Origin of the sequence: Bradyrhizobium sp. Arg237L, assembly GCF_029990105.1 — a bacterium.
GTDB lineage: Bacteria > Pseudomonadota > Alphaproteobacteria > Rhizobiales > Xanthobacteraceae > Bradyrhizobium.
The window spans coordinates 1-56,927 of sequence record NZ_JAQMIL010000063.1 but is presented as its reverse complement, the minus strand read 5'-3'; the positions used below and the strand labels follow the sequence as shown (position 1 = coordinate 56,927).

Genomic DNA, 56,927 nt, shown 5'->3' with positions numbered 1-56,927 from the left:
TATGGATGCAAGCGATCCGATCACCTCAAAAGCTCTTGTGCCACGGGGGCCGTCCACATATGGGTCCCGGCTCAAGGCCGGGACGAGACTGGTGTAAAACGGAGCGGCAGTTACGGCCTTGTCGACATGTTACTTGGCGGACCGACGTTACGGATCGGCTCGGCCAAGCGCGCGAATTCGCAGAGCAGCGAGCGTGTCCTGCGGGGGTCGATCACCTCCTCGACCCAGAACTTCTCGGCCGAGCGGAATGGCGAGCGCAGCTTGTTGAGGCGGTCCTCGATCTCCTTCAGCTTCGCCGCCGGATCGGGCGCGGCCTCGATGTCGGCGCGATAGGCCGCCTCGATGCCGCCCTCCAGCGGCAGCGAGCCCCAATAGGCCGACGGCCAGGCGTAGCGCATCGAGAAACGGTTGGCCGGCTGGTGCACCACGCCGGCGACGCCGAAGGCGTTGCGTACGATGATCGTGCACCAGGGCACGGTGCTCTGGTTGACCGCCGCCATCGCGCGCACGCCATGGCGGATGGTCGCGCTCTTCTCCGCCTCCAGGCCGATCATGAAGCCGGGGCAGTCCATGAGGTAGACCACCGGCAGATGGAAGGTCTCGGCAAAGTCGACCCAGCGGACCACCTTCTGGCAGGCTTCCGCGGTCCACGAGCCGCCATAGTGGAAGGGATCGCTCGCCAGCAGCAGCACCGCCCTGCCCTCAAGGCGCGCCAGACCGACGATGATCGGCTTGCCGAAATTGGCACTCACCTCGAAGAACGAGCCCTTGTCGACGACCGCCTCGATGATCGGGCGCATCTTGTAGACCTGCCGGCGGTTGCGCGGCACCGCCTTCATCAGCGATTCCTCGGCTCGCTCGGGATCGTCGCTGCAGGGAACGGTCGGCGGCAGCTCGAACACCGATTGCGGCAGATAGGAGAGGAAGCGCCTCGCATACTCGAACGCCTCCTCCTCGGTGTCGACCGCCTGGTCGATCGCGCCGGCGCGGGTCTGGATGTCGGCGCCGCCAAGCTCCTGCTTGGTCAGATCCTGTCCGAGCCGTTTCACCACCGGCGGGCCCGCGACGAACATCGCGGAGCTCTTCGTCATCACCGAATAATGCGTCGCCGCCAGGCGCGCCGCGCCAAGACCCGCGACCGAGCCGAGCCCGAGACCGACGACCGGCACGCGCGCGAGGTTGGCCGTCGTGTACCAGCACCAGCGCGTGCCGCCGACGCCACCCGGCAGGTTGGCGGCGCCGCGCGTCTCGATCGTCTTCACCGAGCCGCCGCCGCCGGAACCTTCGATCATGCGGATGATCGGTAACCGGAAATCATGCGCCATCTCCTCCGCCATCAGCGGCTTGGCGGAAATCGATGCATCGGCCGAGCCGCCGCGCACGGTGAAGTCGTCGCCGACCACGACCACCGGACGGCCGTCCACCTTGGCGCGGCCGAAGACGCAGTTCGCCGGCGCTAGCTGCTTGAGCTCGTTGTTCTCGTCATATTCGGCGATCCCGGAAATGGCGCCGATCTCGTGGAAGGATTTCTGATCAACAATCTTGTCGATGCGCTCGCGAACGGTAAGCCGGCCTTGATCGCGCTGTCGTTTGACCTTCTCAACGCCTCCCATCTCCCGCGCGAACGCTTCGCGCCGGGCGAGTTCGTCGAGTTCCGGCTTCCAGTTCATTCCTTTCCTCCGCTTTTATGATCTTGTTATGGTTCACGGCTGCCGGAATGGATTTTCTCTCGATCCGGTTGTTGAAGATGCTGTTGTCGGCGCCTTCGAGCAGGCTGGCGAGTGCGGCACCGAGCTGCACCATCTGCGGCGCGACTTCCTTGTGCAGCCGCTTCTCGTCATACATCGCCGACAACAGGCCGATCGTCGCGACGACATAGGTCTGATATTGCGGCGACCATAGCGGCACTGCAACGCCGTTGATGTGCGGACTCCAGAGACCGCAGGCGACGACATAGCCGTGCTCGCGCAAGTGGCGACGATTGCCCTCGATGCGCGGCTTGAGCAGCTTCGCGCCTTCGGGAATCTCACGCTCCATCTCCGCGATCAGGGGGTTGCCGACCTCGGGCTCGAGCGCGGCCGTATAGGCATGGCCCGCGGCGGTGGTCGCCATCGAGATCCGGCTGCCGGTGACCTCATGCAGGCCGAGCGCGTTCGCCGAGCGCGCGTATTCGAGATACACGAGCTGGAAGCGATCGGGGATGACGAAGCCGACCGTGCCGGGCAATTGATCGGCGACGTCCTGCAGACGCTGACGGATCAGGTTGCGGAGCTGCAGGCCCTTCATCATCGCGGTGCTCATCGCCACCGCGCTCGGACCTATCCGATATTTCTGGTCGCGCGGCAGATAGACGAGCTGGCCCATCCGCGTCAGCGTGTGCGTGAGCCGCGACACTGTCGATCGCGGCAGGCCGCAACGATTCGATATTTCGAGATTGCCGAGCCGCGCCTCATGTCCCTCAAAACATCGCAGGACATCAAACGCGCGCGACACGACCTGGATCACGTCGCCCTCGCCTGCGAGATCGCTGGCGAGCATTCCTTGCCGGCTAAGCCGCTCCGAGCGTCTTCCCATTTGTTATTGGCTCCATTCCGCCACACGGAATAAAATTCCACTTGCAGATCAAGCTACCTCAGGCAATGTGCCGCCACAACAAAAGCCGTTCGCAGAGCGCTATGCGTTTCGCGAAACGGATGGGGAGCGTGGAATGCCAGATATCAAGATCATCACCGAAGTGGCCGGCCGTGTATGCGCTATACCAGTGGCGGCCGGTGCCAGCATCGCCGACGGCGACGAGGTCGCGCTGGTCGAAGCGATGAAGATGGAGATTCCGGTAACGTCGACCGCCGCGGGCACGGTCAAGTCGATCCTCGTCAGCATCGACGACGTGATCGCCGAAGGACAGGCGGTCGCCATCGTCGAGACCTGACGCACACACATTCAAAGTTCGCTCCGCGACAATCTGTCCGGTGATGCGACGATGGTGGCATGCCGCGCCAACGGAGCGCCGTTGCCATCATCGCAATGCGATGCAATGATCCTCGCAAACAACAAGTTTCGCGTAGCGAAACATCAGGGAGGAATCATGATCCGTCGTCTGCTCGCGCTCGGCGTCACCTTACTCGCGTCCGGACCTTCACTCGCCGAAGACATCAAGCTGCCGCCGACGATGGGCGTGACCGCCTACGACACGGGAACCGCGGGATTCAACATCGCGGTCGGCGTCGGCAAGATGATGAAGGACAAGTACGGCACCGACCTCCGCGTGCTACCGGCAGGCAACGACGTGGCGCGGCTGGCGCCCTTGCGCGCCAAGCGCGCGCTGATGTCGGCGATGGGATCGGGCACCTATTTCGCGCAGGAAGGCGTGTTCGAGTTCGGCGCCAAGGAATGGGGACCGCAGCCGCTGCAACTCCTGTTGTCCACGGTCGACTGCAATGCCGGCTCGCTCGGCGTGGCCGCCGATATCGGCGTCAAGGACATCAAGGATCTCAAGGGCAAGCGCGTCGGCTTCGTGGTCGGCTCGCCCGCGCTGAACCAGAACTCGCTTGCCATTCTCGCCTTCGGCGGCCTCAAGCAGACCGACGTCAAGGCCGTCGAATTCGCAAGCTACGGCGCGATGTGGAAGGGCCTGATCAACAACGACGCCGACGCTGCCTTCGGCACCACCATCACCGGACCCGCGAAGGAAGCCGAGACCTCGCCGCGCGGACTGATCTGGCCGCCGCTTCCGCCTGACGACAAGGCCGGATGGGAACGGGTGCAGAAGGTCGGCTCGTTCTTCTTCCCACATCGCGCGACCTGCGGCGCCGGCATCTCGCCCGAAAAGCCGATCGAGCTCGGCACCTATCCCTACCCGATCTTCGTCGCCTACGCGTCGGTGCCGGCGGACCAGGTCTACGCCATCACGAAGGCGATGATCGTCAACTACGACGCCTACAAGGAGTCTGCGCCGGGCGCGAGCGGGCTTGCCGCTGATAGGCAGACCAAGAACTGGGTCGTACCGGTGCATGCCGGCGCGGTGAAGGCGCTGAAGGAAGCCGGCCAATGGAGCGACCAGCAGGAGGCTCACAACAACGCGCTGTTCAAGCGCCAGGACGTGCTCACCGCCGCCTGGGCGGAATATGGCAAGTCAAATCCGCCCTCGGATGAGAAGGCGTTCCTGGAAGGCTGGATGAAGGCGCGCGCGGCAGCGCTTGCCAAGGCCAACATGCCGAACGGCTTTGAATAAAGCCGCGCGCTTCCACTGCAAGCTAACGCCATTGTGGGGATCTTCTGATGTCAGCTTCTCCGCTCGATAGCGCCATGGCCGCGCCGCCGAAGAGGATCGAGTTCGAAGATCCCCATGCCGGCGCGGGCAACATGCAGGAGGCCGAGGTCACGCGCGTTCGCAGCTTGCGCGGCGGCTGGCGCTGGGCGCTGGTGGTCGCGACCGCGGCCACCATCCTGCTCTGCATCAACCAGCAATTCTCGCTGCGCTTCCTGATCGGCTACACCCAGCTCAACACCGAATATTTCTATCTGCTGATTGCGCTGATGCTGCCGTTCACCTTCCTGATCTTTCCGGGAACGGGCACGGCGCCGCTCGACCGGATTCCCTGGTACGACCTTCTCCTGTTCGTGCTGACGTTTGCGGCCGCGATCTGGCTGATGCTCAACATCCGCAAGGCCGCGCAGTACGGCTGGGAATCCGACGGCGCGCCGCGCAACGTGCTCATTGCGGGCGTCGTGATGTGGGCGATGCTGATGGAGGCGCTGCGCCGCACCGGCGGCTGGAGCCTCTTGCTCAGCGTGTTCCCGTTCACCGTCTATCCGCTGTTTGCCGAGGCCAAATGGCTCGGGCCGTTTCGCGGCTCCGAACTCACCTTCGACCAGGCCACCGCCTACCACGTGCTCTCGGGCGAGAGCCTGCTCGGGATTCCGATCCAGGCCTTTGCCGATACCGTGATCGGCTTCCTCGTCTTCGGCACCGCGCTGATGATGACGGGCGCTGGAAAATTCTTCATCAACATCGCCTTTGCGCTGTGCGGCACGTTCCGCGGCGGGGCGGCGAAGGTCTGCATCTTCGCGAGCGGCCTGCTCGGCATGATGTCCGGCTCGATCATCTCCAACGTGCTCACCGCCGGCACCATGACCATCCCGGTGATGAAGCGCAGCGGCTTTCGTGCCTCCTATGCTGGCGCGATCGAGGCCTGCGCCTCGACCGGCGCGGTGCTGGCGCCGCCGGTGATGGGCGCCACCGCCTTCGTGATCGCACAGTTCCTGAACATCAGCTACGCCGAGGTCGCGGTCGCTGCGATCATTCCCGCCGCGCTTTATTATATCGGCCTGTTCATGCAGGTGGACTCCTATGCCGCGCGTCACGGCCTGAAGGGCATCCCGCGCGCCGAGCTGCCGCGGGTGATCGATACCCTCAAGTCCGGTTGGTACTACGTGTTCGTCATCGCGCTGCTGATCGTGATGCTGCTCTACTTCAAACGCGAGAGCCACGCGCCGTTCTATGCCACCGCGCTGCTGCTGGTGCTGAACCAGATCTTCTCCAAGGACACGCGCTGGACTTGGGCCACGATCGCAAAATTCCTCGAGGTCAACGGCCGCACCTTCGTGGAGCTGGTCGGCATCCTCGCCGGCTGCGGGCTTCTGATCGGCGCGTTCTCAATGACCGGCGTGGTCTCGAGCCTCGCCAACGACCTGCTGACGCTCGCAGGCGACAACGCCTTCCTGCTGCTGGCGATGTGCGCCTTGACCAGCCTGATCCTTGGCCTCGGGCTGACGACCACGGCCTGCTACATCTTCCTCGCCATCCTGGTGGCGCCGGCGCTGGAGAAGCTCGGGCTGAACCGGATGGCGGTGCACATGTTCATCTTCTATTGGGGCATGCTGTCGTCGATCACCCCGCCGGTCGCAATCGCTTCCTTCGCGGCGGCCGGAATCGCAGGATCGCCGGCGATGAAAACAGGGTGGGAATCGATGTGGGTCGGCAGCATCATCTATTTCATCCCGTTCTTCTTCGTGTTGAACCCGGCGCTGGTGCTGCAGGGACCAAGCCCCTATCTCACCGGTCTCGGCCTGATGGCGCTTGCCGCCTTCGGCACATTGTTCATTTGCGGCGGCATCCAGGGGTATCAGGCCTTCGTCGGCGATCTCAGCCGCGCAGGCGCGCTGGAATGGCCGCTGCGGGTGCTGCTCGTGATCGGCGGCTTCGTGGTGGCGACGCCCGGCGGCGGCATCAACCCGTTGTCGCAGATGCAGGTGACGCTGCTCGGCCTTGCCATCCTGGTGCCGACGGTCCTGATCGCGCTGCTCCTTGTCCGGCGGCAGCCGCTACTAGCGAACCAGTTGCGCGCTCCCTGATTGCGTTGCACAAAAGGAGGCGATGAAACCCGAGCCGCCTCCTTCTTCCGCCAGCGCCACGGCCTGGACCCGCTCAAGACCGCCTCTGCTGCGGTTCCTGCAGTCATGCCACGACGAGTTCGCCACTGAGACCGGTGGCGCCGTCGCCGATTACATTCCCGAGCTCGGCAAGGCAGACCCTGCCCATTTTGGCATCAGCCTCGCCACCCTGGACGGCCACGTCTACGAGGTCGGCGACACCAAGGTGCCCTTCACCATCCAGTCGATGTCCAAACCCTTCGTGTTCGCGCTGGCGCTGGACACGCTGGGCGCAGGGCGGGTGGAAAGCGCGATCGGCGTCGAGCCATCGGGCGACCCCTTCAACTCGATCCGACTGAACGCGGAAAACCATCCGTTCAACCCGATGGTCAATGCCGGCGCCATCGCCTGCACCGGGCTGATCCATGAGGCCAAGGGCGATGCCGCCTTCGACTATATCAGGCAGGCGCTCGGCCGCTTCGCCGGGCGCGAGCTCGCGCTCGACGAGGCCGTCTATCTTTCCGAAAGCACGACCGGCGACCGCAACCGGGCGATCGGCTATCTCCTGCGCACCAATTCCGTGATCAAGGACAATGTCGCCTCTGTGCTGGATGTTTATTTCCGGCAATGCGCGGTGCTGGTGACCGCGCGCGATATCGCGATCATGGCGGCAACGCTTGCCAATCGCGGCATCAATCCGGTGACCGGCAAGCAGGTGATGACGCCGTATGCGATCTCGCGCACGCTCTCGGTGATGACGTCGTCGGGCATGTACGATTTCGCCGGCGAATGGATCTATCGCGTCGGCATCCCCGCCAAGAGCGGCGTCGGCGGCGGCATTTTGGCCGCGCTGCCGGCGCGGCTCGGGCTCGGCAGCTATTCGCCCAAGCTCGACAAGCACGGCAACAGCGTGCGCGGCATCAAGGTGTGCGAGGCGCTGTCCTCGCATTACGACCTGCATATGCTCAACCGCAGCGACGACGCGCGCACCAGCATCATCGCCGACTACAATATCGGCAAGAGCCCGTCCCGCCGCGTCCGCCGCCCGCAGGAGCGCGACATCCTCGCGGCGCACCACGAGGAAGTGCGGATCATCGAGCTGGTCGGCACGCTGTCGCTTTCCGCCGTCGACTACGTGTCGCGGCGGCTGGCCTCGGAGCCGCGGCCGCAATTCGTCGTCTTCGACCTGCACCGGGTCACCTCCACCACCCGCGCCGGCGCGCGGCTGCTGGCGGAGGCCTTCGAGGAACTGGCCGCGCTCGGCCTCACCGTGATCCTGTCCGGAATCAAACGCTCATCGACGGAATGGAAGACGCTGCGCGAGTGGACGGCCAAGCTCGGCAATATCAGGGACTTCTACCTGCTGGATACCGCGATCGAATGGGCGGAGGACCAGATCGTCTACCGCTATGGCGGCTCGATCGATTTCTTCGAGACCACGGAATTGTCCGAGCAGCCGCTACTGGCCGGATTGAGCGTGGAAGAGCTGACCGACCTGGCGTCACTCGCCTCGACCCATACCTACCGCTCCGGCGAGAAGATCATCTCCGCCGGCGATTCCGCAGGCTCGCTGTTCTTCCTGCGCAGCGGCGTCGTACACGTCACCCTGCCCGACGGCGTCCGCCTGGCGACGCTCACCGCCGGCATGGCATTCGGCGAGATGGCGCTGATCGAGCCGGTCCGCTCCGCCGACGTCTTGGCGGACCAGGCCGCGACCGCCTGGGAGATTCCGCTGCGCGACTTCGAACGATTCCGCAAGCAGCACCCACGCGCCGGCGAGCGGATCATGCGCAATCTCGCGCAACTGCTCGCCGACCGGCTGATCGTCGCCAACGCGAAGGTGGATCTGCTGACGTCGACGTAATCTCTCTTCATTCCCTCTCCCTGCTCTTCGCGGGGAGAGGGTTAGGGTGAGGGGCTGCCTCCGCGAACATTGCTGCCAGTTGTATTCGCGGAGGCAGCCCCTCACCCGGATCGCATCTGACGATGCGATCCGGCCTCTCCCCGCAGGCGGGGCGAGGCGAAGGGAGCTCGCGGCCTTAGCTAAGACTCAGCCCACCACTTCCGTGACCGGCTGCAAATCGATCTCGAACGTCTCGAGGAATTTCGAGGTCATGATGTAGAAGCCGACTGAGAGCTGCAATTCGACGAGCGCGGCCGGCGAGAGTTTCGAGGCGATCGCGTTGAAGGTGGCGTCCGTCGGTTTCTTCAGCTTGACGATCTCATCAGTGAAGGCGAGCGCGGCGCGCTGTACTTCGTTGAAGCAGGTGGCGGACTGCCAATTCTCCAGCGCTTCGTTCTGTTCGTCGGTGACGCCGACATTCTTGCCGATCCGTTTGTGCGCGACGATTTCGTATGGCGCTTCGCACAGGATTCCGGTGCGGGTAATCGCAAGCTCGCGCACGATCGGATCAAGCTCGCCTCTGTGTCGGATCGCGCCACCGAGCCGGCAGTATTGTTCAAAATAACTCGGCGAATGCGCCATCATGCGGAAGATATTGGCATTGCGGTTCTTGTCGAGAATTTCGCGGGTGCGATCGCTGGCTTTGGCGGGATCGCTGTATTCGATGCGGGCCATTCTTTCCGTCTCGTTTCTTTTTTCGCGTTTTGCGTGGGTTCCGTTAAGGTCCAAGACACTATCTGGCGCTTGACGCAGGAGCAACACAGCCGAGTCAAAATGCCGCCGCAATGCTGGCCGACCCTGCTACCGTCGATATTCGCCGAGTGGGGACTCAATCAGAGCGAATGTCCGACGCGGGGTGTTCCGAGAGTACCAATCTAAAAGGCCGTCGCTTGCGCGGATTCCGCGCCACGATGAGTCACGCCCAAGTCTAGGGAGACAGGCATGAAGGAAGCCACCAGGAGGGCGGCCTCGGAGGCGCTTGCGCAAATGCTGGCGGTGACGGCAATGGTCGTCATCGCCGGCATTGTGCTCTATTGGCGGTGACTGTCGTCATATCCCAACCAACAACCGTCATTGCGAGCGCAGCGAAGCAATCCATGCTTCCGCAAGTGGCGAAATGGATTGCTTCGCTACGCTCGCAATGACGCCGGAATAACGACGGTCGTTCACTTTACCTTTTGAAAATACGGGACCAATCGCCCGGCGAACTGCGCAAAGCGCGCGTTCACCTTGTCGCCGATCGCAAGATCGTTCTCGCCGTGCGCCATCATGCGGAAACCCTCGGCGATGTCGACCAGCACGATGTTGTAGGGCACATGCGCGCGCGTCTCGGGCGTGGCGGCGCGGCAGACCAGCGAGGTCGCGTACACCGTCCCTGCCCCGCTGGCGCGCTTCTCCTGCGGATCGGGTGCGCCGCAGACAGCGCAAAAGCTGCGGCGGAAATATTGCACAGCGCCGCAGGCGGCGCAGGATTGATAGACGATCGCCTCCGCGTCCGTGGTCCAGTCCGCAAGTTTGCCGCTCATCGCACTCGCTCCAGGAACATGCTGACATGCGAGGACAGCACGCCGCCATCGCCATGCAATAGCGCGACCGAGGCATCGCGGACCTGGCGGTTTCCAGCTCGCTCAGTCATCTGCAGATGCGTCTCGACCAGATGCGCCATCGCGCCGCCGACACCGCAATGGCCGTAGCTCAGAAGACCGCCATGGGTGTTGAGCGGCATCTCGCCGTCCTGATTGAAGTAACCGGCACGCACGCGCGCGGCTGCCTCGCCGCGCTTTGCCAGACCGAGATCTTCGAGCAGCATCGCAAGCGTGATGGTGAAGCTGTCGTACACCGCTGCATAGCGCACATCGGAGATCGCAACGTGAGAGGCCGCCTTGGCCTTGGCGATCGCGATCTCGGCACCGAGTTCGCTTAAAGCCGGCGCGGCGGTGACATGCTGATGCGTATGCGCCTGCGCACAGCCGCGGATACGCACGCCGACATCGCCAATCCGCTCGCGGCTGATCACGAATGCCGCGCCGCCGTCGGAAACGGGGCAGCAATCGAGCAGCTTCAGCGGCTTCGCCACCGGCTTCGAAGCCATCACGTCAGCGATCGTAATCGGGTCGTGGAATTGCGCGCCGGGATGGGTCAGCGCGTGCCTGCGCATCAGCACGGCGAATTCGGCGAGGTCTTCTTCGGTGAGGCCGTATTCGTGCATGTAGCGGGAAGCGACGAGGCCATAATAGGCGGGAATGGTCGGCCCGAGCGGCACTTCGTAATCGGGATGGCCGACTTGCGCGAGCGCCTGGATCGAGGCGTCGCGGCTCTGCCCGGTCAGACGGTTCTCGCCACCGACCACGAGCACATGCTTCGCCACACCGGCATCAACGAGATGATGCGCCAGCATGGTCATCGCGAGCCCGGTGGCGCCGCCGACCTGCACGGCATGGGCATAGGACGGGCGGATGCCGAAATGCTCGGCGAACACTGTCGCGAGCATGATGTGCGGCGACACCGTGGAGTAGCCGCAGAGGATGCCATCGATCTCCGACCGCTGCAGCCCGGCGTCCGAGATCGCAAGCTGCGCCGCCTTGCTCATGAGGTCGAGCGAGGACGAGCCTTCGTGCTTGCCGAATGAGGTCAGCCCGACGCCGGTGATGAAGCTCATGACGCTACTTCCTCCTTCGTCATTCCGGGGCGCCGCGCAGCGGCGAGCTACGATGTGCAATTGCACATCGGAGAATCCATCGGGCCGCATGCGAAAGAGGAGAAATGGATTCCGGGCTCGCGCTGCGCGCGCTCCGGAATGACGGTGTGAACTGTGGAGACGCCATCATCACCCGCCCTCAATACGACTTCGGCAGCCCCAGCACTTTCTCGGCAATAAAACTCAGGATGAGCTGCGGGCTGATCGGGGCGATGCGTGGAATCAGGGATTCGCGCAGGTAGCGCTCGACATGATATTCCTTGGCGTAGCCGAAGCCGCCATGGGTCATCACCGCTTGTTCGCAGGCGCGGAAGCCGGCTTCGGCGGCCAGGAATTTTGCCGAGTTGGCGGCCGGCCCGCAAGGAAGGCCGTTGTCGTAGTGCCATCCGGCCGACAGCACCATCAACCATGCGGCCTCCAGCTCCATCCAGCATTTGGCGAGCGGATGCTGGATCGCCTGGTTCATGCCGATCGGGCGGTTGAACACGATGCGGCTCTTGGCGTAGGCCTGCGCGCGCGACAGCGCGACCTTGCCGAGCCCGACTGCTTCGGCCGCGATCAGGATGCGCTCCGGATTCATGCCGTGCAGAATATATTCGAAGCCGCGCCCCTCTTCGCCGAGGCGATCCTCAACTGGAATTTCAAAATTCTCGAAGAACAATTCATTGGAATCGACGGGCTTGCGGCCCATCTTCTCGATCTCGTGCACGGTGACGCGCGTCTTGTCGAAATCGGTGTAGAAGAGGCTCAGGCCCTGCGTCGGCGTCCGCACCTCTTCCAGCGGCGTGGTGCGCGCCAGCAGCAGGATCTTGTTGGCGACCTGTGCGGTCGAGATCCAGACCTTCTGGCCGTTGACGATGTATTTGTCGCCCTTGCGCACCGCGCGGGTCTTGAGCTGGGTGGTGTTGAGCCCGGTGTTCGGCTCGGTCACCGCAAAGCAGGACTTGTCGCGGCCGTCGATGATCGGCGGCAGCATGCGCTGGCACTGCTCCTTGGTGCCGAACACGACCACCGGATTGAGCCCGAATACGTTCATGTGCACGGCCGACGCGCCCGACATGCCGGCGCCGGATTCCGAAATCGTGCGCATCATGATCGCGGCGTCGGTGATGCCGAGCCCGGAGCCGCCATATTCCTCGGGGATGCAGATGCCGAGCCAGCCGGCATCCGCCAGTGCGCGGTGGAAGTCGGCGGGGTAGCCGCCCTCCTTGTCCTTCTTCAGCCAATAGGCGTCGTCAAAGCGCGCACAGATTTTTGCCACTGCATCGCGGATGGATTCCTGATTGGCCGAGAGCGCAAAATCCATCAGTCTCTGTCCTAGTTCTCTGGTGTCTTGCTGACGCCGTCGCGGCGCATGGCGGCGATCTCGTCGGCGGAGAAACCGGCCTCCCGCAGGATCTCCACGCTGTGCTCGCCGAGCCGCGGCGCGAGCCGCTTCGGCTCGGCTGTCGTCTCCGACCAGCGCGCCGAGACCTTCATGCTGCGGATGCGACCTTCGGTCGGATGCTCGATGACCGGAAACACATCGGTTGCAACGATGTGCGGGTCCTGCAACAGGGTCTCGAGATCGTGCATCGGCATGACCGGCACGTCGGCCTTCTCGAGGATCTCGTTCCACTCCGCGGTGGTCTTGGTCTTGAGGATGCGCGCAAGCTCGGCGTAGACGCAATCGATATTGGCGGCACGGCCGGCGAAGGTCGCAAATCTCGAATCCTCGCGGAGATCGTCGCGCCCGATGGCGGTGAAGAAATTGTCCCACTGCTTGTCGTTGTAGACGATCACGCAGATATAGCCGTCGCTCGTCTTGTAGGGGCGGCGGTCCGGCGACAGATGGCGCTTGTAGCCGCCACGGTCGAGCGGCGGATCGTAGGTGAGGCCGCCCATATGGTCGCCCATGACGAAGCCGGCCATGGTCTCGAACATCGGGATGTCGACACGCTGCCCCTGCCCGGTCTTGTCGCGATGCACGAGGCTCGCGCAGATCGCGCCGACCGCGGTCAGTCCCACGATGCGATCGACCAGCGCGTTCGGCACGTAGCGCGGCACGCCGTCGGCGGTCTGCGCCATCAGCGCCGGTAGCGCGGTCGCGCCCTGGATCAGGTCGTCATAGGCGGGCTTGGCGGCATACGGTCCGTCCTGGCCGAAGCCGAACACGCCGGCATAGATCAGCCGCGGATTGATCTTGGAGACAACGTCGTAGCCGAGCTGCAACCGCGCCATCGCCTGCGGGCGCACATTGTAGACGAGCACGTCGGCCTTCGCGATCAGGCGCAGCACGGCCTCGCGCCCGGCCGGCTTCTTCAAGTCGAGGCAGATCGAGCGCTTGCTGCGGTTGGTGTTGAGGTACACCGGGCCCATGCCGGCATGGCGGGTCGGGCCGATCTGGCGCGTGACGTCGCCGTCGGGCGATTCCACCTTGATGACGTCGGCACCGTAGTCGCCGAGCGTCTGGGTCGCATACGGCCCCATCAGAACGGTCGTCATGTCCACGACCTTGATGCCCTCCAGCGGTCCCATAGCCTCGTCATCCTCTCAGAAAGGCAGCCGATCACGGCCGCGTTATCGCTTCCGGGGACCTAGTAACGGCAGGGCGTCCGCAAGATCAAGGCGCGCCGCGCGTATGGGCGTATGCGCGGCGGGTAGCGGGTTATCTGTTCGCCCGCGCGTCGCGCTCCTTCATCAGCCGCTCGAGCTCGTCATTCTGTTGGCTGATGCGGTCGGCAATACGCGCCTCGTTCTGCTCGCCGGATGCCGCGGCGGCCTGTTCGATGAGCTGCCTGATGTTGTCTTCAAGAATCGCAATGCGATCGTTGAGTTCGTCCAGCGACAGCGAGCTTTCGTTACCCATGATACACGCTCCGAAAGTCTGCGCCGCGGTGCACCGCGGCAATTCGTAGCATTGTAGGGTGGGCAAAGCGAAGCGTGCCCACCGTGACCAGCGGAGTGCTTGATGGTGTGCACGCTTCGCTTTGCCCACCCTACGGCAGCCCGCTTCGCCTACAGCCTACTTCGCCGGCTCCAGCAGCGAAACGTAATTCGCAACCGCGGCGCCGCCCATGTTGAAGATGCCGGCGAGCTCGGGATTCTTCAACTGCATACCCTCGGGCGCCTGCCCCGTGAGCTGCATCGCGCTCATCACATGCATGGAGACGCCGGTGGCGCCGATCGGGTGACCCTTCGCCTTCAGCCCGCCGGACGGATTGATCGGCAGCTTGCCGTCCTTCAGCGTCCAGCCCTCCTTGATCGCACGGGCGCCCTGCCCGCGCGGCGTCAGGCCCATCGCTTCATACTCGATCAGTTCGGCGACGGTGAAGCAGTCATGGGTCTCGACAAAGGAGAGATCGGAAAGCTTGGCGCCGGCCTGCTCCAGGGCGCGCTGCCAGGCCACCGTGCAACCCTCGAACTGCAGGATGTCGCGTTTGGACATCGGCAGGAAGTCCTGCGCATGGGCGGTGGCGCGGAAGTTCACCGCCTTCCCCATGGTCTTGGCGGTCTCCGAATCCGTCAGCACCAGCGCGGCGGCGCCATCCGACACCAGCGAGCAGTCGGTGCGCTTCAGGGGGCCGGCGACGAACGGGTTCTTGTCGCTCTCGGCGCGGCAGAATTCGAAGCCGAAATCCTTGCGCATCTGCGCATAGGGATTGGCGACGCCGTTCTTGTGGTTCTTGGCTGCGATCAGCGCCAGCGCATCGGACTGGTCGCCATATTTCTGGAAATAGGCCTGCGCGATCTTGCCGAACACGCCAGCGAACCCCCCGGGCGTATCACCATCTTCAGGCAAATAGGAGGCGCGGAGCAGATTGCGGCCGATCTCCGGTCCCGGCGTCTTCGTCATCTGCTCGACGCCGACCACGAGCACGAATTTGGCGCCGGTCTGGATGGCGCGGATGCCCTGGTGCACGGCGGCCGATCCGGTCGCGCAGGCGTTCTCGACGCGCGTGGCCGGCTTGAAGCGGAACTGCGGATCGGCCTGGAGCACCAGCGAGGCCGTGAAGTCCTGCTGCGAGAAGCCTGCGTTGAAATGTCCCAGCACGATCTCATCGACGTCGCCAGCCGAAATGCCGGCATCGGTCAGCGCCTCGTTGGCGACGCGCACGACCAGGCTTTCAACCGTCTCGGCGTCGAATTTGCCGAAGGGCGTGTGCGCCCACCCCACGATGCTGGCTGTCATGGCCGTTCTCCCAAAAATGTTCCTGATCGCTTGTAGCTGATCCGTATCCGGACTTCACCCGGCTTTCAGCGATTTCAGGGTGCGGTCGCACATGGCGGTTATGCCGGCCCAATTGTTGGACCTGACCTCGGCGGGCGGGCAGAGCCAGGACCCGCCGACCGCGACCACATTGGGCTCCGCCAGCCAGGTGGCGGCATTGGCCTCCCCGATGCCGCCGGTCGGGCAGAACCGCGCGTTCGGGAACGGCCCGGCCAGCCCCCGAAGTGCCTTGATACCGCCTGAAGATTCCGCCGGGAAGAATTTCACGAGATCGAAGCCGTACGCCAGCGCCAGCATCAATTCGGATGCGGTGGCGATCCCCGGCGCGAACGGCAGGCTGCTGCCGGCAGCGGCTTTCAGGAGCTCGGGTGTCGCACCCGGGCTGATGCCGAATTTGGCGCCGAGCGCCTCGGCGCGGGCCAGGTCGTCGGGGCTCAGGATCGTGCCGATGCCGACGATCGCGTCCGGCACCTCGGCCATGATCGCCTTCGCCGCCTCGATCGCGACCGGCGTGCGCAAGGTGACCTCCAGGGTGAACACCCCGCCGGCGACCAGCGCGCGGGCCAGCGGCACCGCATCCTCGCGCCGCTCGATGGTCAGGACGGGGATGATCTTGGCCTGGCTGAACAGCGTGGCGAGCGTTTCCTGTTTGGCTGATGTCATTGCGAGACCCTGCGGGAATTCGCCGGCCGCGGCACTTTCTTCGGCGGCATGGCATAGCGCGGAATGATCGCGCCGGGATAGCAGACCACGACGCCGGCCAGCCGATGGCCCGCGCGGGCGGCCTCCGGCGGCTCGGCGCCGGAAAGCCGGGCGGCGAGATAGGCGGCCGCGAAACTGTCGCCGGCCGCGGTGGTATCGATAACCGGCTGGGTCACCGGCTCGGCCCTCACCTCGCGCGATCCGCCGGGAAAGCGCAGCACGCTGACGGGCTCCGAGAGCTTCAGCACCACTTCCGGGGTCGAAATGCCCGCGAGCAGCGCCCCATGGCTCTCGCCGGGATAGAGCGGCAACAGATCCTCGGTGGAGGCGAGCACGATGTCGGCCGCCTCGAACGCCGCGCTGTAGACGCTGCGCGCCTCGCTCAGATCAGGCCAGCCGCGGGCACGGAAATTGGTATCGAACGCGAAGCGCGTGCCGAGCAGGCGCGCGCGCTTCAAGGCCGTCATCAACCGCCCTCGCCCGTAATCATCATAGATCGAGAGCGTAATGGCGGAGAGATAGACGAGGTCGTAGGTCGCGAGCGAATTGAGGAGGTCCTCGGTCTCCGGCAAATGCATCAGCTTGCGCGCGGCCGAGTTCTCACGCCAATGGAAGAATTTTCGTTCGCCCTTCTCATCCGTCTGGATCAGATAAATGCCGGGCAGTTTGCCCGCCAGCCGGGCGACGCGCTTGGTGCCGACGCCCTCGGCCTTCCAGGCGGCGATCATCTCCTCGCTCAACGCATCGTCGCCGAGCGCGGTGATGTAGTCGACGTCGATGCCGAGGCGCGCGAGATAGACGGCGGTGTTGAGGGTGTCACCGCCGTAACCCCGGGAGTAGAGGCCGCCTGGCGTCCCGCTTTGGGGCCCGCCTTGCGCCTGCCTCAACTCGATCATGCATTCGCCGATAGAGGCTACCCGCGTCATGACCGCACTCCGTAGCAAGACTACGCCGCGAATTTGCCGCCGAGCTCGTCCTCGATGTGAATCCGGATGATATCGTCGAACGTCTTCTCGGCCGTCGTGAAGCCGAGCTTCAGCGCCCGTTCGGTGACGAAATCGCGCGGCCAGCCGGAGACGATGCCGATGATGGTCTGGTCCGGCACCCGCTTGATCCGCGCCGTGACGTTCTTGCCGGCGACGCGATCGAGCGCCGCGATCTGCTCGCCGACGGTGGCGGAGAGCCCGGGCATGCTGAGATTGCGGCGCGGACCGATGGCATTGAGGTCCATGGTCCCGGCATGCACGAGGAAACCGACCGCCGAGCGCGGCGAAGCATGCCAATGCCGCACGTCCTCGGACACCGGCAGGATCGCCTCCTCGCCGGCCAGCGGCTCGCGCATGATGTTGGAGAAGAAGCCGGACGCCGCCTTGTTCGGCCGGCCCGGCCGCACGCAGATCGTCGGCAGGCGGATGCTGATGCCGTCGAACAGGCCCTTGCGGGTATAGTCGTTGATCAGGAGCTCACAGATCGACTTTTGCGTGCCGTAGCTGGTCAGCGGTGTGTGGAAGAACTCGTCGCCGATCTTGTCCGGGAACGGCGCGCCGAACACCGCGATCGAGGACGTGAACACCAGCCGCGGCTTGTAGCCGCCGCCGACCGCGCGGATGGCGTCGATCAGGTAGCGCGTGCCGTCGAGATTGATGCGGTAGCCCTTGTCGAAATCGGCCTCCGCCTCGCCGGAAACAATCGCGGCGAGATGGAAGATCACATCCGGCCGCTCGGCGATCAATGGCGCCGCGGCGCCGGGATCCGCGAAGTCGGACGCCACCACCGTGACCGGGATCGAGGCGTTGGCCGGCTTTGCGGGCTCGACGACGTCCTGCAGGGTCATCCTGGTGATGCCCTGCTTGCCGAGGCGGCCGTCGCGCAGCAGACGGTCGGTCAATTTACGGCCGACCATGCCGGCGGCGCCGAGAATCAGAACGTGCAAGACCCAACTCCTTCTTGTTCTTCAGGGCTAGTGCGTGGCGATTGCACTACGATGCGAGAGGCGAACTTCGCTGCACCTCGCCCCGCTTGCGGGGAGAGGTCGGAATTCAAGCCCAGCTTGAATTCCGGGTGAGGGGGAGCTTCCGCAAATACATCTGTCACCATATTCGCGGGCAGAGCCCCTCACCCCTACCCTCTCCCCGTAAGAACGGGGAGAGGGAGAACTGCCACCGTCGCTCCGATCTGAAATCACCATACTCCGGAAACGGGCCTCTCGCGCTATTCCTTCACGGCTCCCGTCATGGCCGACACATAATGCTCGACGAAGAAGGCGTAAAGGATCACGAGCGGCAGCGAGCCGACCAGCGCACCGGCCATCAGCGATCCCCATTTGTAGATGTCGCCGTCGACGAACTCATTGACGATCGCGACCGGCACCGTCTTGTTCGGCGTCGATTGCAGGAAGGTGAGCGCATAGATGAACTCGTTCCAGCACAGCGTGAACGAGAAGATGAAGGCCGAGATCAGGCCGGGGATTGCCAAGGGCACGATGATCTTGACCAGGATCTGCCAGCGCGAGGCGCCGTCGATCAGCGCGCATTCCTCGAGCTCATAGGGGATGGTCTTGAAGTATCCCATCAACAGCCAGGTCGAGAACGGAATGAGCAAGGTCGGATAGACCAGGATCAGCGACAGCGGCGAGTCGAACAGGCCGTAGGCCTGGATCACCGAGGCCAGCGGGATGAACAGGATCGACGGCGGCACCAGATAGGCGAAGAAGATCAGGATGCCGACGGTGTCGGCGCCCTTGAACCGCAGCCGCGTGATCGCATAGGCCGCCAGCACGCTGGCCGCGATCGACAGGAAGGTGGCTCCAACGGCCACATACATCGTGTTCCAGAGCCACCTCGGATACTGCGTCTCGAACAGGAGCTTGCTGATGTGCTTGAAGGTCGGATGGACAACCCAGAACGGGTTGAACTTCTCCATGTCGATCAACTGCTCGTCGGGTTTGATCGACGTCAGCACCATCCAGTAGAACGGGAACAGGAGCACCACGAGGATGATGAACAGCGGCAGATAGAGCGTGATCAGGCGGCGCGGCAGCGACTCCAGATAGCTCATGCCCTCGGAGTCGTCGGTCGCGGCCGGCGCCGGTGCTTTCGAATGCAGGGCTGAATCAGTCATTGTTCGATCCTTGCTGCCACTTGCGGCGCTGCATGCCGAACCAGGAGATCGCGATCGCGGCGAGCAGGAACGGGATCATCGCGGTCGCAATCGCCGCGCCCTCCCCCAGCCGTCCGGAGATGATGCCGCGCTGATAGCTCAGCGTCGCCATCAGATGCGTCGCATTGACCGGCCCGCCGCGGGTCAAGGCCCAGATCAATTGGAAGTCGGTGAAGGTGAATAGCACTGAGAACGTCATCACCACGGCGATGATCGGCGTCAGCAGCGGATAGGTGATGTAGCGGAAGCGCTGCCAGTTGGTGGCGCCGTCGAGCGTCGCGGCCTCGTAGAGCGAGGGCGAGACCGTCTGCAGGCCGGCCAATAGCGTGATCGCAACGAAGGGAACGCCGCGCCAGACATTGGCGAAGATGACGCTGCCGCGGGCCCAGTTGCTGTCGCCGAGGAAGTTGATGTTGTGCTCGATCAGGCCGAGTTTGATCAGCGACCACGAGATGATTGAGAATTGGGCGTCGTAGATCCACCAGAACGCGATCGCCGACAGCACCGTCGGCACGATGAAGGGAATCAGCACGATCGAGCGGATCATTGCCTTGAACGGCATGTGCCGGTTGAGCAGGAGCGCGAGATAAAGGCCGATCGCGAATTTGATGATGCTGGCGACCAGCGTGTAGAGGATCGTGTTGAAGACCGACAGCCAGAAGATCGCGTCGTCCCACAGCCATTGATAGTTCTCAAGGCCGATGAAGACGCCCTCACGGCCGATGCGCTCGTCCGTGAAGCTCATCCAGATACCAAGGCCAAGCGGATAGGCCAGGAACAGAATCAGGAAAGCCGCCGCCGGCAGCATGAACCACAGCGCCGCCCAGTTGCGGCTCGTGCGCAGCCTCGACCAGAGTGACGGCTCGCCGGCTGCGGCGGCCTGTACCGGCATCGATGTCTGGACAGTACTCATTCCGTCTCCAACTCCTAATCGAAGGCAACGCCCGGCCCGTGCCCCCACGGCCGAGCGTTGCCCCGATCACCTTCAAACCTGGGCCGGCGCGATGGTCTGCGCCGGCCGTTCCCTTAGCGGAAGATGCGCTTGGCCGCGCGTTCGGCCGAAGCCATCGCGGTCTTCGTATCCTCGCGTCCAGTGCAGTAGTTCGCGTACATGTCGACGAGCACGAAGTCGGCAATCGCGGCCGCCGCATTCTCGCTCATCTGCGCCTCGCCGGCCGGCGTCGACGCGCTCTGCGCGACGCTGCGGTAAGGCGTCGTCTTCGGATCGGCGGTCCAGACCGGGTTCTTGTCGTAGGCGAGGAGGAAGTGGGACAGATAACCCTGTGCCGCTTCGATCCATGGATTGAACTGGTCCGGCTCCAGCATGAAGGCGGTGAACGCCTTGCAGGTCTGCGGATACTTCGAGAAGGTGAAGATCAGGATCGGGAAGCCGAGGTGAAGCTCGCGCGTCTTGCCGTCGATGCCGGGCGGCAGATGCGCGTGATTCATATCCTCCGCGATCTGCGGATTCTCCTTCTTCGCCGTCACATAGATCGAGATGCCGTTCGTGGTCAGGTGAAGCTGGCCGGCGAGGAACGCCTTGTTGTTGGAGCTGTCGTTCCACGACGCCGTGCCCGGCACGAAGTTCTCGTAAAGGCCCTTGACGTATTCGAGCGACTTCGCGGTCTCCGGTGAGTTGATGACGACCTTGTTGTTCTTGTCGATCATCTTGCCGCCATGGGCCCACAGCGCCCAGTGCAGCCAGCCATTGGCGTCACCCGACGCATGGCCGAGCGCCATGCCGGCCGGCGTGCCGTTCTTGTTCATGCCCTTCACGAGGTCGGCAAAGCCGGCGAGATCCTTCGGGAATTCCTTGTGGCCGGCTTTCTCGGCCGCGGCGACGCGGTAGTTGACGAGGCCGCCGGTGGCGGCAACGGGAATGCCGATCCATTTGCCGTTGAGCATGCCATAGGCCTTGCCGGAGTCGGTCCAGCCGCCGCACTTCTGGCCGAGATAGTCGGCGACATCGGTGACATCAACGCATTTGCTCGGGAACAGGAACGGCAGTGAATAGAGTCCCCAGACCATGTCGAGACCCTGCCCGGTGTTGGCGGCAACCGACGCCTTGGGCTGGATGTCGTCGTAGGATTCGTTGGAGACGTTGATGGTGACGTTGTTGGCCTTCTGGAAAGCGTCGACGATCTTCATGAAGGCGACGTCTTCGGCTTCGACGAAGCGCTTCCAGCGCAACAGATTGATCTTCGCCCCCGGCTCCGGCTTCCACGGCGAAGTCTGCGCCCAGGCCTTCGCATAGCCCAAGAGCTCGTCGCCCGACATCGTCGCTGCGGCAGCCAAAAGGCCCGCGCCGCCCTTGAGCAGCGAGCGGCGATCGGTGGTAAACTTATTCATTTCAAGTCTTCTCCCTTACTTACTTAATTTTATGGTCTTGTTTGGGCTTGTTAATCCGGCCGCCTAGAGGCGGTGGCCGGTGTCCTTGTCGAACAGATGAGCGGCCGCCGCGCGCGGCCGCAAATGGATGCGCTCGCCAGGCTTGACGTCATGTCGCTCGCGGAACACCGCGATGATGTCCTGCGTGCCGATGCGCGACACGATCTGCGTTTCCGAGCCGGTTGGCTCGACGACGACGACCTCGGCCTCGATGCCGTCGCTGGCGAGTTCGAGATGTTCGGGCCGGATGCCGTAGACGACCGGAAGCCCATCGGAGGCGGTAGGCGCCGTCGCCACCGGCAATCTGGCGCCATTCTCGGTCTCGACGTAAATCTGCCCGTTGGATTTTAGGTGCCCGTTCAGGAAATTCATTGCCGGCGAGCCGATGAAACCTGCGACGAACTGGTTGTCGGGCTTGTCATAGAGCTCGAGCGGCGATCCCATCTGCTCGACGATGCCGTCATGCATCACCACGATCTTGTCGGCCATGGTCATGGCCTCGATCTGATCGTGGGTGACGTAGACGGTCGTGGTCTTCAGCCGCTGGTGCAGTTCCTTGATCTCGGTGCGCATGGCGACGCGCAGCTTGGCGTCGAGGTTGGACAGCGGCTCGTCGAACAGGAACACCTGGGGATCGCGGACGATGGCGCGCCCCATTGCGACGCGCTGGCGTTGACCGCCCGACAATTGACGGGGAAAGCGCTCCAGGAGCGGCGATAACGCGAGGATTTCGGCAGCCTTCTTGACCCGGGCGGCAATGTCCTGCTGGTTCGCGTTCCTCAATTTCAATGAGAAGCCCATATTTTGGGCAACGGTCATATGCGGGTAGAGCGCGTAGTTCTGGAACACCATCGCGATGTCGCGCTCTTTCGGCTGCACGTTGTTCACCACGCGATTGCCGATCGAGATCGTCCCGGAGGTAATGTTCTCCAGTCCCGCCAACATGCGCAGCAACGTCGACTTGCCGCAGCCGGACGGGCCGACCAACACCACGAACGCGCCGTCCTCGATCGGAACAGTCACGCCGTGCAGGACTTCAAACCCACCGAACGACTTGCGCACGTCGCTAATCTGCACCGACGCCATTCAATTCCCTCCGATTCTAGCGGCGGTTAGGACCATAAAGGCCCCGCCCGCTCTTCAAGTTGGGTTGCCTCTTAGCAGAATTTTTTCGCGATGTCGTTGGATCAAAGTTGAATATCGCGTGCTCAATCAATTGCGAACAATCGATCGACGTGCATAAAGTCGCGTCAATGAAACGAGGCTGAGTGCAGTGCAGCATGAGCCGTTGCGCTCGGGGAGAAACAATGAACAAGCCTGTTACACCAGTCACCAAGCGCAAGCTCCGCTCCAGCGAATGGTTCAACAACCCGCACAACCCCGGCATGACCGCGCTCTATCTCGAGCGCTACCTTAATTATGGGCTGACGCGGCAGGAACTGCAGTCCGGCAAACCAATCATCGGCATTGCGCAGACCGGCAACGATCTCTCGCCCTGTAATCGCCATCATCTTGAACTCGCGCACCGGGTGCGTGAGGGCATTCGTGAAGCCGGCGGCATCGCGATGGAGTTTCCGACCCATCCGATCCAGGAGACTGGAAAGCGGCCGACCGCCGCGCTCGACCGCAACCTCGCCTATCTCGGCCTCGTCGAAGTGCTGTTCGGCTATCCGCTCGATGGCGTGGTGCTGACCACCGGCTGCGACAAGACCACGCCCGCCTGCCTGATGGCGGCGGCGACCGTCAACCTGCCTGCGATCGTGCTGTCGGGCGGGCCGATGCTGAACGGCTGGCACAATGGCGTGCGCTCCGGTTCCGGCACAGTGGTCTGGAAGGCGCGTGAGCAACTCGCCGCGGGCGAGATCGACTACGAGGAGTTCATGAACATCGTCGCCTCCTCGGCGCCGTCCGTCGGCCATTGCAACACGATGGGCACCGCCTCGACCATGAACTCGCTGGCCGAAGCGCTCGGCATGTCGCTGCCGGGCTGCGCGGCGATCCCCGCCCCCTATCGCGAGCGCGGCCAGATCTCCTATGAGACCGGAAAGCGCATCGTCGAGATGGTCTGGGAGGACCTGAAGCCCTCCGATATCCTCACCCGCAAGGCGTTCGAGAACTGCATCGTGGTGAATTCGGCGATCGGCGGCTCGACCAACGCGCCGATCCATATCAATGCGCTTGCCCGCCATGTCGGCGTCGAATTGTCGATCGACGACTGGCAGAAATTTGGCCATGACGTGCCGCTGCTCGTGAACATGCAGCCGGCCGGCTTCTATCTCGGCGAGGAATATCACCGCGCCGGCGGCGTGCCTTCGGTGGTGCGTGAATTGATGACGCACAAGCGCATCCATGAAGATGCGGTGACGGTCAACGGCCGCAGCATGGGCGAGAACTGCAAGGAAGCGGCCCAGCCCGATGGTGACGTGATCTGGACTTATGACAAGCCGCTGGTGAAGGACGCAGGCTTCCTGGTGCTGCGCGGCAATCTGTTCGATTCCGCGATCATGAAGACCAGCGTGATCTCCAAGGAGTTCCGCGACCGCTATCTCATTAATCCCAGGGACCCGAATGCATTCGAGGGCCGCGCCATCGTGTTCGAGGGACCGGAGGATTACCACGAGCGGATCGACGATCCCGCGCTCGAGATCGACGAGCATTGCATGCTGTTCATCCGTGGCGCCGGTCCGATCGGCTATCCCGGCGGTGCCGAAGTCGTGAACATGCAGCCGCCGGCGGCGCTGATCAAACGCGGCATCCTGTCCCTGCCGTGCATCGGCGACGGACGCCAGTCCGGCACCTCGGGCTCGCCCTCGATCCTCAACGCCTCGCCGGAAGCCGCCGCCGATGGCGGGCTGGCGATCCTGAAGACCGGCGACCGGGTGCGCATCGACCTGAACAAGGGCACGGCCAACATCCTGATCTCGGATGACGAAGTGAAGAAGCGGCATGCCGATTTGAAGGCGAATGGCGGCTTCCGCTATCCGGCGAACCAGACGCCGTGGCAGGAGCTCTACCGCGCGACCGTCGGCCAGCAGGCCACCGGCGCCTGCCTCGAACTCGCCACCCGCTATCACGACATCGCCGGCAAGGTCGGCGTGGCCAGGGATAATCATTGACGTGCTGTCATTCCGGGGCGTCGCGAAGCGACGAACCCGGAATCCATTGCGCCACATACGCAAGCGGACAAATGGATTCCGGGCTCACGCTTCGCGCGCCCCGGAATGACGGAGCCAGACGAAGGAGACAACATGTCAGACCGCCTGAAGGGCAAGCGCGCATTCGTCACCGCGGCCGCCGTAGGCATCGGCCGCGCCTGCGCGGTCGCCTTTGCGCGCGAGGGCGCCACCGTGTTCGCGACCGATATCGACGAGGAGAAGCTCGCGCTCCTCAAGCAGGAGGGCGTCACTGAGGTGGCGCGGCTCGACGTGCGCGACACCGCTGCGGTCATGGCGATGGCCAAGCGCGCCGGCAGGACCGACATCCTGCTCAATGCCGCGGGCTTCGTCCATCACGGCACGGTGCTCGATTGCTCCGACGAGGACTGGGATTTCTCCTTCGACCTCAATGTGAAGTCGATGCACCGCACGATCCGCGCCTTCCTGCCCGGCATGCTGGACGCCGGCGGCGGCGCGATCGTGAACATCTCCTCCGCCGCTGGCGTGTTCAAGGCTGCACCGAACCGTTACGTCTATGGCGCGACGAAGGCTGCGGTGGCAGCCCTCACCCGCTCCGTCGCGGCCGACTTCATCTCCAAAGGCATCCGCTGCAACTGCATCTGCCCCGGTACGGTCGAGACGCCCTCGATGCTGCAGCGCGCCGCCGCCGCAGGCCCGCAAGGGCGCGAGATGTTCATCGCCCGCCAGCCGATGGGCCGGCTCGGCACCGCCGAAGAGATCGCCGCACTCGCCATCTATCTCGCCAGCGACGAGAGCGCGTTCACCACCGGCGTCGCGCATGCCATCGACGGCGGCTGGACACTCTAATCTTAAGGAAGGCACACCATGAACGAATACGATCTCACCGGCCGCAGTGCCGTTGTCACCGGCGGCGCGCAGGGGTTTGGGCGCGCGATCACCGAGCGCTTTGTCGCCTCCGGCGCCAAAGTCGCGATCTGGGATCATGACATCGCCCTGGCCGAGAAGACCGCGAAGGAGATTGGCCCGGAAGTGGCCGCATTCAAGGTCGACGTCGCCGATCTGGCCGCGGTGGAGAAGACGCGCGACGAGACGCTGAAAGCGTTCGGCAAGATCGACATCCTCGTCAACAATGCCGGCATCGCCGGCATCAACAGGACCGTGTGGGAGACCGATCTCGAGGAATGGCGCAAGGTGCTGCGCATCAACCTCGACGGTCCCTTCATCTGCTGCAAGGCGATCGTGCCGGCGATGCTCAAGCAGGGCTACGGCCGCATCGTCAACATCGCCTCGATCGCCGGCAAGGAAGGCAATCCCAACGCGGCGCACTATTCGTCGTCCAAGGCCGGCCTGATCGCGCTGACGAAATCGCTCGGCAAGGAACTCGCGCAGCACGACATCCTCGTCAACGCGGTGACGCCGGCGGCGGCGCGTACCGCGATCTTCGACCAGATGACGCAGCAGCATATCGACTTCATGCTGTCGAAGATCCCGAAGGGCCGCTTCGTGCTGGTGGAAGAGCTCGCCGCGCTGGTCGCCTGGCTGGCGTCGGAGGATTGCGCCTTCTCCACTGGAGCCGTGTTCGACATCTCCGGCGGCCGCGCGACGTACTAGGTCGGTTGCGCGAGCTCCGCGACCAGATGGTCGGCCAATAGCGACGCCGCGCGCGATAGATTGGCGGCGCGATGCTGCCTGATCTCGGCGCGCGGCAGCGGCGGCATGCCGTCGCGCTCCGAGAGGCGTCGCAGTCGCGGCGGAAAGGTGCCGGCCTTGACCACGGTCACCGTCAAGCCTTGGGCTGCGATCGCCTCGACCGCCGCGAGGCTGTGGCTGACGAAGGCGAGCCGCCACGGCCGTTTCGCAGTGTCGAGCGCCTGCATCGCCCAGCTCCGGAACAGACAGCCCTGCGGATAGAGCGCCACGGGAAGCGGGTTGAGCTCCTCGACGCGGTGCTCCGGGCTCGCCGCCCACACCGCCTGCTCGTGTCGCAAGAGTTCGCCCTCGCCGCTCCCTTGCGGATGCATGGCGATGACGAGATCGTAGGCCTCGCCAAGCCGGTCGGTCATGGAGGACGTCAGCCCCGTCTCCATCTCGATATGGATCAGCGGATAGTTGGCGACGAAGCTGGCGAGCAGCGGCGGGACCAGTAGCGTGCCGTAATCGTCCATCACGCCGAGGCGGACGCGTCCCTCCACCTTGTGCTCCCGGACGCGGCCCATCGCCTCCTCGTTCAGGCTGAGGATGCGGCGCGCATAGCCGAGCAAGCCCTCGCCGGCTGCGCTCAGATCGACGTTGGCTTTAGTGCGGTGAAACAACTCCGCCTGCAGCCGCTCTTCCAGCCGCTTCACCTGCATGCTGACCGCTGATTGCGTCCGGTTCAGCGCCACGGCCGCGCGGGTGAAGGAACGGTGGTCCGCCACCGCAACGAATGCCTTCAGGAGGTCCGGATCCAGGCTCATAACGAATGGTGATTTTATCTGTCAGATAAATTCCATTCCCTGATTAGCGCCTGTCCCCTACCATCGGCAAGAGCCAAAAAGGGGATCAAGCCGGATGAGACTTGATGGGTGAGACTTGGGGTGTCCTGGCCGCGGTGCTTTCGAGCGCCCTTGGCGGCACGTCGATCGGGGCAACGCGCTACCTCGTGGGCGCCATCGACCCGCTCGCCATCGGCGCATTCCGCTTCGGCATCGGCTTCCTGCTGCTGCTTCCGCTCGTCCTGATCCAGCGAAGAGGCTGGCCGGCGCGGCGCGATTGGCCGGCAGTGATCGGCCTGGGCCTGTTGTTCTTTGCCCTGTTTCCAATCCTGTTCAACGCATCGCTGATCTTCACGACGGCGGCGCGAGGTGCGCTCGCGCTCTCGACCTTGCCGTTGCTGACGATGGCGGTCGGCGCGGTGCTTGGCAGCGAGCAATTGACGGTGCGAAAGACCACGGGCGTACTGGTGACGATCACAGGCGTCGCCATGGCCCTGCTCTCCGGCCTCAGCGCCGCGCCGGAAGGGGCGTGGCGCGGCGATCTCCTGATGGTCGCGGCCGCGCTCTGCATGGCGCTCTACAGTATCTGGTCGAAGCCCTTCATCCGCCGCTCCGGCCCCATCCCGTTCACCACGATGGCCATGGCCGCCGGCGCCGCCTGCCTTATCCTCGCCTCGCTCGCGTGCGGCAGTTTTGCCCCGGTCGCCGCTTTCGGTGTCCCGCAATGGTTCGGCGCGGTTTATCTCGGGGCCTTCGGCGCGGCGCTGACGTTCTACCTCTGGGCGTTCGCGCTGGAGCGGACGACACCGACCCGCGTCGCGATCTCGGTGACCGTCAATCCGATCGCGGCATCGCTCGTCGGGGCCACTGTGCTGGGTGAGCCGCTGCGCTGGAATCTGGTTGTCGGCATCGTGACCGTGTTCGCAGGCATCTGGATCGCGACGACGCAATCCAGCCCCGTCGAGGCCGATCCGGCAGTGCAGAAGCTACGCTGACGGCGGAGAACTGTATTCCGCGCCAATGCGTCGCAGCGCGTTTACCGTCTTGCGCTGGAACCCGACCGCAACCATCATGTCTGGTTGAGAGCGGCCGCCGCCGCGACCGGATATCCCCCTTGAACATCTCCCTCTACACCATCTCCGTCTGGGTGCTGCCACTCCTGATCGCCATCACCTTCCATGAGGCGGCGCACGGCTTCGTCGCCCACCGGCTGGGTGACAACACCGCCTGGCAGCTCGGCCGCGTCAGCTTCAATCCGCTGAAGCATATCGATCCCTTCGGCACCGTGGTCCTGCCCGCCGTGCTGTTGCTGTCGCAGTCGCCCTTCCTGTTCGGCTATGCCAAGCCGGTGCCGGTCAATTTCCGCAACCTCAAGCATCCCCGGCTCGACATGGTCTGGGTGGCGCTGGCTGGCCCCGCCACCAACATCATTCTCGCTCTGGTTGCCGCACTGGCGTTCCACGTACTGCCATTCCTCCCGCCGGATAGCGCGCGCTGGATCGCGGACAATCTCAAAAACGCGTTCCTGATCAATATCGTGCTCGCGATCTTCAACATGATGCCGATCCCGCCGCTGGACGGCGGCCGGGTGGCGGTCGGGCTCTTGCCCCGGCCACTCGCCGAGCCGCTCGCGCGCCTTGAGCCCTATGGGTTGCTGATCCTGATCGGGCTTTTGATCCTGCTGCCCCTCCTCGGTTCGCAGCTTGGTCTCAATCTTGATATTATTTCCGCGATACTGCGGACACTGACCGGCTATGTGATAGGTGCGCTTCTCTTCATCACCGGCAACGCCTAGGTTGAGAAAAAGATCGCGAGGGCCTCTTGATCAAAGCTGCCGATATGCTGATCGCTCGACGTGCGGACACCCGCGCCAGGGCGGACTTCGCGACGTGGAAAATGCTCGCCAAGCTGAACGGCACGTCGTCCCTGTCGGCCGACGCGCAGAACTTCCTCGCTACCTACAACAAGCTCCTGGCGCAGATGCCGGAGCTTGAGGCGAGCGAGGCCACCATCAAGCTGATGTACAAGAGCTATTATGCCGAGATGGGCGGTGCCGGTACGCCGCCCGACGTCCCCGCCCCCTCCCGCGAGCCGGTCGCCGACCGCGGCAACGTCACCGCCTTCCGCCGCCTCCCCGCCAAGAAGCCGGGGGTATCAGGTCCAACAGGCAAACGGCCACTCCCGGTGGCGCTGATCTTCGCCTGCCTCGTCGTGGTCTATGTCGGCATCCGCTATTTCTGGCGCTAGTTCAGTAGAACGGTAGGGTGGGCAAAGCGAAGCGTGCCCACCTTATTCTTGCACCGCCCGTGAATGGTGGGCACGCTCCGCTTTGCCCACCCTGCGGGCTAATCCGCCCAGTGTCTCAACCCGTTACTTCGGCTTCTTGAAGTTCACGTCGAGGCTGAAGGCGAACTGGTCTTCGGTGAGTTCGGCTGGCGGCGCGGGGACGGGGTCGGAGCGGCGAACCATTGAGATGGCCGCGTCGTCGAACGCTTGGTCGCCTGAGGACTCCGCGACCGCGACGTTGACGATGTTGCCGCGGCGGTTCAGCACGATGCTGACTTTCACGGTGGTCGCCTTGCTCTTGTTGTGCGGATAGCGCTTGTGGAGCTCGAAATAGGCGCTGATCTTGCGGCCCCAGTCGGCGGTGAGCTTCTGCCTGTCCTTGCCGATGCCGCGATTCGGGGCCTTGGCCTGCTCGGCCTCCGGCGCGTTCTCCTCCAGCGTCTGCCGCGCGGTTGCTTCCTGGGCGGGCGCCTCTTCGGAGGCCTGGGTCTGGACGGCCTGGACCTTGGGATCGTCTTCCTGGGGCTTCTTGGAGTCGTTCTGCGTGACGATGCGGTCGGGGTCTTCGGACTCGTGCGGCACATCCTTCGGCAGGTCGGTCTCCTTGACCTCGGCCTTCTGCTCGGAGAGCTGCGGAGCGGCCTGCGACGCATCGGCGTCGGGACCCGGCGGCAGATTCTCGTCCTCGACCTTGGGTGAGGCCATCTCTACCGCGAACTCGGCGGCATTTGCGCCCAAGCCGTCGCCGACGTCGTCGCCGCGCAGATTCGCCAGCGCCAGAGCCGCGCCGCCGACATGCAGCGCAAGCGCCGCCACTGCGGCGCAAATCCACAGCCGCCGGGAAGACTTCTGCTCAAGATCGAGGTCAGACATCGCTGTCCGTCGTCAGGGTTTTGCCGGCTCGGCGGCTTGTGGCGCGGCAGGCGCGCCGGGAACGCCTTCGAGCGTCACCAGCTTGACCCTGTTGTAGCCGCCCGAGCGCAGGATTTCCATCACTCCCATCAGCTCGCCATAAGGCACCGCGCGATCCGCGCGCAGGAATACATACTTATCCTTGCTCATGTCGGCCAAGGTATCGAGCGAATGCACCAGCTCAGTGCGCTTGACCGCATTTTCGCCGATCGCAAGCGTCAGGTCCGACTTGATGCTGACATAGGTCGGCTTGTCCGGCTTCTTCTGCGGCGTCGCGCTCGACGTCGGCAAATCGATCGGCAGGTCGACCGTGGAGAGCGGTGCAGCCACCATGAAGATGATGAGCAGCACCAGCATGACGTCGATGAATGGCGTGACGTTGATCTCGTGCGATTCCGCGAAATCGTCGTCGTCGCCGTCATTGTCTGCGATCGAGACAGCCATCGCCTACTCCGCCGCCGCGCGCGAATGTGCGCCGCCGGTCACACTGACATTGGTGCGGTCGAGGTCGCGCGACAACAACCGTGCCGCCGCGCCCGAGGCACGGCCGACCAGTTCCAGATAGCCCTTCGTCACCCGCGAAAAGTGATTGTAGATGATCACGGCCGGGATCGCCGCGACAAGCCCGATCGCGGTCGCGAGCAGCGCCTCGGCGATGCCGGGCGCGACCACCGCGAGGTTGGTGGTCTGCGATTTCGAGATGCCGATGAAGCTGTTCATGATGCCCCAGACGGTGCCGAACAGACCGACGAAGGGCGAGGTCGCGCCGATGGTCGCAAGCAGGCCCATGCCGACGCGAATGCGGCGGCCTTCGGCACGCACGATCTCGGCAAAGCTCGACGCCGCGCGTTCCTTGATGCCGGCGTCGCTGGAGATGCCGGCCGACAGTCGCCCTTCCCGCATCGCCGCGGCGATCAGGGTCGAGAGCACGCTGCCCTTGGCGCCGAGCGCGAACTGGGCTTCAGCGAGCGAGCGCACATCGCTGATCTTGGCGAGCGCGGCGCGCAACTTGCGCTGCACGACGGTGAGCTCAATCATCTTGGCGATGAACACCGTCCAGGTCACCAGCGACGCAAAGGCAAGACCAATCATCACCGCCTTCACGACGATGTCGGCATTCCAGAACATCACCCAGGGCGACAGTTCCTTCAGTCCGGCGATGGTCGCCGATTTCTTGCCCTCGCCTTCGGCAGGCGCTGCACTGACGTCCTGAGTTCCCTGCGAGGCAACCGGCGCGGCGGCGGAGGGTGACTGCGCCGGTGTCGTCGCCTCTGCCGGTGGTTGCGGCGCGGCGGGAGCAGTCTGTTGCGCGACAGGCGCCGATGGAGCGGGAGCGGCGGGCGCCATCTGCTGCTGCGCCGACGACGGTGTCATCAGCGCGACCAGCGTCAGCACGGAGAGTGCAACAAGTGTCGCGCGGGTAGCTAGAATGTTCATACTTCGGCCCAGTGGCGTATCAAGTTGTGATAGATGCCGGTCAATTTGACCGTTTCGGGGTCGTCTCGCCCAAGCCGCTCCACCAAGGCCTGGATAGCGGTGTCCAGATCGAAGATCAGACTGCGAGCGTGCGCATCCCGTACCATGCTCTGCAGCCAGAAGAAAGACGCAACCCGCGCGCCTCGCGTCACCGGCGTGACCAGATGCAAACTAGAAGCAGGATAAAGAACGAGGTCGCCGGCCGGCAGCTTCACTTCATGCGAGCCGTAGAAATCTTCGATGACGAGCTCGCCGCCATCATATTCATTCGGCTCCGATAAAAACAGCGTAACCGAGAGGTCGGTGCGGATCCGCAAGCCGGTGAGGTGGTCTCCCCTCACCGCGTTGTCGACATGCAGACCGAAATGATGACCGTCGGCGGCGACGTAACGGTTGAACAAAGGTGGAAAGATTCTAAGTGGGATCGCCGCCGAGATGAAGCGCGCACTGGCCGTCAGCGCCGACAGCACGCGGCTGCCAAGCTGGCGGGCGACCTCGCTATCCGGCGGCAATTGCTCGTTGCGCTTGACCAGCGCCGATGCGGCGCCTGCCGTCGAACGTCCATCCTCCCACGCGCTGGCATCCATGATGCGGCGGAAGTCCGCCACATCGGCCTTGCTCAGCACATTCGGAACGCAGATCAACATGCCCTGTCGTTTCAGAACCGTGCCGATACGACGAGATAGGCGGCGCGACCTGGCGCCTCAAGCACGAACGGAGCCGGGCTCTGATACAACGCGTCGTAATAAAGCTTATTGAAGATGTTGTTCACGAACAGTTTGACTCTCCAGTTCTTGTTGAGCTTCGCCTCCGCGAACGCATCGAAGCGCCAGTAGCTCGGCAGTTGCGTGCCCTGGTTCGCCGCGAGGAACGTGCCGCCATAGATCTTGGAACGGTAGACCGCTTGCCCGCCGATCTCCCACATGTCCGTGAGCTGGTACTTCGTCAGCAGGCTGAACGATTGATGCGCGACATTGGCGAGCGGCAGGCCAACATTGGTCGTGTAGAGAATCGTATTCGCGGGCGGAACGAGCGATTTCGTCACCTCGGACTGCATCAGGACCAGTCCGCCGAACACGCTCCATTTGTCCGTGATCTTGCCGCCAAGGCCGAGGTCGATGCCGCGGATGCGGTAGGCGGCACCGGCACTGATGCAGGGCACGGTGCCGCTTGTGTTCGCGGGATAGGGACAGGATGCGGTGGCGGTCGCCGGCGTGATGTTGACCGATTCACGCGCGTTATCCTTCTCCGTCTGGAACAACGCCGCCGTCACCAACAGGTGCCGATCGAACAATTCCCATTTGGTTCCGAGTTCGATCGCCGTGTTCTTCTCGGGACCAAAGATCTGATTGGTGTTACCGTTCAGCACCGGCGAGAGTCCGCCATACGCCGTGCTGGTGCCGTCGAACTCCGCACCGACAGGATTCGAAGAGGTGGCATAGGCCGCATAGACACTTGCGATCGGAAGCGGCTTGAGCAGGATGCCCAAATTGAAGTTCGGCAGACCGAACTCGGCCGACTGCCTCCCGAACACGTTCGGAACACCGTTGACCGTGCCGAAGCCGCTCGTGTTGATCTTGTAATCATCGTAGCGGATGCCGCCGTTGAGGATGACGAGATCGTGGTAGTTGACGGTGTCGAGCAGGTAGCCGCTCGTGGTGTCGATCCCGATCTTGGTCGGGAGACCTGCAAGCGTCGGGGTCGTTCCGAACGGCAGGAACGTGTATTGCGGGTTGAACACGCTGACACCCGTGACCGAGCCCGTGCCCGAGAAAGGCGCGCCAATGGCTTCCGAACTCAAGCCGGTATACTTGTCGATGCTGGAGCGCTCCTGCGACACTTCAACACCGGCGAGCGCCGTATGGCGCCAGCCTCCGGTGTCGAATTTGTAGGTGGCTTCGGTCTGATTGGCCAGCATATCGGTGGTCTGATAGCGGCTCTGCGGATTGGCCGACAACGTCGAGAAAATGAGCGGGTTCACGAGGACCGGCGCCTCGGGCAGCGTGCCGATGTAATTCAACAGCGAGCGCGAGGCTCGGGTCTTGTTGCTGATCAAGAGGTCCGGCGTGACCTGCACTTCGGCGTTAATGGTGCCGATATCCTGCTTCACCTGCGAGAAGTCGCGATCGGTGAAACCGTACCAATTGTTGCGGTTGACGCCGAAATCCGGGAACGGGCCGCCTGCCTTGCTCGCCGTGCTCGGCCGGAAATAGGGCACACCGAAATCCGGCAGGCCATGAATATCCGTGTGAATATAGCCTGCGGTCACCTTCACCGCATCGATCGGCGTCCACTTCGCCGCAACGAATCCACCACCGCGGTCGTCGGACACGTAATCGCGGCCGGCAACGCCCGCGTCCTGGAACAGGCCGCCCGCGCGCACGGCAAGCGTCGGGCTGATCACCTGGTTGACGTCGAGCGTGACGCGCTTGGTGCGGTCGGTGCCGAACGTCGTATCCATGTTGTAGAAGCTGCCCTCCGTCGTCGCCTGCTTGGTGACGATGTTGATGGCGCCACCGGTGGTGCCGCGGCCGGCAAATGAAGAGCCGGGACCGCGCAGGATTTCGACCTGCTCGGTGAAGAAGTTCTCGCGGACGCTGACGCCGGCGTCACGCACGCTATCGATGAACACGTCGTTGCGGGCATCAAAGCCGCGGATGAAGAAGCGGTCGCCGAAGGCGTTGCCGCCCTCGCCGGTGCCGAGCGTGACACCGGCGGTGCTCAGCACGGCCTGCCGCAACGTGGTGGCGTTCTTGTCGTCCAGCACTTGCCTGGAGAGCACCGTGATCGTCTTCGGCGTGTTCAGGATCGGCTCGGGGAACTTTCCTGACGCCTGCACGCGATCGACCTTGTAGGGCGCGGCGGGATCCGCATAGGGATCGCGATCGGCGTTGAGCCCGCCGGCGTTGGGATAAGGCACGGCCGCAACCCGCGTCTGCTGCGTGCGACGTGACGCGCGCCTGAGTGCGGTGCGCGCGCGGACCTGATCCGGTGTCGGCTTGGTGTTGGCCGGCCGCGGCCGCGCCACCGGCGCTTCCACGTTCACGGGCGGCAAATTGGGTTGTTGCGCTTCGGCGCCGGAAAACGATGCGACCGCGATCAGGCCCGCGACCGTCGACACTTTCTTGCCCGAGCAGCCCTCAAGCCGTTCGCCGACCGAGTTGATCGCTACCACGAAACGCAGCGACCTCGGTGCCTTTACATTGCTCATCACTCGCCCCCGCGACGAATTCTGGTTTATGCGCTCTGAAGCGCGACGACGTGTCCCAGGGCGGGTGGTATCGGCGACGAAATTTCGGGTCAACGCGAATGCATGGATCGCTCGTTTGAATCGATCCAGATCAGAACGCTTCTAATCTGATTGTTTGAAACCATTCTAATAACGATTCTAAAGAGCGGGAAAACCGCTGCGAAATCAATCACCGCATGGTTCGGTCACGAACGAAGCTTAATCGGCGCTCGGCGGCTTCATCAATGAGAACAATTCATCCACCGTCCGCTGTGCGACCTGACGCACGCGATCGGTGTTCTCGCCTGCAATATTCACTCCATTCACCACCGCTTTGATCTCGTCGCGGAAATCGGTGAGGAAACGCAGCGGATCCTTCTGCTCGTTGGCAACGCGCGCGATCAATCCCGTGATCAGGATCTGACAGGCCATCATGCGTCCGTTCAGCTCGTCCATCGCTCACCCCGATTTCGCTCGCGGGCTGCGATATGGACGACATCGATTCCGGATTCAACTGGCTCGATACTCCCTCTTCCGCAAGCGGGAGAGGTGAAGAGAAGTTTCTATTTCACCGCGACGTCCGGGCCTTCGCCGAGCGACTTGATGCGATCCTTGATGTCCCGCAGCGTCTGAAGGCTGGCTTCGATCCTCTGATCGGGAATGTCGTGCAGCACGTCGGTTGCGATCGCATCACGCAGGCTGTCGAGATCGTCGACGAGCCGGCGGCCGCGATCGGTGAGGAACAGCCGGTTGGCGCGGCGGTCCTTCGGATCAGGCCGGCGCTCGAGCAGTCCGTGCTCGACCAGGCGGTCAAGCAGTCGTACCAGCGAGATTGGCTGCAATTCGAGCACATCGGCGAGGTCGACCTGCGACAGCCCCTCCTGCTCCCGCAGCCGAAACAGCACGATCCATTGCGCGCGCGTGGTGCCGCGCGTCTTCGCACGATGGTCGATATAGTTGCGCAACAGCCGCGAACTCTCGACAAGCTGCGAAACAAGCTGGCGTTTCAGATCGAGCGACATGTCGGTTTCAACAGGCGCATCAAGGGCTCCAGGAACGCGGTCCGAGATCGTGATCCGATGGACGGGATCTGGTCACGATCTCATCTCTTTTCTTTGTTTGAGCATGATCCGCGCAAGCGCTTCGCATTTGTCGGGAGGGAAAGCCGGTTTCCACTCTTCCGGATCATGCTTCTAAACCTTTCCAAATGTTTAGGATTCTCAAGTGTTAGTGTGTGTACGCATTAAGTGCTGACGTATTATATGGGTTCCCCGGAACGGTTTTAAACACCTATAATTGTCTTCGAACCCATGAGCGTGCATGTCCAGGTCACGAACGATAGGTTGGGTGCTGCTGGTCGCCGCCATCGGCGCCGCGGGCTATCTTGGTTGGCAGCGCTATGGCGGGGGGCACACCAAAGCTGACGGACAAAAGACTGCTGCCGCCGCCCGTCCACCCGTCCCGGTTCGGATTGCACGCGTCGAGACCGCCGATTTCCCGGTCTATTTGACCGGCCTTGGCACCGTGCAGGGCTTTAACACCGTCCAGGTCCGCACCCGCGTCGACGGACAAATCATGAAGATCGCCTTCCAGGAAGGCCAGCTCGTCAACAAGGGTGACGTCCTGGTGGAGATCGATCCACGCCCGTATCAGGCCGCGCTCGACCAGGCCACGGCCAAAAAGCAGCAGGACGAGGCGAATCTCGCCAACGCCAAGCTCGATCTGCAGCGTTTCACCCGGCTCGGCGAGTTCGCCACCCGCCAGCAGACCGATACCCAGCGCTCCATGGTCGCGCAATTGACGGCGCAAATCGCCGCCGACGATGCGGCGATCACGAATGCGCAGACGCAGCTCGATTACGCGACCGTCAAGGCGCCGATCACCGGGATCGCCGGCCTGCGCCAGGTCGATGTCGGCAACATCGTCAATGCCGCGACCCAGACCGGCATCGTCTCGATAGCCCAGATCGAGCCGATCGCGGTGATTTTCACCGCGCCCGAGGACCAATTGCCTGACATCAAGGCGGCGCTGGCGGCCTCCCCGCCCAAGACGATCGCCTACTCCACCGACGGCAAGCGCCTCCTCTCCACAGGCGTTCTTGCGCTGATCAACAACCAGGTCGATACGACCAGCGGAACCATCCGCCTGAAGGCGGTGTTCGAGAACAAGGACCACGCGCTGTGGCCGGGCCAGTCGGTATCGACGCGGCTCCTGGTGCGGACGCTGAAGGACGCGACCGTGGTTCCCGACGATGCCGTCCAGCATGGCACGGACGGACTTTACGCGTATACTGTCAGCCAGGAGAACAAGGCCGAGCTGCACCGGATCAAGGTCAGCTACTCGATCGACGGCAAATCCGTCGTCGATGAGGGGTTATCGCCGGGCCAGCAGGTGATTACCTCAGGCCAATACAAAGTTTCGCCCGGCGTGCTCGTGAGCACCGCGGTCGCGAGCTCGGATCCGACGCAATCCAAGGTGAAGCCGGAATGAGCTACGGCATTTCCGCTCCCTTCATCCGCTACCCCATCGGCACCTCGCTGCTGATGGCCGGCATTCTTTTTGTCGGCCTCGTGGCGTATCCGCTGCTGCCGGTCGCGCCGCTGCCGCAGGTCGACTTCCCGACCATCCAGATCACCGCGAATTTGCCGGGCGGCAGCCCGGAAACCATGGCGACCTCGGTGGCGCAGCCACTGGAACGCCAGTTCGCGCAGATCCCCGGCGTGGCCCAGATGACCTCGACGAGTTATCTCGGGACGTCGGCGGTCACCATCCAGTTCGACCTCAACCGCAACATCGACGGCGCCGCCAACGACGTCCAGTCCGCCATCAACGCGGCGAGCGGACAACTGCCGAAGAACCTGCCGTCGCCGCCGACCTACCGCAAGGTCAACCCGGCGGACTCCCCGATCATGCTGTTGTCGGCGACCTCGGAGACGCTGCCGCTGACCGAGGTGAGCGATGCCGTCGACGCGCAGCTTGCGCAGCAGATCAGCCAGATCTCCGGCGTGGCGCAGGTCATCATCGGCGGCCAGCAGAAGCCGTCGGTGCGGGTCCAGATCGATCCGGGCAAGCTGGTGGCAAAGGGCCTGTCGCTGGAAGACGTGCGCGCCGCCATCACTAGCGCCACCGTCGATAGCCCGAAGGGCAATATCGACGGCGACACCCGCGCCTATACGATTTACGCCAACGACCAGCTCCTGAAGGCTGCCCCCTGGAACGACGTCATCATCGCCTACCGCAATGGCGGCCCGTTGCGAATCCGCGATATCGGCCAGGCCGTCGCCGGTCCGGAAGACGCCAAGCAGGCGGCCTGGGCCAACGGCCAGCGCGGCGTGTTCCTTGTCATCTTCAAACAACCCGGCGCCAACGTCATCGACACCGTCGACAAGATCAAGGCAACCTTGCCGCGGTTGGTCGCCGCGATCCCGCCGGCGATCAAAATCGACGTCATCAGCGACCGCACCACCACGATCCGAGCCGCGGTCGAGGACGTGCAGTTCACCCTGCTGCTCACGATCGGGCTGGTCGTGATGGTGATCTTCGTCTTCCTGCGCAGCTTCTGGGCCACGGTCATCCCGACTGTGACGGTGCCGCTCGCCTTGCTCGGTGCCTGCGCGCTGATGTGGGTGTTCGGTTATACGCTGGACAACCTGTCCCTGATGGCGCTGACCATCGCGGTGGGTTTCGTGGTCGACGACGCCATCGTGATGCTGGAGAACATCACGCGCTACATCGAGGAAGGCGAGAAGCCGATGGCGGCCGCCTTCAAGGGCGCGAGCGAGATCGGGTTCACGATCGTCTCGATCAGCATCTCGCTGGTTGCGGTGCTGATCCCGCTGCTCCTGATGGGAGGCATCATCGGGCGCCTGTTCCGCGAATTCGCGGTCGTGCTGGCGATGACGATCTTCGTCTCGATGTTCGTGTCGCTGACGCTGACCCCGATGATGGCCTCGCGCTTCCTGCGCGCCCATGGCGAGACCAAGCACGGCCGCTTCTACCAGATCAGCGAGCGTGGCTTCGACGCCATGCTCCGGGGCTATCAAAACGTGCTCGACCTCGCATTGCGCTGGAAGTTCACGACGCTGATGATCTTCTTCGCGACGCTCGGCCTGTCGGTCTATCTGTTCGTTATCATTCCGAAGGGCTTTTTCCCGCAGCAGGATGTCGGCCTGATCACCGCGACCTCGGAAGCCAACCAGGACATTTCCTTCGTCGACATGAAGCGCAAGCAGGAAGCGCTCGGCAAGATCGCGCTCGCCGATCCTGACGTCGCGACGGTGGCCATGGCCATCGGCGGCAGCGGCCGGGCGGGCAATAACGGCGCCATGTACATCACGCTGAAGCCGCGCGACCAGCGCGCCGCCAGCGCGCAGCAGATCATCGCACGCCTGCGGCCGAAGCTCGAGCAGGTCGAAGGCGCCAGATTGTTCATGCAGGCGGCGCAGGACGTTCGCCTCGGCGGCCGACCGACCCGCACCCAGTTCGAATTCACGCTGCAGGACGCCAATCTCGCCGAGCTGAACGAATGGGCGCCGAAGATCCTGGCGAAGATGCAGACCTTGCCGGAACTGCGCGACGTCGCAACCGACCAGCAGACCAACGGCACCACGCTCGAACTGAAGATCAACCGCGACACCGCCTCGCGCTACGGCATCCAGCCGCAGCTCATCGACGACACGCTGTATGACGCGTTCGGCCAGCGCCAGGTGACGCAATATTTCACCCAGCTCAACAGCTATCACGTGATCCTGGAAGTGCTGCCCGAACTGCAGGCCAGCATCGACACGCTGAACAAGATCTATCTGAAATCGCCGCTGACCGGCGAGCAGGTGCCGGTGTCGACTTTTGCGACCTGGACCAGCGTGCCGGTGCGGCCGCTGTCGATCAGCCACCAGGGCCAGTTCCCGGCGATCACCATCAGCTTCAACCTTGCGCAGGGCGTCGCGCTGGGACAGGCGACCGATGCGGTGCAGAAGGCGATGGTCGACCTGGGAGCGCCGCCGACGCTGAATTCGAGCTTCCAGGGCACCGCGCAGGCGTTCCAGCAATCGCTGAGCACCGTGCCGCTACTGATCCTCGCCGCGCTCGTGGTCGTCTACCTGATCCTCGGCATCCTCTACGAGAGCTACATCCATCCGATCACCATCCTGTCGACGCTGCCGTCGGCCGGCGTCGGCGCGCTCGCGATCCTGATGGCGGCCGGCTTCGACTTCAGCCTGATCGCTCTGATCGGCATCATCCTCTTGATCGGCATCGTCAAGAAGAACGGCATCATGATGGTCGACTTCGCGATCGCGGCCGAGCGCGACGATCACCTGGAGCCGGAGGCCGCGATCCGGCAGGCCGCCCTGCTCCGCTTCCGCCCGATCATGATGACGACGATGGCGGCGCTGCTCGGCGGCGTGCCGCTGATGCTCGGCACCGGCACAGGATCGGAGATCCGCCAGCCGCTTGGCTACGCCATGGTCGGCGGCCTGATCGTCAGCCAGGCGCTGACGCTGTTCACGACGCCGGTGGTCTACCTCTATCTCGACAAGCTCTCCAATCTGTTCGCCGGCTGGAGCAGCTCGACCGATGCAGAGGACGAGGGGGAGCATCGGGAAGAGCGTTCCGTAAAGGAAGCCGCGGAGTAAGCGTCACCGTCATTGCGAGGAGCACGGCGACGGAGCAATCCATGCCGCTGCACGCGGAGACATGGATTGCTTCCCTGCGCTCGCAATGACATCTCGTAGGACGGGTAGAGCGCAGCGAAACCCATCATCTTCTTCGCCGCGGCAATTGATGGGTTTCGCTGCGCTCTCCCCATCCTACAGATATCACCTCGACGCGGCCCGCTCGACAGCGCGCGAAGTTTGCAAGATGCTGGATGATCTTGAGGAACAGCGTGCGCCACTCCGCCTGGTCGATCGACAGGGTTGCGGCTCTATTGGTCATGCTGCCTTCTATCCTTCGATGACATTGTATCCGGACGAGCAGCCGCGGGATGGCATCCGGACGCCGACGCTCGCGCGGGTCGGTCGGCGTCCCCTCGCTGGAGGCTTAGGAACCTTTGGAGTGCCCGCAGGTTGATTGGCCGAAGAGGACATATGCCGTCCTCCTGCTGCATATTCACACCGGAGGACTTATGGCCAAGCGCGTGAAGAAAAAGCGAGCGACTTCCCGGCGGACGCGACAACCGAAGAAGCTGAGCGATCTCTTCCACGAGACGCTCAAGGACATCTATTTCGCCGAGAACAAAATCATCAAGACTTTGCCGAAGATGGCGAAAGCCGCGCACTCGAGAGAGCTTGCGAACGCCTTCAACAAACATCTGCGCGAGACCCATGGACAGGTGAAGCGGCTGGATCAGATCTTCCGGATGCTTGGCAAGCCAGCCCGCGGCAAAACATGCGAGGCCATCAATGGCATCACCGATGAAGGCGCTGAGATCATGCGCGACTTCAAGGGAATGCCAGCACTCGATGCCGGCCTTCTGTCCGCAGCGCAGGCGGTAGAGCACTACGAAATCTCCCGCTACGGGACCCTGCGGACTTGGGCGGAAGAACTCGGCATGACGGATGCGGCAAAGCTGCTCCAGGCCACCCTCGCCGAGGAAGAGGCGACCGATCAAGCGCTGACAGAATTGGCCACCTCGGTGATCAATCTCGAAGCCGAGGAAGAGGAGGTGTCGGAAGCGGCCTAGAGCGCGATGGGCTCGGCACGCGATCATCGGCTAGGCATTTACTACCTAGTTAAATGGGTCCTCCAGATATCTAAGGAACGTTCTTCGGAACATGCACATTACCTCGAACAAGACGCTGAAAACGGCAACGAGGCGATGCACATCAGGCGAGCAAATACAGAGGGTCCCCATCCGCCGTCGGGCGCCTGGACCGTTGCGTCGCTGGTAGCTTTGTTGGGCGTTGCGCTCGCATCGGAATATCTCTTCCCAGCAACGAAGGAGCGTTCGGCTGATACACCGACCGGCCGTAGCGTTCAGGGCGAACCACTCGGAAACGACGACCGCGGTCGTCGGGCAACGAGGCCTTCTGAGATTCCTGCTTCGGGCTGGAAAGACATCGTTCTGCGCGTGTATGCGAACATATCGAAGCACCGAGTATTGGCCCTCGCAGCGGGAATGACCTACTACAGCATACTTGCCATTTTTCCGGCCATCGCGGCATTGGTCGCAATGTATGGACTATTCTCGGATCCTTCGACGATAGCACGGCAGCTCGATCAGCTCGGCGGATTTCTGCCCGGCGGGGCCATCGACGTCGCGCACGAACAGTTGACGCGGGTCGTGTCCAAGGGCTTGCAGACGCTTGGCTTGACCTTTCTGATCGGTCTGACGATTTCGCTGTGGAGCGCGAATGCGGCGATGAAGGCGCTTTTTGACACACTGAATATCATCCATGGCGAAGAAGAAAAGCGCGGCTTCCTCACACTGAATGCAATGTCGCTCGGTTTCACCATTAGCGGGGTCCTCTTCATCCTGGCTGCCCTCGGCTCCATCGTCGCGGTGCCTGTAATCCTCAACTACGTCGGCCTGCCCAATACGAGCGACATGCTCGTCCGCATGGGACGGTGGCCGGCGATGTACCTGATCCTCACGTTCGCCCTCGCCGTTGTCTATCGTTACGGTCCCAGCCGCGAGACACCCCGGTGGCGGTGGATCACGTGGGGCAGCGCAATAGCCGCCCTGCTGTGGCTCGCCGGCTCGGGGTTGTTCTCCTGGTACACGGCCAACTTTGGCAATTTCAACGAGACCTACGGCTCGCTCGGCGCCGTCATCGGCTTCATGACTTGGCTCTGGATGTCAGCGATCGTCATCCTTCTGGGGGCCGAGATCGATGCCGAGATGGAGCACCAGACCGCGCGCGATACCACAACCGGGACGCCGAAGCCGATGGGCATGCGAGGAGCCCGGATGGCAGACACCGTCGGTGCAGCCCAAGGAAGATGAGATGACGAACCTTTTTGAGCTTCCAACCTGGGCAGACGACGACCACATCTTTGTAGTGATCGAGACCCCTCGCGGAAGCACCTGCAAGCTCGACTTCGATCCGGAGCTGCGTGTGTTTACGCTCGCCAAGCCTCTGATGGCCGGCCTCCGCTATCCGTACGATTGGGGCTTTGTCCCATCGACCAAGGCGCAGGACGGTGATCCGCTCGACGTCCTAGTGATTCACGATGCGCAATCCTATCCCGGCGTGGTCTTGCGATGCAGACCGATCGGGATTCTCGAAGTCGAACAGAAAGGCAAGCGCAAGAAAGAGAGAAACGATCGCCTATTCGCCGTGCCCGACCGCACTCCCCTCGAGACCGATCTAAAGGACATCCGGCATCTTCCCTCGCGAGCGCACCAAGAGATTCAGCAGTTCTTTCTCGCGACGGATGCGCTTGAGAAAAAGGAGCTTGAGTTCCTAGGCTGGCGCGGCCCCAATCAGGCCATCAAGACCATCAAGCGGCTGTCCACGTAAGGGCAAAGCGAGCGTCGAGGCGCGCGCCCTGCCCCGGCGAACCGCGCTTAGCCCCAGCGCCTCCGCGAGTTTCGATTGGGCATTTGCTCACCTCGCAGATGCGCGGGTTCGTGCCCGTCGCCCCCACTGAGGGGCAGCCTAGAGCCTATGCCTTATTGGCAGGGTTGGCGAGTCATTGAACCGCCGGCTTCAACCACTTCGATCTACCGAGGAAGCCGCTATGGCTTGCTCAACTTCCTTAACCAGCGCTCGGTAATGTTCAGCAAGCTTGGCAAACAATGCTTTCTTGGTCGCGTTGGTGGCGAGCTTGCTGATTAGATCGCACTCCTCAGCTTCATTTCGAAGCTTCTCCAAGTGCGCCTGCATGTCCTTCATTGGCTTTGCTCTCCCAGCACCGGAAAAACTAGGCAAAGGGGAAACCCGATAGCAATAAATTAAGTAAATTGGTCCTCTGGGGAAACGGATTGTTGAGATGCGATTAGCTGCGCGTCTCTTCACCTCGATGCGCATGGATAGGGCGGGTTAGCGAAGCGTAACCCGCCGCCAGCCGAACGCTGCGAAGAAGATGGTGGATTACGCTGCGCTAATCCACCCTACACACTTGGCTCGTAGGATGGGTAGAGCGCAGCGAAACCCATCGATTCCGCCGCGAAGAAGATGATGGGTTTCGCTGCGCTCTATCCATCCTACAGATCTGCACCAGGGGGTCCTGCGCCAGCGCGGCGGCTGTGCCTGACAGCACGCTCCTGCCCACCTGCAGCACGGTGGCGAAGTCGGAAGCCTTCCAGTGCGAGCTCGATCGATTGATCCACGAGCAGGATCGTGAGGCCTTCACGATCCAGCAGACCTCCTCCCGCGCGGCGACGCAACGTTCACAGAGAGCAATTGTCGGCTCGGTGTTTTGAACGAGACCGTCTCGGGCGCTGAGATTTTTCCGCAAACGCTAACGCTTCTCAAAAGCTGATCTCTTGTCTGCGCTCGATCGACGCACCGATCGTCAGCATACTTATCGATTGACGTGCATCAAAGCCGGCCGCCTTGCCGTGGCGTTAGACTGCCAAGACTTCGAGCATGATGATGAAACGCAATGGCGCGTTCAACAACCGAAGAAGGCCCGCCCGCTCCGGGCGAGAAGTGAAATGCCAACTCCCAAAAATTTATCGCCGAAGAAACGAAAGCTGGTAGCTGGAGTCGTGGGGCTAGCCGCATTCGGAGGGGTGGGATTTTTCGCTCTCACCTCGCCCTGGCTCTGGTCGGCGACGCACCCCGCCCGCGATGTCGCCGACGGGGGTCCAGCCAACCTCGAAAACGGCAAGCTCATGTTCATCGCGGGCGATTGCGCGACCTGTCACGCAACGACGAATCAGAAGGATCATCTGAAGCTGGGCGGCGGGCGGGCGCTCGACACCGCGTTCGGCCGGTTCTACATGCCGAATATCTCGCCCGACCCGAAGGATGGCATCGGCAACTGGACGCTGGCCCAGTTCACCAAGGCGGTGCGCGAAGGTGTCGGCCCTGCCGACGTGATGCCGGACGGGAAGAATCTCTATCCTGCCTTCCCCTACACCTCGTACCAGCGCATGAGCGCCAACGATGTGCGCGACATGTTCGCCTACATCAAGACGCTCGAGCCCTTGCCCGGCAAAGCGCCCGACCACGACTTGAAATTCCCCTACAGCCTGCGCCGAGGCATCGGCGTGTGGCGCTTGGCGTTCCTCGACGGTCGGCCGATCGAGAATCAGTCTGTCGCCACCAAGCCCGCCACCAACGCAAGTGCGCAGCATGAGCTGGTTGCGCGCGGGCGCTATCTGGTCGAGGCTGCCGGGCACTGCGCCGAGTGCCACTCTCCCCGTGCCTTCACCGGCGCGATCAAGGCCGGCATGCATTACGGCGGCGGCCCCACGCCTGATGGCAAGGGATATTTTCCGAACATCAGCCAGGACGAGACCGGCATCAAGTTCTGGGCCACGAATTCCGTCGTGAACTACCTCAAGTCTGGCATCAGTCCACTCAACAAGACAGCGGGTGGCGACATGGCGGAGGTGATCGCGAACACGTCGCAGCTGCCGATCAATGAACTGCGGGCGATGGCGGCCTATCTGAAGACCGCGCCGGGTGTCGACAAGCCAGCGCCGGGCCAGCCCGAACCGAACTTGACTCCGCAGATCGTCATGATCCCGCTGCAGCAACATAACGTGGTGCTGCCGATCTCGGATGCCACGGCTGTCGGCAAGGCGGATTCGGTCTATGTCGTGAATACCAAGCCGTTCCACCTGGACGAGGCGGGCTTTGGCACCAAGGGGGGAGAGGCCGGAAAGCTGCTGGCCACAGCCCGCCTGAAGGTTCTTGAGCGCAAGAACAACCTGCTGAAGGTGAAGCTGGAGGGATGGCAGGTCGACGGCGTGCAGTCGGCGATCTTCGGCATGCAGGGCCAGCGGATGATGGTCGGTGTGCTCGACGAGGCCGCGATCGAGAAGTTGGAGCGCGGCCAGAAGGTGGCGTCTCAGTCGGGCCCGGCCTGGTCTCCCGTGAGCCTGACCGTCTGGATCGACAACACCGGGCTCAATACCGGTCTCGCCGATATGTGGAGCTACTCGTCCAGTCTGTACAACAGCTCATGCGGCACCTGCCACTCTCTGCCTGAGCCGCATCACTATCTGGCCAACCAGTGGATCGGTAATCTCGGTGCGATGCGTCGCTATACGTCGCTGACCACGGATCAGTACCGGTTGCTGCTCGGATATTTGCAGAACCACGCGCAGGACGTACACGCTGCAGAGGCCTCGGCGAAATGAGCGTGCTTCGTTCGCAGAACGTCCCCCGGTCACACACGGTCACGGCGGGCGTGGTCAATCAAGGCGATCTGCTCGGCCAGGCCATGGTGGCGGATTGGTTCAGTCGGCTCATCCTGCGTCCCTTGGACAAGGAGGCTGTATTGGCCAATCGCTTCGAGGACATGCTCGAGTTCATCGCGGATCTCGGCGATGAGCTGGGCATGGAAGCGGCGGCCCAGGCGATCATGGCGTTCTTGCGCGAGCATGCGCCGGAAGAGATCGAGAAGCGTCTCGGGCACGTCTACGTCGTGCTTTTCGAAGGCGTTTCCGGGCCGGAGGCGGTGTCTTTGTACGAGCGCTCCTATGCCGGGGAAACCCGACGCCAGTTCCAGACACCGCTCGTCGAAATGCTCTCCGTCCTCCGGGAGCTCGATGCATCCGTTGGCGCGGAGTGCCGCGAGCCCCCCGATCATCTGGCGATCGAGTTGGGCATCCTGGCCGAAGCCTTGCGGCAGGGCAACCACGCGCTCAGCCGTCATATGGCCAGGCGCCTGTCAAGGTGGGTCCCGGCAGTGAAGCATGCCGTGTCCCGAACGACACGTTCTGAATTCTACGGCGCTGTGTTCGCGCTGATCGACGCTTTCGTGTCCGGCCTTGCCTCGTCCCTCGGCGGGGATTGGGCGGAAGCCGAAGATTATTATTAGGAGACCGCGATGTCTGAGGTTCTTTCCTTCACTGCAAACACCGGCGTCAGCCGCCGTTCCTTCCTTAAGAGCTCCGCTCTGTTCGCTGCCCTCGGCGCCTCGGGAGGCTCCCTGCTGAGCCGCGGTGCGGCGGCTGAGCCGTCAAGCAAGACGATCCTGTCGGCGTCTCACTGGGGTGTGTTCCGGGGACATGTTGCCCATGGCCAGCTCGAGAAAGTGATCCCCTGGGAAGGTGATCCGCATCCCAACGTCATGCTGCAGGGCATGATGAATTCGATCTATTCCCCGAGCCGTATCAAATATCCGATGGTGCGGCGGGCGTGGCTCGAACAAGGCCCGGGCGCCGATCCCGCTGGGCGTGGCACGGGCGATTTCGTCCGGGTGAGTTGGGACAAGGCGCTCGATCTCGTTGCCGGCGAGCTTGACCGTGTGCGCACGAAGTATGGGCACAGCGCGATCTATGGCGGATCCTACGGGTGGAAGAGCGTAGGGAAGGTTCACAGCTGCCGCGTGCTGCTGTGGCGGCTGCTGAAGATGGGTGGCGGCTTCACCGGTTCAATCGGCAATTACTCGAACGGCGCCGCGTCGGTCATCCTGCCCCACGTCATCGGCTCGGTGGGCGTGGTCAATCAATGCTCCACATGGTCGAATGTCGCGAAGAACTCGAAGATCCTGGTGCTTTGGGGCAGCAACCCCATGATCACCAGCCAGATCGGCTGGATCGTGCCGGATCATGGCGTGTTCCAGGGACTGGAAGAGGTCAAGAAGGCCGGCGTCCGGGTCGTCTGCATCGACCCGATCCGCACGGAAACCTGTCAGTACCTCAATGGCGAGTGGATCGCGCCACGGCCGCAGACCGATGTCGCGATGATGCTCGGCATGGCCCATACGCTGTATGTGGAGGGCCTGCACGACAAGGACTTCATGAAAAAATACACGTCGGGCTTCGAGAAGTTCGTGCCCTATCTGCTGGGACAGACGGACGGCACGCCAAAAACGGCGGACTGGGCGTCCGCGATCTGCGGCATCGATGCGGCGACAATCAAGGATTTGGCACGCAGCTTCGCCAAGAACCGCACCATGATGGCCCTGGGCTGGTCGACGCAGCGGCAGCATCATGGCGAGCAGCCGCCATGGATGTTCGTGACGCTGGCGGCCATGCTCGGTCAGATCGGTCTGCCGGGCGGCGGCTTCGGGCTCGCCTATCACTACAGCGCCGGCAATCCAACCCATACTGCGCCGAGCCTGCCGGGCATGACGGACAGCCCCGCGAGCTCACCTGTGAATCTGCCTCCCGGTTGTTCCCGCGGTTCCACGAGCTCCTACTGCCTCGGCGGGGCGGCCTCGTCGATTCCGGTCTCCCGGGTGGTCGACATGCTGCTCAATCCGGGCAAGACGATCCAGTTCAACGGCTCGAAAGTCACGTATCCGGACATCAAGCTTGCCTATTGGGCGGGCGGCAATCCGTTCATGCATCATCAAAACCGCAACGAGATGGTCAAAGCGTGGAAGAAGATCGAGACGTTCATCGTCCATGACTTCCAATGGACGCCGACGGCGCGCTTCGCGGATATCGTGTTGCCGGTCACCACGTCGTACGAACGCAACGACATCGAGCAAGTCGGCGATTACGCGCTCAGCCACATCGTGCCGATGAAGAAGCTGATCGAGCCGATGTACGAGGCGCGCAGCGACTACGACATCTTCGCCGACCTCGCCGACCGCATCGGCAAGCGGTACGACTACACGGAAGGTCTGACGGAAATGGACTGGATCCGGAATTTCTATGAGTCAGCTCGCCTGGAAGCCCGGGCGAAGGGCATGGAGATGCCGGTTTTCGACGTATTCTGGAATCATAACGAGCCGCTGGCCTTCCCGCTGAAGGAGGAGCAGAAGGACTATGTCCAATACGCGAACTTCCGCGCGGATCCGCTGCTGAACGCGTTGGGCACACAGTCGGGCAAGATCGAGATCTTCTCGAACAATATCGCGAAGATGGGTTACGATGACTGCCCGCCCCACCCGACCTGGATGGAGCCGGTGGAGCGTCTGGATGGGCCGACGACGAAGTATCCGCTGCACATAGCGTCGAATCATCCGATCTACCGCCTGCACTCGCAGCTTTGCGGCACCAGCCTGCGCGAGACATACGCGGTGTCGGGGCGCGAACCCTGCTGGATGAGCCCGAAGGATGCCGCCGCGCGCGGCCTGAAGGACGGCGATGTGGCACGGGCGTTTAACGACCGCGGACAGATCCTGGTCGGGATCAAGGTCACCGATGAGATCCGGCCTGGCGTGATCCGTATTAGCGAAGGTGGCTGGTACGATCCGGTCAATCCGCGCGAACCCGGCACCCTCTGCCGCTATGGCGATGTCAATGTGCTCACAGTGAGCGAGGCGACATCGAAACTGGCTCAGGCCACCAGTGCTCAGACGGCGGTGGTCGAAGTCGAGAAGTACAAGGCTGCTATTCCCACGGTGGCAGTCTTCAGCGAGCCCGTGCGTCAGAAGGCCGGCTGAGAGGCGGCCAGGCTCGATGCAGAGCCTGTCATCGGGCCGCGCTTCGCGCGGACCCGGTGGCATCGCCCGGAATGACGACTGTGAGCCCGTAGGATGGGTAGAGCGAAGCGAAACCCATCCTACGGAGCTACATCACGCGCCGAGATAGGCCTTCTGCACCTGCGTGTCCTGCGCCAGCGCCGCGGCGGTGCCTGACAGTACGCTCCGGCCCACCTGGAGTACGGTGGCGAAGTCGGAGACTTCCAGCGCAAGCTCGATCGATTGCTCCGCGAGCAGGATCGTGAGGCCTTCACGATGCAGCCGGCCGAAGGTCTCGTACATCGACTCCACCACGGCCGGCGCCAGGCCGAGCGACGGCTCATCCAGCATCAACAGCTTCGGGTCGCTCATCAGCGCGCGACCGACGGCGAGCATCTGCCGCTCGCCGCCGGACATGGTGCCGGCGCGCTGGCTGCGACGCTCCTTCAAGCGCGGGAAGATCTCGTAGACGCGCTCGAGCAATGTCCTGGTGCGCGTCTTGTCCCGCAAGGGCGTGGCGCCAAGCAGAAGGTTGTTCTCCACGCTCTGCTGCACGAACAGCCGCCAGCCTTCCGGCGACAAAGCGAGCCCCTTGCGCACGATGGCGAACGCGCTCTGGCCCGCGATCGCCTCGCCATTGAAGTGGATGCTGCCGGCATGCACCGGGATCAGGCCCGCGATCGCGTTCAGCGTCGTGGTCTTGCCGCCGCCATTGGAGCCGAGCAGCGCGACCACGCTGCCCGCGGGCACTTCCAGCGACACGTCGGAGACGCCGATCAGGTCGCCGTAACGGACTTCCAGATGTTCGAGCTTCAGCAGCGGCCCGGTCATGTCGCGGGTCCGCCCATCAACTCGATCGGGGTGTGGCCGGCGGCGGCCTTGGCAGCGCGGGTGCCGAGATAGGCGGCGATGACGGCCGGATTGGACGTCACCTCGCGCGGGCTGCCGCGCGCGATCTCCTTGCCCTGGTGGAACACCATCACCCGGCTCGCCAGCGACATGATCACTTCCATGATGTGCTCGACGATCACGAGCGTGATGCCGGAGCGATGGATGTCGCGCACCAGTTCGATCGCAAGCTGCACCTCGCGCTGCGTCAGTCCGGCCATCGCTTCGTCGAGCAGCAGCACCTTGGGTTCGGTCGCGAGCGCCCGCGCAATCTCCAGCCGCTTGCGGCCGGGCGTGCCGAGCGAGCGCGCCGGCGCATCCGCCAGCCGTATCATGCCGACCCGCTCCAGCACAGTGCGCGCCTTGGTCTCGGCCTCAGCGCGATGCGGCGTGCGCAGGAAGGTGCCGATCATCACGTTTTCCAGCACCGTCATGCCCTCGAAGGTCTGCGGCACCTGGAAGGTGCGCGCCAGGCCGAGACGTGCGCGCTCCTCCGGCGGCAGCTCCGTGATGTCGTGATCCTCGAACAGCACCTGGCCCGACGTCAGCGCGAGATCGCCGGTCAGGCAATTGAAGAAGGTAGATTTGCCGGCGCCGTTCGGGCCGATCAGGCCGAGGATGTCGCCCTGCCCCAGCGTGACGCTGGCCGCATCGACCGCCTTGAAGCTGCCAAAAGCCTTGGTCACCCCGCGCGCCTCAAGAAGCATGGCTGGCCTCTTGCGCGATGCTTTCATCCATCGGCTTGGCGTGGCGCTTCGCCCCGAGACGGTTGATCAGCGCCAGGATGCCGCCGGGCTGGAAGCGCGCAATCAGCACGATGATGGCGCCGTAGACGACGAAGGTCAGGCCGGCGCCCTTGCCGCCCAGCAGGCTGTTGGAGATTTCCTCCAGCGGCACCAGGATCGCGGCGCCGACAAATGGGCCGAACAAGAGGCCGGCACCGCCGAGCGCCGCCATGATCAGGATCTTCACCGAGATCAGGATGCCGAGCCCGGACTCCGGATCGACGAAGCCGAACATCATCGCATAGAGCGCGCCGGCGACGCTGGTGAGTCCTGCGCTCAGCATGTAGGCGTAAAGCTTGATGCGGCTCGCAGGCGCGCCGAGCGAACGCGCCGCGCGCTCGGAATCCTTGATGGCGCGCAGGTAGAACCCCATCCGGCTGTTGGTCATCCACCAGGTGATGGCAAGCGTGATGATCAGGATCACCAGGAACAGATAGTAATATGGCAGCGCCGAGATAAAGGAGAGATCGAAGACGTTGCGCGGCACGGTTGGGCCGCTGAGGCCGACGGCCGCGCCGAGATATTCGGTGTTGGTGACGATCAGCCGTGCCAGTTCGGCGACCGCGATCGTCGCCATGCTGAAATAGTGGCCCGACAACCGCAGCGTCGGCCTGCCGATCACGGCGGCGATCAGGACGGCAAAGACGATGCCGGCGGGAATTCCGATCAGCGGCGACAGCGCGAAATGCGCATACGCGCCCATCGCGGCATAGGCGCCGCAGCCGAAGAACACGACGTGGCCGACCGAGACCTGTCCGGCATAGCCGCCGATGATGTTCCAGGCGGAGGCCGCGATCGCATAGAGCAGGACCAGCGCGCCGAGCCGCTGCTGGAACGGCGTCGTGAACACCAGCGGATAAGCGATCACCAGCGCGAGCGCGATCAGGAGCCAGAGAGCGCGCCGCATCACGTCTTGCCCATCAGGCCCTGTGGCCTGAACCAGAGGAAGCCGAGGAACAGCGTGTAGACCACGATGTCCTTGTAAACAGCGCCGATCAGATAGCCCGACAGCGACTCGATCACGCCGATCAGGAGTCCCGCCACCAGCGCGCCGGGCACGCTGCCGAAGCCGCCGAGCGAGACCGTGACGAAGGCGACGATGCCGAGCGTCTCGCCGACCGTCGGCACGATGTAGAAGAAGGTCGCGATCAGCGCGCCGGCAAGGCCGGTGGCGCCGGCCGCGATCGCCCAGGCGATCGCCTGCATGCTGTCGGGCCGGATGCCCATGAGCTGCGCGGCCGTCGCATCCTCGGCGACCGCCAGCATCCGCGAGCCGAGCGTGGTGCGCGTCAACAGAAGGTGCAGCCCGAGCGTCACCACCAGCGCGACCACGCCGGCCAGCAGCCGCGAGGCCTGGATGCGAATGCCGAAGATGTCGAAGGTGCCGCCGACGAGGTTTTCCGGCAGCGACAGGAAGTTGGCGCCGAACCACCAGAACACCGAATAGCGGAGCAATAGCGCGAGCCCGAAGGTGCCGAGGATCTGCGCCAGCATCGGCCCCTTCATGATGTCGCGGATCAGGCCGAAATAGACGATGACGCCGAGCGTGGCGAGCAACAGCGTCGCCAGCGGTGCGCCTATCAGCGGCCCGCCGCCGAGCAGCGTGTAGACGACGAACGCGACATACATGCCGAGCATGACGAAATCGCCATGGGCGAAGTTGACCACGTTCATCATGCCCCAGACCAGCGTCAGCCCGGAGGAGAACAGCGCGTAGACAGCTCCCAGCAGGAGGCCGCCGACGATCACCTGAACAAGCGTGAAGGTCATGAAAGCTTACGTCTATCCATCCGTGCCATCGTCATTGACGGCATATTGTGAGGGCGAAGCTCGTGCCCCGCCCTCACAGCTCATCACCAGCCCTTGTAGGGCATGATCGGCGTCTTCTCGGCGGTCGCCTTCGGCCAGACCGCGACGTAGTTCTCGCCGTCTTGCAACTGGATGATGAGGCCGGACGCCAGGATGTTCTGGCCCTTGTCGTCGAACTTGACGCCCTTGTAGCCCATCATGATCTGATCCGGCTTGAGGTCGGTCGCCTTCAACGCGGCCTGGATCTTGGCCGGTTCCGTCGAGCCGGCGCCGTCGATCGCCTCGCACAGCACGAACAACGCCTGCATCTGGCGCGCGACGGTGTCGTCCATGTCATCGCCGCTCTTGTCCTTGTACATCTTGGCGATGATCGCCGTCGGCGAGCCCGCGGGACCGACGCTCCATGACGAGCGGTTGAAGACGCCTTGCGAGATCTTGCCGACCGCCTTGATGAAGGACGGGTCGGAATAGCCGGAGTCGTCGGCGAGCAGCATCGGCGGTTTGTAGTCGAGCGCCTGCATCGTCTTGGCGAACAGGATCGCATCCGACGTATAGGAGATCGCGATGACGACGTCGGGCTTCTTCTCCTTGAGTTGCAGCACCTGGCTCTGCACGTCGGTCGCGTTGGTGGCATAGGCGACGTCGAGCGCAATCGCGATGCCCTTCTCCTTGAACGCCGTGGTGAGGGTGTTGGCGACGGAGGCGCCATATTCGGTGTTGTCGTGGAGGATCGCGATATTGTCGGTCTTTGCGCCGGCGGCCTTCATGTCGTTGAGGAATTCGTAATAGACCCGCGCGAAATCGGTCGCGATCGGCGTGACGCGGAAGAACCATTTGAAGCCGCGCTCGGTGAGGTTCGGCGCAACCGACTCGCCGTTGACGAAGGGGATGTTGTATTTCTCGGCGATCGCGCTCGCGGTCAGCGTGATGCCGGACTGATAGGCGCCGGTCAGCGCCACCACCTTCTCTTCCGTGATCAGCCGCAGCGCCTGGTTTTGCCCGGTCGCGGGGCTGCCCTGGTTATCGGCGTAGACGATCTCGACCTTGGCCCCGCCGAGGCCTGCGAGACCGCCATTCTTGGCGAGCGGGAAGTTGCCGAGCTCGGGATGCGGGTTGTTGATGATGTCGAGCGCGACATCGAACGCCTGCTTGACATGAACGCCGATGCTCGCGGCATTGCCGCTCATCGGGAAGATCCCGCCGATCTTGACGGTCTTGCCTTGGGCCGCGGCATTGCCCACCAGCGCGGCCGACATGACGGCAGCCGAAAACAGCCCGATGACATATGAAAATCTCATCTTCGAACGTCTCCAATATCCCTTGCCCGGTGCCGGGCTTTTTATGCATGGGAGACCCACGAGCCGTTGCAGCCCTCGCCCCCAATTTTCTTGGTACACCAGCATCGCATGGCACCCTGACCTCGGCAAGCCGAGCCGGGCGCGAGCGTGCACAGGCATCACGCAACCGATCGCACCGCTGCTTCAACGCTAGGCACTTGAGCGCTGTACGTGCGGCGTGCGCATTCGAGTGCGAGGTGGCACGTCACGGCGCGCGTGGTGATGAAGCGTTGCCCTTAATTCCCTATAAGGCTGACACTGATGGGCACGGCCGGTCTCGCATCCTGCAAACAACAAGCCGGACGGCATCGAAGCCAACCGCTGCTCCGATGCCCTTCTCGCGGCCGGCCGCATTTTGCCCGGAAACACCCGCCATACCTGCTTGCCAAGGCCCTGACCGAACAGTAGAAGGACCTCGCAGCGAGGCGGCGATTTGCCATGATCCCGCCCGCCGGCATTGCCCCGGCTATAGACTTAAGCTATTGATGCCGTTGAGCAATTCTTGGGGAATGGTGTAACGGTAGCACAACAGACTCTGACTCTGTTTGTCTTGGTTCGAATCCAGGTTCCCCAGCCAGACTAGGCAATCCCACCAACAGCCTGATCGGAAACCGGCTTTTCACCGCGGCCGATGGGACGGCTCATAGCGCTGTCGCTCCATCGCCATCCGAGCCCAGCACCCCTCACCTCGCGCCGCGCACCTGCATCACGAGTGTGTTGAACCTGGTGTTGAGCCCTGCGAGATCGAGGCGGCCGATGCCGGCTGCCCGAAGACATTTTTGACCGCAGCCACCGCCCAGCCCGGCCGGCTTGCCGAAGGTTGCCACCGGGACGCTGCCGGTGACGGGAAATCCGCGCGCGGCGAGCTTGGAGCGGACCGCGAGGCAGTAGTTGACCGAGAGGTGGGAGAAGCGCGTTTCGCCGTGGCCTGCGCGATATTTCATCGTGGCGGTGCAAAGGTCGCCGCCGGCAAGGCGCCACGCCTGCGCGAGGTACGTCACCCCGTAACGGATGTTGTTTTCGGGTATCGCGAGTTCGGCATTGCTTCCCGTGAAGCCCAACATGCGCGCCGTCGACGGCAGGATCTGCATCAACCCGATTTCGCCGACACCGCCGATTGCGCCGGGGTTGTAACCGCTCTCCACTGCCATCACCGCCTCGGCAATGGCCGGCGCCAGTCCCCGCCGCCCGGCCTCCTTCTCGATCAGCGCCCGATAGTAGGCCAGCGCGTCGCTACGGCTCATCGGCGATTCCGGCTTGGCTGGTGCTGAAGGACCAGCCAGCGGTCCGGCGAAGGGCGGGCTCGGCGCGGGCGCAGTGTCCGCAGGCACCTCGATCGCGGCGTAACGGACGGCGAAACTCGCATCGTTCGCGGCTGGCTCCGCCCGGCCGGCAGCCGTCATGAACGCGGCGGATAGTGCCGCCATTGCCACCACCAAGCCGCGCGATCGCTGCGATGCCGGTGCCGGCACGTTCAATCCTCCACGCGTGTGTTCGGACGCAACGAGAGCCGCATGCGCAGCGGCTGCGGCATATCGAGCGGCGTGCTGCCCACGCCATCCCCGATCAGAAGCGCGGACAGATCATGCGAGGCGTCATTGTCGAGGCCTTCCAACTCGATGCGCTGGACTTTGCCGTCGGGCATCACCCATACACGAACGACAATCGACGGAGGCGCCGCCCCGACATCAGAGGCGCGCCTTGCGACCGCGTCATGGAAGCGGAGCGCCGGCGTAGAGTCCGACGCCAGCCGCTCCTGCAATCGAAGCTGCAGGCGCTTGGCGAAGTCCTGCCAGGCCGCCGGCGCCTGGGCGGCGTTCAACCTGCCATCCACGTCGGTTGCGGCCTTCGCCGAGATTGGCTTGGCCCCGAGCAATACGGCAAGCGCGCCGAGCGCGACGCCGAGCGCCCGCGCGCCCCGTCGTCGCCACAAGATGCGGCTTCCGCCGGTATGGATAGCGGCCTTCATCCGCGTGCCGCGCGGCCTACTGGACCGTGTGCGGCAGATCGGTCTCGGCGACGCGATCGCGATCCGCCGCCGGCGTCGGCAAGGCTGTGCTGGCAGCGGGCGCATTCGGCGCCTTGGCCTTTGCCAGACTGGCCAGTTCTTCGCGCAGATAGGCCACGAGCTGCTGCACCAGGTGATCCCAGATTTCGATCTGCGCCCGCAGATTGTTCTGCGTCACGCCGCCCGCCAGCGAGAAATCGAGCGACAGAGCGAGGAACGGCGGGCTCAACTGCAGGCGCGCGAACCGGCGGGTTGCGTTCCAGCGGTTGACCAGGTCGAGAGGCAGTTCGCCCTGCACCTGCAGCACGGCAATGAGGGCGACATCGATGAAGCTCTGCTCGTCGCCGGCGATCCGGTTTCCGGGACGGACGTCGAACGCGAGCCCGTTGGTCCCGGAGCGCAGATAGGAGATGTTAGCGACCGGATCGGTCAGGGTCTCGACGCGATAGCCGGCGAGCTGAAACAGGTCGCGCAGGCTGTCGAGCGTCAGTTTGGTGATCGTGGCGTCGGACATGGAAGACTCCGTAACAGGCTTGTGGGTGAGCGGATCGTCAAATAGCAGCGGAATGCTGCCGGCGTGTGGTGCAGACGTTGCAGTGTTCCGACGACAATCCCCGCGTCATCGGCATCAAAAGGCGGCGCTTGCGGGCAGCACCTGGGATGGCCATTGCGCCGT

53 protein-coding genes and 1 tRNA gene are annotated in these 56,927 nt (G+C 63.5%); 20 read left to right on the top strand and 34 right to left on the bottom strand.

Annotated elements, in window-relative coordinates; genetic code table 11:
* Nucleotides 1–110 precede the first annotated feature (110 nt).
* Nucleotides 111–1,670 (bottom strand): carboxyl transferase domain-containing protein, encoded by a 1,560-nt coding sequence (locus tag OZ411_RS31340; RefSeq protein WP_282531054.1) that lies wholly within the window; start codon nt 1,668–1,670, stop codon nt 111–113.
* The gene (locus tag OZ411_RS31335; protein ID WP_282531053.1) at nt 1,600–2,574 is read right to left on the bottom strand and encodes an IclR family transcriptional regulator; all 975 of its coding nucleotides are present in this window, start codon (nt 2,572–2,574) and stop codon (nt 1,600–1,602) included. Before OZ411_RS31335 ends, OZ411_RS31340 begins: the two co-directional genes overlap by 71 nt.
* Nucleotides 2,575–2,707: 133 nt before the next feature.
* Here OZ411_RS31335 and OZ411_RS31330 point away from each other — a divergent pair, with 133 nt between their 5' ends.
* From OZ411_RS31330 to glsA, 4 genes are all read left to right on the top strand, one after another.
* On the top strand, nt 2,708–2,929 hold the full coding sequence (locus OZ411_RS31330; RefSeq protein WP_282531052.1) for an acetyl-CoA carboxylase biotin carboxyl carrier protein subunit: 222 nt from the start codon (nt 2,708–2,710) through the stop codon (nt 2,927–2,929).
* Nucleotides 2,930–3,085: 156 nt separating this feature from the next.
* Entirely contained in the window at nt 3,086–4,231 is a 1,146-nt protein-coding gene (locus tag OZ411_RS31325; protein ID WP_282531051.1) for a TAXI family TRAP transporter solute-binding subunit, read from the top strand.
* A 47-nt stretch (nt 4,232–4,278) separates the two neighbouring features.
* Nucleotides 4,279–6,354 (top strand): TRAP transporter permease, encoded by a 2,076-nt coding sequence (locus tag OZ411_RS31320; protein WP_282531050.1) that lies wholly within the window; start codon nt 4,279–4,281, stop codon nt 6,352–6,354.
* Between the two features lie 22 nt (nt 6,355–6,376).
* On the top strand, nt 6,377–8,236 hold the full coding sequence (glsA, locus tag OZ411_RS31315; RefSeq protein ID WP_282531049.1) for a glutaminase A: 1,860 nt from the start codon (nt 6,377–6,379) through the stop codon (nt 8,234–8,236).
* Nucleotides 8,237–8,422: 186 nt separating this feature from the next.
* On the opposite strand, the gene OZ411_RS31310 is transcribed toward glsA, so the two are convergent.
* From OZ411_RS31310 to ugpC, 14 genes are all read right to left on the bottom strand, one after another.
* Nucleotides 8,423–8,950: a carboxymuconolactone decarboxylase family protein gene (locus OZ411_RS31310; protein WP_130583455.1), complete on the bottom strand. Its 528-nt coding sequence runs from the start codon at nt 8,948–8,950 to the stop codon at nt 8,423–8,425.
* 491 nt (nt 8,951–9,441) lie between these two features.
* Nucleotides 9,442–9,801: an OB-fold domain-containing protein gene (locus OZ411_RS31305; RefSeq protein ID WP_282531048.1), complete on the bottom strand. Its 360-nt coding sequence runs from the start codon at nt 9,799–9,801 to the stop codon at nt 9,442–9,444.
* Nucleotides 9,798–10,934 (bottom strand): thiolase family protein, encoded by a 1,137-nt coding sequence (locus OZ411_RS31300; RefSeq protein WP_282531047.1) that lies wholly within the window; start codon nt 10,932–10,934, stop codon nt 9,798–9,800. The genes OZ411_RS31305 and OZ411_RS31300 overlap by 4 nt, the downstream gene beginning before the upstream one ends.
* Before the next feature lie 178 nt (nt 10,935–11,112).
* Complete coding sequence (locus tag OZ411_RS31295) at nt 11,113–12,279, bottom strand: acyl-CoA dehydrogenase family protein (protein WP_130583452.1); 1,167 nt, start codon at nt 12,277–12,279, stop codon at nt 11,113–11,115.
* Nucleotides 12,280–12,290: 11 nt separating this feature from the next.
* The gene (locus tag OZ411_RS31290; RefSeq protein WP_282531046.1) at nt 12,291–13,490 is read right to left on the bottom strand and encodes a CoA transferase; all 1,200 of its coding nucleotides are present in this window, start codon (nt 13,488–13,490) and stop codon (nt 12,291–12,293) included.
* Nucleotides 13,491–13,620: 130 nt separating this feature from the next.
* Nucleotides 13,621–13,821 carry a hypothetical protein gene (locus OZ411_RS31285; protein WP_130583450.1) on the bottom strand — a complete coding sequence of 67 codons (201 nt, stop codon included), beginning with the start codon at nt 13,819–13,821 and terminating at the stop codon, nt 13,621–13,623.
* 156 nt (nt 13,822–13,977) lie between these two features.
* A complete protein-coding gene (locus OZ411_RS31280) occupies nt 13,978–15,144 on the bottom strand; it encodes an acetyl-CoA acetyltransferase (RefSeq protein ID WP_282531045.1) in 1,167 nt (388 codons plus the stop codon).
* A 54-nt stretch (nt 15,145–15,198) separates the two neighbouring features.
* Entirely contained in the window at nt 15,199–15,846 is a 648-nt protein-coding gene (eda, locus tag OZ411_RS31275; RefSeq protein ID WP_282531044.1) for a bifunctional 4-hydroxy-2-oxoglutarate aldolase/2-dehydro-3-deoxy-phosphogluconate aldolase, read from the bottom strand.
* Nucleotides 15,843–16,811, bottom strand: a complete 969-nt coding sequence (locus OZ411_RS31270) for a sugar kinase (RefSeq protein WP_282531043.1) — start codon at nt 16,809–16,811, stop codon at nt 15,843–15,845. Before OZ411_RS31270 ends, eda begins: the two co-directional genes overlap by 4 nt.
* 20 nt (nt 16,812–16,831) lie before the next feature.
* Nucleotides 16,832–17,818: a D-erythronate dehydrogenase gene (denD, locus tag OZ411_RS31265; protein WP_282531042.1), complete on the bottom strand. Its 987-nt coding sequence runs from the start codon at nt 17,816–17,818 to the stop codon at nt 16,832–16,834.
* Nucleotides 17,819–18,096: 278 nt separating this feature from the next.
* The gene (locus tag OZ411_RS31260) at nt 18,097–19,005 is read right to left on the bottom strand and encodes a carbohydrate ABC transporter permease (RefSeq protein WP_130583328.1); all 909 of its coding nucleotides are present in this window, start codon (nt 19,003–19,005) and stop codon (nt 18,097–18,099) included.
* Nucleotides 18,998–19,957: a sugar ABC transporter permease gene (locus OZ411_RS31255; RefSeq protein ID WP_282531041.1), complete on the bottom strand. Its 960-nt coding sequence runs from the start codon at nt 19,955–19,957 to the stop codon at nt 18,998–19,000. The genes OZ411_RS31260 and OZ411_RS31255 overlap by 8 nt, the downstream gene beginning before the upstream one ends.
* Before the next feature lie 113 nt (nt 19,958–20,070).
* Nucleotides 20,071–21,393 (bottom strand): ABC transporter substrate-binding protein, encoded by a 1,323-nt coding sequence (locus tag OZ411_RS31250; RefSeq protein ID WP_282531040.1) that lies wholly within the window; start codon nt 21,391–21,393, stop codon nt 20,071–20,073.
* A gap of 63 nt (nt 21,394–21,456) precedes the next feature.
* Nucleotides 21,457–22,518: a sn-glycerol-3-phosphate ABC transporter ATP-binding protein UgpC gene (gene ugpC / locus OZ411_RS31245; RefSeq protein ID WP_282531039.1), complete on the bottom strand. Its 1,062-nt coding sequence runs from the start codon at nt 22,516–22,518 to the stop codon at nt 21,457–21,459.
* Between the two features lie 221 nt (nt 22,519–22,739).
* Here ugpC and OZ411_RS31240 point away from each other — a divergent pair, with 221 nt between their 5' ends.
* From OZ411_RS31240 to OZ411_RS31230, 3 genes are all read left to right on the top strand, one after another.
* The gene (locus OZ411_RS31240) at nt 22,740–24,548 is read left to right on the top strand and encodes an IlvD/Edd family dehydratase (protein WP_282531038.1); all 1,809 of its coding nucleotides are present in this window, start codon (nt 22,740–22,742) and stop codon (nt 24,546–24,548) included.
* A 132-nt stretch (nt 24,549–24,680) separates the two neighbouring features.
* The gene (locus OZ411_RS31235) at nt 24,681–25,415 is read left to right on the top strand and encodes an SDR family oxidoreductase (protein WP_282531037.1); all 735 of its coding nucleotides are present in this window, start codon (nt 24,681–24,683) and stop codon (nt 25,413–25,415) included.
* 18 nt (nt 25,416–25,433) lie between these two features.
* Complete coding sequence (locus tag OZ411_RS31230) at nt 25,434–26,180, top strand: SDR family NAD(P)-dependent oxidoreductase (RefSeq protein ID WP_282531036.1); 747 nt, start codon at nt 25,434–25,436, stop codon at nt 26,178–26,180.
* Here the strand turns inward: OZ411_RS31230 and OZ411_RS31225 are convergent.
* Nucleotides 26,177–27,025, bottom strand: coding sequence for a LysR substrate-binding domain-containing protein (locus tag OZ411_RS31225; protein WP_282531035.1), 849 nt, complete (start codon nt 27,023–27,025; stop codon nt 26,177–26,179). The two genes, OZ411_RS31230 and OZ411_RS31225, sit on opposite strands and share 4 nt — an antisense overlap.
* A 104-nt stretch (nt 27,026–27,129) precedes the next feature.
* Here OZ411_RS31225 and OZ411_RS31220 point away from each other — a divergent pair, with 104 nt between their 5' ends.
* The 3 genes from OZ411_RS31220 (at nt 27,130) to OZ411_RS31210 (ending at nt 29,290) form a co-directional block, all read left to right on the top strand.
* Nucleotides 27,130–28,038, top strand: coding sequence for a DMT family transporter (locus OZ411_RS31220; protein WP_282531034.1), 909 nt, complete (start codon nt 27,130–27,132; stop codon nt 28,036–28,038).
* A gap of 119 nt (nt 28,039–28,157) precedes the next feature.
* Nucleotides 28,158–28,838, top strand: a complete 681-nt coding sequence (locus OZ411_RS31215; protein WP_130582973.1) for a site-2 protease family protein — start codon at nt 28,158–28,160, stop codon at nt 28,836–28,838.
* Nucleotides 28,839–28,882: 44 nt separating this feature from the next.
* Entirely contained in the window at nt 28,883–29,290 is a 408-nt protein-coding gene (locus OZ411_RS31210) for a hypothetical protein (protein ID WP_282531055.1), read from the top strand.
* Between the two features lie 123 nt (nt 29,291–29,413).
* Here OZ411_RS31210 and OZ411_RS31205 read toward each other — a convergent pair whose 3' ends face one another.
* From OZ411_RS31205 to OZ411_RS31175, 7 genes are all read right to left on the bottom strand, one after another.
* Complete coding sequence (locus OZ411_RS31205; RefSeq protein WP_282531033.1) at nt 29,414–30,202, bottom strand: TonB family protein; 789 nt, start codon at nt 30,200–30,202, stop codon at nt 29,414–29,416.
* A gap of 12 nt (nt 30,203–30,214) precedes the next feature.
* Nucleotides 30,215–30,685: a TonB system transport protein ExbD gene (exbD, locus tag OZ411_RS31200; protein ID WP_028164594.1), complete on the bottom strand. Its 471-nt coding sequence runs from the start codon at nt 30,683–30,685 to the stop codon at nt 30,215–30,217.
* Nucleotides 30,686–30,688: 3 nt separating this feature from the next.
* Nucleotides 30,689–31,678: a tonB-system energizer ExbB gene (exbB, locus tag OZ411_RS31195; RefSeq protein ID WP_282531032.1), complete on the bottom strand. Its 990-nt coding sequence runs from the start codon at nt 31,676–31,678 to the stop codon at nt 30,689–30,691.
* The gene (locus tag OZ411_RS31190) at nt 31,675–32,364 is read right to left on the bottom strand and encodes a Fe2+-dependent dioxygenase (protein ID WP_282531031.1); all 690 of its coding nucleotides are present in this window, start codon (nt 32,362–32,364) and stop codon (nt 31,675–31,677) included. The genes exbB and OZ411_RS31190 overlap by 4 nt, the downstream gene beginning before the upstream one ends.
* An 11-nt stretch (nt 32,365–32,375) precedes the next feature.
* Entirely contained in the window at nt 32,376–34,928 is a 2,553-nt protein-coding gene (locus OZ411_RS31185) for a TonB-dependent receptor (RefSeq protein WP_282531030.1), read from the bottom strand.
* Between the two features lie 237 nt (nt 34,929–35,165).
* Nucleotides 35,166–35,402 (bottom strand): hypothetical protein, encoded by a 237-nt coding sequence (locus OZ411_RS31180; RefSeq protein WP_028164590.1) that lies wholly within the window; start codon nt 35,400–35,402, stop codon nt 35,166–35,168.
* A gap of 107 nt (nt 35,403–35,509) precedes the next feature.
* On the bottom strand, nt 35,510–35,968 hold the full coding sequence (locus tag OZ411_RS31175) for a MarR family transcriptional regulator (protein ID WP_282531029.1): 459 nt from the start codon (nt 35,966–35,968) through the stop codon (nt 35,510–35,512).
* Nucleotides 35,969–36,266: 298 nt separating this feature from the next.
* Between OZ411_RS31175 and OZ411_RS31170 the strand changes: the two genes are divergently transcribed.
* Both OZ411_RS31170 and OZ411_RS31165 read left to right on the top strand, forming a co-directional pair.
* Nucleotides 36,267–37,436, top strand: coding sequence for an efflux RND transporter periplasmic adaptor subunit (locus tag OZ411_RS31170; protein WP_282531028.1), 1,170 nt, complete (start codon nt 36,267–36,269; stop codon nt 37,434–37,436).
* Nucleotides 37,433–40,579: an efflux RND transporter permease subunit gene (locus OZ411_RS31165; protein WP_282531027.1), complete on the top strand. Its 3,147-nt coding sequence runs from the start codon at nt 37,433–37,435 to the stop codon at nt 40,577–40,579. Before OZ411_RS31170 ends, OZ411_RS31165 begins: the two co-directional genes overlap by 4 nt.
* A 124-nt stretch (nt 40,580–40,703) precedes the next feature.
* Here the strand turns inward: OZ411_RS31165 and OZ411_RS31160 are convergent, their stop codons facing one another.
* Entirely contained in the window at nt 40,704–40,880 is a 177-nt protein-coding gene (locus OZ411_RS31160; RefSeq protein ID WP_282531026.1) for a hypothetical protein, read from the bottom strand.
* Between the two features lie 190 nt (nt 40,881–41,070).
* Here OZ411_RS31160 and OZ411_RS31155 point away from each other — a divergent pair, with 190 nt between their 5' ends.
* The 3 genes from OZ411_RS31155 to OZ411_RS31145 all read left to right on the top strand — a co-directional run bounded on the left by OZ411_RS31155 (nt 41,071) and on the right by OZ411_RS31145 (nt 43,408).
* Nucleotides 41,071–41,628, top strand: a complete 558-nt coding sequence (locus OZ411_RS31155) for a ferritin-like domain-containing protein (protein ID WP_282531025.1) — start codon at nt 41,071–41,073, stop codon at nt 41,626–41,628.
* A 135-nt stretch (nt 41,629–41,763) separates the two neighbouring features.
* Nucleotides 41,764–42,891 (top strand): YihY/virulence factor BrkB family protein, encoded by a 1,128-nt coding sequence (locus OZ411_RS31150; protein WP_130583160.1) that lies wholly within the window; start codon nt 41,764–41,766, stop codon nt 42,889–42,891.
* On the top strand, nt 42,872–43,408 hold the full coding sequence (locus OZ411_RS31145; RefSeq protein WP_282531024.1) for an inorganic diphosphatase: 537 nt from the start codon (nt 42,872–42,874) through the stop codon (nt 43,406–43,408). The genes OZ411_RS31150 and OZ411_RS31145 overlap by 20 nt, the downstream gene beginning before the upstream one ends.
* A 189-nt stretch (nt 43,409–43,597) precedes the next feature.
* Here OZ411_RS31145 and OZ411_RS31140 read toward each other — a convergent pair whose 3' ends face one another.
* A complete protein-coding gene (locus OZ411_RS31140) occupies nt 43,598–43,783 on the bottom strand; it encodes a hypothetical protein (protein ID WP_130583154.1) in 186 nt (61 codons plus the stop codon).
* A 353-nt stretch (nt 43,784–44,136) separates the two neighbouring features.
* Between OZ411_RS31140 and OZ411_RS31135 the strand changes: the two genes are divergently transcribed.
* The 4 genes from OZ411_RS31135 (at nt 44,137) to torA (ending at nt 49,406) form a co-directional block, all read left to right on the top strand.
* Nucleotides 44,137–44,313, top strand: a complete 177-nt coding sequence (locus OZ411_RS31135) for a hypothetical protein (protein WP_282531023.1) — start codon at nt 44,137–44,139, stop codon at nt 44,311–44,313.
* Between the two features lie 63 nt (nt 44,314–44,376).
* Complete coding sequence (locus OZ411_RS31130; protein WP_282531022.1) at nt 44,377–46,203, top strand: c-type cytochrome; 1,827 nt, start codon at nt 44,377–44,379, stop codon at nt 46,201–46,203.
* Nucleotides 46,200–46,886, top strand: coding sequence for a molecular chaperone TorD family protein (locus OZ411_RS31125; protein WP_282531021.1), 687 nt, complete (start codon nt 46,200–46,202; stop codon nt 46,884–46,886). The genes OZ411_RS31130 and OZ411_RS31125 overlap by 4 nt, the downstream gene beginning before the upstream one ends.
* Nucleotides 46,887–46,895: 9 nt before the next feature.
* Nucleotides 46,896–49,406: a trimethylamine-N-oxide reductase TorA gene (torA, locus tag OZ411_RS31120; protein WP_282531020.1), complete on the top strand. Its 2,511-nt coding sequence runs from the start codon at nt 46,896–46,898 to the stop codon at nt 49,404–49,406.
* 132 nt (nt 49,407–49,538) lie between these two features.
* On the opposite strand, the gene OZ411_RS31115 is transcribed toward torA, so the two are convergent.
* The 5 genes from OZ411_RS31115 to OZ411_RS31095 all read right to left on the bottom strand — a co-directional run bounded on the left by OZ411_RS31115 (nt 49,539) and on the right by OZ411_RS31095 (nt 54,204).
* Nucleotides 49,539–50,255 (bottom strand): ABC transporter ATP-binding protein, encoded by a 717-nt coding sequence (locus OZ411_RS31115; RefSeq protein ID WP_282531019.1) that lies wholly within the window; start codon nt 50,253–50,255, stop codon nt 49,539–49,541.
* Entirely contained in the window at nt 50,252–51,019 is a 768-nt protein-coding gene (locus tag OZ411_RS31110; protein WP_282531018.1) for an ABC transporter ATP-binding protein, read from the bottom strand. Before OZ411_RS31110 ends, OZ411_RS31115 begins: the two co-directional genes overlap by 4 nt.
* A complete protein-coding gene (locus OZ411_RS31105) occupies nt 51,009–52,004 on the bottom strand; it encodes a branched-chain amino acid ABC transporter permease (RefSeq protein ID WP_282531017.1) in 996 nt (331 codons plus the stop codon). The genes OZ411_RS31110 and OZ411_RS31105 overlap by 11 nt, the downstream gene beginning before the upstream one ends.
* Nucleotides 52,004–52,867, bottom strand: a complete 864-nt coding sequence (locus OZ411_RS31100; RefSeq protein WP_282531016.1) for a branched-chain amino acid ABC transporter permease — start codon at nt 52,865–52,867, stop codon at nt 52,004–52,006. The genes OZ411_RS31105 and OZ411_RS31100 overlap by 1 nt, the downstream gene beginning before the upstream one ends.
* Before the next feature lie 83 nt (nt 52,868–52,950).
* Entirely contained in the window at nt 52,951–54,204 is a 1,254-nt protein-coding gene (locus tag OZ411_RS31095; RefSeq protein WP_282531015.1) for an ABC transporter substrate-binding protein, read from the bottom strand.
* A 542-nt stretch (nt 54,205–54,746) separates the two neighbouring features.
* Between OZ411_RS31095 and OZ411_RS31090 the strand changes: the two genes are divergently transcribed.
* Nucleotides 54,747–54,820: transfer RNA gene (locus tag OZ411_RS31090), tRNA-Gln, on the top strand.
* A gap of 106 nt (nt 54,821–54,926) precedes the next feature.
* Here OZ411_RS31090 and OZ411_RS31085 read toward each other — a convergent pair.
* From OZ411_RS31085 to OZ411_RS31075, 3 genes are read right to left on the bottom strand one after another with little or no spacing between them, the layout of a single operon-like run.
* Nucleotides 54,927–55,715 carry a transglycosylase SLT domain-containing protein gene (locus tag OZ411_RS31085; RefSeq protein WP_282531014.1) on the bottom strand — a complete coding sequence of 263 codons (789 nt, stop codon included), beginning with the start codon at nt 55,713–55,715 and terminating at the stop codon, nt 54,927–54,929.
* A 2-nt stretch (nt 55,716–55,717) separates the two neighbouring features.
* Nucleotides 55,718–56,176 (bottom strand): hypothetical protein, encoded by a 459-nt coding sequence (locus OZ411_RS31080; protein ID WP_130581198.1) that lies wholly within the window; start codon nt 56,174–56,176, stop codon nt 55,718–55,720.
* A gap of 52 nt (nt 56,177–56,228) precedes the next feature.
* A complete protein-coding gene (locus tag OZ411_RS31075; protein ID WP_282531013.1) occupies nt 56,229–56,765 on the bottom strand; it encodes a YbjN domain-containing protein in 537 nt (178 codons plus the stop codon).
* Nucleotides 56,766–56,927: the final 162 nt, after the last annotated feature.

Coding starts and splice junctions, on each gene's coding strand:
- OZ411_RS31340 (WP_282531054.1), bottom strand. CDS start 1,670: ATGAACTGGAAGCCGGAACTCGACGAACTCGCCCGGCGCGAAGCGTTC.
- OZ411_RS31335 (WP_282531053.1), bottom strand. CDS start 2,574: ATGGGAAGACGCTCGGAGCGGCTTAGCCGGCAAGGAATGCTCGCCAGC.
- OZ411_RS31330 (WP_282531052.1), top strand. CDS start 2,708: ATGCCAGATATCAAGATCATCACCGAAGTGGCCGGCCGTGTATGCGCT.
- OZ411_RS31325 (WP_282531051.1), top strand. CDS start 3,086: ATGATCCGTCGTCTGCTCGCGCTCGGCGTCACCTTACTCGCGTCCGGA.
- OZ411_RS31320 (WP_282531050.1), top strand. CDS start 4,279: ATGTCAGCTTCTCCGCTCGATAGCGCCATGGCCGCGCCGCCGAAGAGG.
- glsA (WP_282531049.1), top strand. CDS start 6,377: ATGAAACCCGAGCCGCCTCCTTCTTCCGCCAGCGCCACGGCCTGGACC.
- OZ411_RS31310 (WP_130583455.1), bottom strand. CDS start 8,950: ATGGCCCGCATCGAATACAGCGATCCCGCCAAAGCCAGCGATCGCACC.
- OZ411_RS31305 (WP_282531048.1), bottom strand. CDS start 9,801: ATGAGCGGCAAACTTGCGGACTGGACCACGGACGCGGAGGCGATCGTC.
- OZ411_RS31300 (WP_282531047.1), bottom strand. CDS start 10,934: ATGAGCTTCATCACCGGCGTCGGGCTGACCTCATTCGGCAAGCACGAA.
- OZ411_RS31295 (WP_130583452.1), bottom strand. CDS start 12,279: ATGGATTTTGCGCTCTCGGCCAATCAGGAATCCATCCGCGATGCAGTG.
- OZ411_RS31290 (WP_282531046.1), bottom strand. CDS start 13,490: ATGGGACCGCTGGAGGGCATCAAGGTCGTGGACATGACGACCGTTCTG.
- OZ411_RS31285 (WP_130583450.1), bottom strand. CDS start 13,821: ATGGGTAACGAAAGCTCGCTGTCGCTGGACGAACTCAACGATCGCATT.
- OZ411_RS31280 (WP_282531045.1), bottom strand. CDS start 15,144: ATGACAGCCAGCATCGTGGGGTGGGCGCACACGCCCTTCGGCAAATTC.
- eda (WP_282531044.1), bottom strand. CDS start 15,846: ATGACATCAGCCAAACAGGAAACGCTCGCCACGCTGTTCAGCCAGGCC.
- OZ411_RS31270 (WP_282531043.1), bottom strand. CDS start 16,811: ATGACGCGGGTAGCCTCTATCGGCGAATGCATGATCGAGTTGAGGCAG.
- OZ411_RS31260 (WP_130583328.1), bottom strand. CDS start 19,005: ATGACTGATTCAGCCCTGCATTCGAAAGCACCGGCGCCGGCCGCGACC.
- OZ411_RS31255 (WP_282531041.1), bottom strand. CDS start 19,957: ATGAGTACTGTCCAGACATCGATGCCGGTACAGGCCGCCGCAGCCGGC.
- OZ411_RS31250 (WP_282531040.1), bottom strand. CDS start 21,393: ATGAATAAGTTTACCACCGATCGCCGCTCGCTGCTCAAGGGCGGCGCG.
- ugpC (WP_282531039.1), bottom strand. CDS start 22,518: ATGGCGTCGGTGCAGATTAGCGACGTGCGCAAGTCGTTCGGTGGGTTT.
- OZ411_RS31240 (WP_282531038.1), top strand. CDS start 22,740: ATGAACAAGCCTGTTACACCAGTCACCAAGCGCAAGCTCCGCTCCAGC.
- OZ411_RS31235 (WP_282531037.1), top strand. CDS start 24,681: ATGTCAGACCGCCTGAAGGGCAAGCGCGCATTCGTCACCGCGGCCGCC.
- OZ411_RS31230 (WP_282531036.1), top strand. CDS start 25,434: ATGAACGAATACGATCTCACCGGCCGCAGTGCCGTTGTCACCGGCGGC.
- OZ411_RS31225 (WP_282531035.1), bottom strand. CDS start 27,025: ATGAGCCTGGATCCGGACCTCCTGAAGGCATTCGTTGCGGTGGCGGAC.
- OZ411_RS31220 (WP_282531034.1), top strand. CDS start 27,130: ATGGGTGAGACTTGGGGTGTCCTGGCCGCGGTGCTTTCGAGCGCCCTT.
- OZ411_RS31210 (WP_282531055.1), top strand. CDS start 28,883: ATGCTGATCGCTCGACGTGCGGACACCCGCGCCAGGGCGGACTTCGCG.
- OZ411_RS31205 (WP_282531033.1), bottom strand. CDS start 30,202: ATGTCTGACCTCGATCTTGAGCAGAAGTCTTCCCGGCGGCTGTGGATT.
- exbD (WP_028164594.1), bottom strand. CDS start 30,685: ATGGCTGTCTCGATCGCAGACAATGACGGCGACGACGACGATTTCGCG.
- exbB (WP_282531032.1), bottom strand. CDS start 31,678: ATGAACATTCTAGCTACCCGCGCGACACTTGTTGCACTCTCCGTGCTG.
- OZ411_RS31190 (WP_282531031.1), bottom strand. CDS start 32,364: ATGTTGATCTGCGTTCCGAATGTGCTGAGCAAGGCCGATGTGGCGGAC.
- OZ411_RS31185 (WP_282531030.1), bottom strand. CDS start 34,928: ATGAGCAATGTAAAGGCACCGAGGTCGCTGCGTTTCGTGGTAGCGATC.
- OZ411_RS31180 (WP_028164590.1), bottom strand. CDS start 35,402: ATGGACGAGCTGAACGGACGCATGATGGCCTGTCAGATCCTGATCACG.
- OZ411_RS31175 (WP_282531029.1), bottom strand. CDS start 35,968: ATGTCGCTCGATCTGAAACGCCAGCTTGTTTCGCAGCTTGTCGAGAGT.
- OZ411_RS31170 (WP_282531028.1), top strand. CDS start 36,267: ATGTCCAGGTCACGAACGATAGGTTGGGTGCTGCTGGTCGCCGCCATC.
- OZ411_RS31165 (WP_282531027.1), top strand. CDS start 37,433: ATGAGCTACGGCATTTCCGCTCCCTTCATCCGCTACCCCATCGGCACC.
- OZ411_RS31160 (WP_282531026.1), bottom strand. CDS start 40,880: ATGACCAATAGAGCCGCAACCCTGTCGATCGACCAGGCGGAGTGGCGC.
- OZ411_RS31155 (WP_282531025.1), top strand. CDS start 41,071: ATGGCCAAGCGCGTGAAGAAAAAGCGAGCGACTTCCCGGCGGACGCGA.
- OZ411_RS31150 (WP_130583160.1), top strand. CDS start 41,764: ATGCACATCAGGCGAGCAAATACAGAGGGTCCCCATCCGCCGTCGGGC.
- OZ411_RS31140 (WP_130583154.1), bottom strand. CDS start 43,783: ATGAAGGACATGCAGGCGCACTTGGAGAAGCTTCGAAATGAAGCTGAG.
- OZ411_RS31125 (WP_282531021.1), top strand. CDS start 46,200: ATGAGCGTGCTTCGTTCGCAGAACGTCCCCCGGTCACACACGGTCACG.
- torA (WP_282531020.1), top strand. CDS start 46,896: ATGTCTGAGGTTCTTTCCTTCACTGCAAACACCGGCGTCAGCCGCCGT.
- OZ411_RS31115 (WP_282531019.1), bottom strand. CDS start 50,255: ATGACCGGGCCGCTGCTGAAGCTCGAACATCTGGAAGTCCGTTACGGC.
- OZ411_RS31110 (WP_282531018.1), bottom strand. CDS start 51,019: ATGCTTCTTGAGGCGCGCGGGGTGACCAAGGCTTTTGGCAGCTTCAAG.
- OZ411_RS31105 (WP_282531017.1), bottom strand. CDS start 52,004: ATGCGGCGCGCTCTCTGGCTCCTGATCGCGCTCGCGCTGGTGATCGCT.
- OZ411_RS31100 (WP_282531016.1), bottom strand. CDS start 52,867: ATGACCTTCACGCTTGTTCAGGTGATCGTCGGCGGCCTCCTGCTGGGA.
- OZ411_RS31095 (WP_282531015.1), bottom strand. CDS start 54,204: ATGAGATTTTCATATGTCATCGGGCTGTTTTCGGCTGCCGTCATGTCG.
- OZ411_RS31075 (WP_282531013.1), bottom strand. CDS start 56,765: ATGTCCGACGCCACGATCACCAAACTGACGCTCGACAGCCTGCGCGAC.